The organism is Streptomyces sp. NPDC026673 (assembly GCF_040638135.1).
Lineage (GTDB): Bacteria > Actinomycetota > Actinomycetes > Streptomycetales > Streptomycetaceae > Actinacidiphila.
Window position 1 is genome coordinate 1 of record NZ_JBEZXR010000013.1, and the last position, 57,671, is coordinate 57,671.

The following is a 57,671-nucleotide window of genomic DNA, read 5'->3' on the forward strand; positions in this document are numbered from 1 at the left end:
GGAGGCCTTGACGACGACCTGGGCCGGGTCGGGGCCGCCGGGGAACGCCGCGTTGATGTCCTCGTACGCCCGGACGATCGGCAGACCGTCGCCCATCCCGCTTCGGGCCGACGCGACCGGGTGGGGGACGAGGACCCCTTTCGTGCTTCGCCAATGGGTGCCGGTGTCCTGCACCCCCACCATGCCGCCGTTCGTGCCGGCGGCCGCCGCCGAACCCGGCCGGGCAGACCCCGTCCCTGAGCGGTGGGCGGAGGCGTCCGCGTCGTCGAAGAAGAGCCGAGGTCAAGGACCTCGCCACCCTCTCGTGCGACGAGGCCGGAGCGAAGGCTGCCCTGTTCGGGCCACCCGGCGTCGGCAAGCCCCACATCGCCGTCGTCCTCGCGGTCGCAGCCTGCCGACGCGGCAAGTCGATCCGCTTCACCGGCCTCGGTGCCCCGGTGCGCGACCTCACCGCCGCCGCATCTGTCCGCCGCAGGCGCTCTGCCGCCTTGGGCGCGGCCCGGCGGCACGCATCGTCACCCCTCCGGAGTGGTGCTCCACGGCGCCGGACTGGGCTCTGGACGATGCGGTCCCTACCGGGAGCCCTGGCGGTGCGACGGCAGCAGCCCACCGACGATCAGTTCCGTCAGCGTTTCCGCCCTGCGCTTCGCGTCGTCGGCCGTGTCCGGCGCCGCCGGGCCGAGACGGTCGTACATGTGCTGATGGGTCAGAGCCAGCGCAGCCCCGTTGATGGCGACAAAGACCAAGTGCTCCGGCACCTGAGGCATGCGACCGCCGTCCATCAGTCGCCGGATGACCGGTGTCAATTGTTCCCAGAATCCACGGGTGTATTTCGCGGCCAGGTAGTCGAGTCGGCCGGAATCGTGCGTCGATTCGTCCGCGACGATGCGGTTCAACTGGGGGCTGCTCGCGGTTGCGGTGAAGAACCGGAGAATCACGGTCCGCAACATCTCGGCGTCGTCTGTCCCCTCCACGGGCGCGAAGAAATCCGCCCGTAGATCCTGGACGGCGAAGTCGATCACCGCGCGCCAGAAGCCTTCCTTCGACCCGTATCGATCATTGACGTAGTTGTGACTGACGTCCAGCCGCTTTGCCAACTCCCGCACTGTGGTGGCCTGGTAGCCGAGTTCGGCAAAGGTGTCCAGGCCCCGGCGAAGGATGTCCGCGTCAGCACGGGCGACCTGTCCGCCGCTTCCCCGAGAAGCTGCCCTGCCTGCGGCTTCCTGAGCGTTCGAAGGCACGGTCCTGCTCCGTTTCACCGCGGGCTTGAGCACGCCCAGGCTGTGGCGCGGCTGATCAGTCTACCTGTGGGCCTCAGGGGCGGGCCGCGCCGCCCGCTTGCCCTCGACGGCGCCGCACCGGGCATCCGATCGACTTGACAGTTGTCAGATCGAAAGTGAATCTTGTGTCGTCAAGCAATTACCGGCCTGTGGTCGCTGCGCGTGAGCGCGCCCCGGGCCGCACACGAACGGACACCCATGCGCAGTTTCAGCTTCAAGACCGCCCTGCTCGGAGGAGCCGCGAGCTTTGCCCTGGCCGGCGCTGTCGTCGCCACCACTGCTCCTGCCGCGTCCGCACTGGACTACAGCAAGTGGTACCTGTGCGCGACCTCGTACCTTCAGTCTCCGGCGGACGAATGCCTGTCGGGATGGGGCCATGTGCCGTGGACCTCCGAAGCCCCCAAGCTGATGAATGACGCCATCTCGTCCATTTCGACGAATGATTACGCCATTGAGACCTGGAACGACTACAACTTCAAGGGAAGTTATGCCAAGTGGGAGCCCCACTGGCGCTACAACACCCTGAGCTTCCCTTACAACAACGCCATCAGTTCGTGGTCCACTCCGGGGTACTGACCCTGCGTCCCGGGCCGGAGGCCGTGATGTACCTCCGGCCCGTCGGGCCCCCTTCCCCCTCACCCGGGTGCCCACAACGTGCCGCGGAGTCCGGAACCGACCGGAGCCGTCGCGGCCTTCGGAATCGCTGCGGCACTTCCGTATACGGATTCGGCGGCGTGTCATTCCTTTCACCCACCGCCTGCGGCTTTGACCCTCGAACGACGGAACACGGTGCTCTCCCATGCCAACCGACCCTGCGGGCCTCCGCCCACCTGTCCGACTCGGCCGTTCCGCCGTGTCTTCGGTCGATGGGCGGTCGCGACGTCCATCGGAGACGGCTGCGACCCTCCGGGACACTGTCCGCGCAGCGAGGAGGAGCCCGACCGGCCGGCGGCGGAAGGCCTTCACATCAGCCGTGTCGATGGGCTTGAGTGCGGTCCTGCTCGGCGGTTGCCACTCGACGCACGCCGGTGACCGACCCGGCGCGTCCGCCTCGGCGCGGGTATCGGCGCAGCAGATGGTGCACCTCCTCGAAACCCTGCTTCCCCAAGGGACGTTCTCGCAGGAGCACGGCCAAGGGCTGAGCGACAGGCCCGGCCCGCCGCCGACGGCACAGCTGGTCTTCGAAGACGGGGGCGAGGCCGCGAGAATGGCGGTGACTCTCAACAGGTCGACCGTCCCCGTCCCCGCGCAGTTCTCGCAGTGCCCCGATACGGCCTACCACCCGTACAGCCACTGCACCCGGGCGGCACTGTCCGGAGGGGCCACCCTGGTACTGGACCGGTCGCCCGTGGACGAGAAGCGCCCTTCGGGGGCCGATGTCCTCTCCGCTCTGCTCACCGGCAAGGACGGCAGGCAAGTCCTCGTATCCGAGACCGGCGTCTCGAGGGGAAAGGCTACGGCCGGGAACACCTCGCTTCCGCTGCGCCTCCGGCAACTCTCGGCAATCGCCTCGTCTCCGGTGTGGGATCCGGTGCTCACCGCGATGCCCGCGCCACCCGTCCATGACCAGACCGCGGTGATTCCGCGAATGACGGGCCGGCAGATCAGCCACGTCATCCGACAGTTGCTGCCCGCGGGGATGCGCACGGCGCAGAGCGGTGGTTCGGACGGGTTCGGGCACGTCACGGTCGACGACGGTCACGGCAAGAGCCTTGTCGCGGTGAACGTCCAGCGATGGAAGGCCGGCGACGCGGACATCGCGAAGCTGTTCGCGAAGGCCGAGACCTTGCCCGACGGCACCCGCGTCAGCATCCGGAAAGGCCCCGCTTCCGGGGGCGGCAAGGGCGCGGTCGAGTGGAGCGTCGACACCCTCCGCAAGGACGGCCTGCGCGTGGTGATCTCGGCCGTCAACGCACGGGCATATCAGCTGCCCGGGACCCGCAAGGAACCTGCCCTGGACATCAGGCAGCTCCAGCAGATCGCTCTTGACGCCGCATGGGGACGAGCCGCCCTCTCGTGATGGGGGACCGGTGTCCCCACCGCGCTTCGGCCGCCACCTCGATGAAGCCGCGTCCGAGGCCGCGCCATCCCCGCCGTTCCCGCCTTCCGAGCCACTTCCCGACAGCATGACCATCGATTCGAAAGAGAAGGTCTTCAATGATCAAGACGATTGCCGCCGTGCTTCCCGTGGCGGCTCTGGCCTTCGCGGCCACCGTGGCCGTGGCGCCTCAGGCCAGCGCCGCCTACGTGTGCGGTTCGAACCAGATGTGCGTGTATGAGAACGCCAATTTCACGGGCACCGCGCGCGTTCTCGACCCCCTGGCGTCCTACGCGGACTTCAGGAATCTCGCATACGCGAACGGCGACAACGTGAACGACAGCATTTCTTCCGTCCAGAAGAACACAAACCGCTGCGCAGGGTTCTACAACGATGTGAACTATTCGGGCACTGTCGCCTACATGGGGTATGGCTGGTTCGGCCAGAATGTGTCGTATCTGATGAACGACAGGTACTCGTCGATGGCGACATGGGCTTGTTGAAATAGGCGAGCGGGTCGGGGATCCCGTATGCGCCGCGTTTCCTCGGCTGTTCAAGGGCAACGCGCCCGGGAGCGGAACCGTGAGGCGAATGCTCGCATGAACAAGGCAGAAGCGTCGACACCGGCACCCGACCGGGCCGGTCGCTGACTCGGCTGTCCTCCTCGTTCCGGGCCGGCAGCATCGCGCTGCCGGCCCGAAGATCGCCTCGCACCAAGACGGCGCCGCCGGCCTGCCGGCAGAGGTTCGGGAGGTTCTTGCCGGGCCCAAACGCCCTCCGTGCTGTGCGGTCGGCTCACGGGAGCGACCGCGCAGTGAACTCCCTTGAGGAATGGCCGCGTGTACCACCCGTATACACATTCAGAGTATTCGGACTTTCGCCGTCTATTGGCTGATGTCCGGCACAACGACCATGACGAAGTGAGACCATGGCAAAGATCATTGTCACCGCGAATCCGCTGCAGGGCCATTTCGCTCCCCTCGCGGCGATCGCATCGGACCTGACCAAGCGCGGCCACGAAGTGCTTTTTTACACGAGTGCTCGGTACGCGGAGCAGGTTCGGCAGACCGGTGCGCGTTTCGCGCCGTTCCCGGCCGCGGCCGACCTCGACACGCGCGACCTGGCCGTGATGTACCCCGAGTACGACGACCTCTCACCGTTTGACCGATCGACTTTCGACCTTGAGCACCTCTTCTTCGGGCCGGCTCCGCTCCACGACGCTCGCCTGCGAGAACTGCTCGCCGGGTTCCCGGCCGCCGTGGTGATCGGCGAACTGTCGCTCCTGGGGACGCTGCCCATGGCGCTGCGCGCTCCCCGGCACCAGCGCCCGCTCCTGGTACAGATCGGCATTGCGGCGCCCACCTTCGACAGCGTGGACGCGGCCCCCTACGGTCCCGGTCTGCCCCCGCCCACCAGTGACGAGGAACGCGCCGGCTACGCCGAGATACGCGCACAGACGCGGGAGATGTTCGCCGTGGTCCAGAAGTACGGCGAGGAGGTATTCCGCTCGATGGGGGTCGAACTCCCCGACTTCTTTCTCAACGCCTGGGCCACCGTCCCGGACCACTACCTCCAGTTGACCGTCGCCGCCTTCGAGTACCCACGCGGTGACGCCCCTGAGGGCTTCCGTCTCATCGGTCCCGTCCCATCCGGGACCAGCCACGGCTTCCAGCGCCCCGCATGGTGGACGGATCTGACCTCCGGCCGGCCGGTCGTCGTCGTCACCCAGGGGACCCTGGCCAACAACGACCTGTCCGAATTGGTGATCCCCACCATTCAGGCCCTGGCGGACGCAGACGTCACGGTCGTCGCCGCCACTGCGCGCCCAGACGGGTGCGACATCGTGCGGACCATCCTGGACGGCGACATCCCCGGCAACGTCCACCTCGCAGGCTTTGTCCCCTTCGACGAGCTGCTGCCACTCGCCGACGTCCTGGTCACCAACGCGGGCTACGGCGGCGTACACACCGCGCTGCGCCACGGCGTCCCACTCGTCGTCGCCGGCGAGACCGAGGACAAGCCCGAGGTCGCCGCACGCGTGGAATGGAGCGGCACCGGCGTCAACCTGCGCACCGGCCGCCCGGAAACCATGGCGGTCCGCACTGCCGTCGACACCGTGCTCAACCAGCCGAGCTACCGCGAACGCGCCCGAGCGTTGCAAGGCCAGATCCTGGCATCTCGCGCCTTCGACACCATCGCCGAGATCGTCGAGCAGGCATGACAAGTGCCGGGGCGCCTCGGTCGCACGCCAATCGGCGACCGGGCGCCCTGGGACGCCAGTGCCGGTCCCATGTCTCAGGCAGGGTCCGCACGCTCCGGGACCTAACAGCCCCCACTGACAACCCAGGTCAGAACACAGGCGCAGAGAACTCCGCCGCTTCGCGGCTCCGGCTCAAGGACCCATTCCTCCCCGGCCCGAAGGCCGGGGCATCCTGGGAGAAATCAGGTGAAGCTACCAGCCTGCGGGTTCGTGGACGCCTGGTCAGCCGGCCTGCGGTGTGGGGGAGTGCGCTTCCTGGGTGGCAGCCCATGAGGCGAGCAGGCGCAGGCCCTCTTCCGAGGGCGAGCCCGGTTCGGCGGTGTAGATGGTGACGGTGAGGCCGGGTTCGGCGGCCATCTCCAGCCCTTCGTAGGCGAGGACGAGTTCGCCGACGGCCGCGTGGTGGAAGCGCTTGGTGCCCGTGCCGTGGTGGCGGACGTTGTGCGCGCCCCAGCGGGTGCGGAACGCGTCGCTGCGGGTGGACAGCTCTCCGACGAGGTCGTGGAGGTCCTTGTCGTGCGGGTTGCGGCCGGCCTCGGTGCGCAGGATGGCGACGGCGACGTCGGCGGCGACGTCCCAGTCGGGGTAGAAGCGGCGGGAGGCCGGGTCGAGGAAGTTGAAGCGGGCGAGGTTCGCCTGGTTGTGCGCCTCGGCGTAGACGTCGTCGTACAGGGCGCGGGCGAGGTGGTTGGCCGCGAGCAGGTCCATGCGGCCGTTGCGGACGAAGGCGGGCCCGGCGGTGACGGCGTCCAGGGTCCATTGGAGGCTGCGGTGCGGTGTCCACGGCCGGGTCGCGCGGCGGCGGGGCCGGGTGAGGGCGTCGGAGCCGTCGGCGGCCTGGGCCAGGTGGAGGAGGTGGGCGCGCTCGGCGTCGTCGAGCTGGAGTGCGCGGGCGACGGCTTCGAGGACGGCCGGCGAGACACCGGCGAGGTTGCCGCGTTCGAGTTTGGCGTAGTACTCGACGCTGACGTCGGCGAGGGCCGCCACCTCGCTCCTGCGCAGGCCGGGGACGCGGCGCCGGGTGCCGGCGGGCAGCCCGGCCCGTTCGGGGGTGATCTTGGCTCGCCGCGAGGTGAGGAACTCGCGGACCTCTCGCTGGTTGTCCACACCTCGACCGTACGTCCCGCGCGCCGCGGGAGGGATGTACTGCCGGTACACCCCTTGACGGTGCCTCGCTGCCCCGGCCGGATGCGGGTTACCTGGATGGCGCCGCACTCCGGCCCGCTGCCACGGCAGCCGCGGCAGAGGTGCCGGCTCCTGGCACCGCCCCGGTATCGCCTTGGTACCGGGCGCCTCAGCACGTAAGGAACCTTTCATGCGCGGAGCAGTGATCCACGCCCCCGGCGATGTGCGCGTCGAGACCCTCGACGATCCGAAGATCCTCCAGCCGACCGACGCGATCATCCGGACCGCGGTCACCTGCGTGTGCGGCTCCGACCTGTGGCCCTACCGCGGTCTGGAGCCGATCGGGGACCCGCACCCGATGGGCCACGAGTACGTCGGCGTCGTGGAGGAGGTCGGCAGCGAGGTCACCTCGGTCAAGCCCGGCCAGTTCGTGGTCGGATCGTTCGCCACCTCGGACAACACCTGCGCGAACTGCCGCAACGGCTTCCAGGCGAACTGCCTGCACCGTGAGTTCATGAGCACCTGCCAGGCGGAGTACGTGCGCATCCCCAACGCGCAGGGCACTCTGGTGGCCACCGAACAGACGCCGGCCGAGGTGTTCTGGCCCGGTCTGCTGGCCGTCTCCGACGTGATGGGCACCGGTTGGTGGGCCGCCGACGCCGCCGAGGTCAGGCCCGGCTCGACCGCCGTGGTGGTCGGCGACGGGGCGGTGGGCCTGTGCGGCGTGATCGCGGCGAAGGAGAGGGGCGCGGAGCGGATCATCGCGATGAGCCGCCACGCGTCGCGGCAGGCGCTGGCACGTGAATTCGGCGCCACCGACATCGTCACCGAGCGCGGTGAGGAAGGCGTGACCCGGATCAAGGACCTCACCGGCGGGATCGGCGCCGACAGCGTGCTGGAGTGCGTCGGCACCGCCGAGGCCATGCGGCAGGGCCTGCGTTCGGCCCGGCCCGGCGGCAGCGTCGGCTTCGTCGGCGTCCCGCACGACGTCGCGATCGAGGGGCAGGAGCTGTTCTACTCCCACGTCGGCCTGCGCGGCGGTCCCGCCCCCGTACGCCGCTACCTGCCCGACCTGATCGACCTGGTCCTGTCGGGCCGGATCAACCCGGGCAAGGTCTTCGACCTCACCCTGCCCCTGGACCAGGTCGCGGAGGGCTACCGGGCGATGGACGAGCGCAGCGCCATCAAGGCCCTCCTCACCCCCTGACCCCGTACGCCCTTTGCCCGGGGCCGGGCATCCGCTGCCCGGCCCCGCCCGGGGACCCACGAAGGACTCACCGTGCCCCCGTTCGCCCTCGTGGGCAGCGGTCCCGCCCGGGCCTCGTGGGTGCGCACCCCTTCACCGTCGCCGGACCTCCCGTCGACGGCGGATACGTCGCCCCGGAAGCCACCCACCTCACCAACGAAAGTCGGAACGACCATGGACTTCCTCGAGCAAGAGCCCACCAGCAAGGCCCCGGCGGACTGGTTCACCGGCGACGTCTGGTGGGATGTCATCGTCGCCGGGCGGGAACCCTCCCGTATGCGCGCCAACCTGGTCCGCTTCGCACCCGGCGCCCGCACCCACTGGCACTCCCACGCCGTCGGCCAGACCCTCCACGTCGTCTCGGGGATCGCCCTGATCGGTACCCGCGACGGCACCGTCTTCGAGACCCACCCCGGCCAGACCGTCACCTGCCCGCCCGGCGAGGAACACTGGCACGGCGCCATCGCCGACCGCTTCATGGAACACATCGCCCTGTGGGAAGCCACGGCAGACGGCACCCCCGAGACGACCTGGGCCGAACCGGTCACCGACCAGCAGTACAACGGCACCCGTACTCAACACCCTTAACCCCTGGCCGGGGGTAGTCCGGATGCGGTGCTCACGTCCTGCGGGTCGGTGAAGGCTTACCGGTGCCGGCCTTCCGCCTCGACTTCGTACATCCCCGCGCCGTCCAGGTAACGCAGCGTATTGAGGTCCCGCCGCAGCACCGCCTCGACCGGGTGGCGGAGCGTCAGGATGACCGGGTACTCCAGGTCCCACGTGGTGGGCACGATGCGCTGCCCCGGTGTGACGGCCATGGTCAGGTCCCGGAAGCTCTCCAGTTTCCTGACGGCGTCGAGAGCACGGTAACGGACGAGCCGGCCGGAGACCGGAGAGGCGAGTGCCGTCCACGCGAAGGCGCTGCGACGTCGGTAGGGAGTCCCGGCACGGGCCCTGAAGCGTTCCGGTCGCAGATACGCGTCGACCGACCATTCCAGTTGGCCCTCGCCGATGACGTCTGTGACGTAGTAGGGGAGACCCGAGGGACGGGCGGCGGCCTCCACCAGCCGGGGGCCGTCCGGCGTGAGCTTGATCTCCAGGTGCGCCGCGCCATGGCGGATGCCGAGCGCGTCCAGCACCCGAAGGGCGTACGGGACCAGGTCGGCGACCGCGGGGTCCTCATGGCTCAGCAGAATCTGCGCGACCACCAGGTCCCTGACGCCGTTGGCCGTGATCCGATCGGTGCTCCACACGTCGGTGACGTGGTGCGTTCCCTCACAGCTCACGGTGTTCACGATGTACTCGGCGCCGACCAGGTACTCCTGCGCGACGACTCGGCTGATCGGTTCACCAAGGGCGGAGGTCCGGTCCCTGAGTGACGCGAGTGCGGCGGCCGACTCCTCGGGGGAGTCGCAGAACCGCACCCCGTCGCCACCGCCGCTGCGGAGCGGCTTGACCACCGTGGAACCGCCCAGGTCTGCGTGCCAGGACCGCAGTTCGGCCTCGTCCCCGGTCTCGATCTGCCGCATCGCGGGGATGCCCTGGGCCCGGATGCGCTCGATCTGCACGTACTTGTCGCGGCGGGCCGCGCTGAGTTCCGTCCCGTTCGACGGCAACCCGAGCCTCTGGGACAGCGCGTCGGCGAGCTCCACCCCTGATTCCCGGCCCGGAAGCACGGCGCGTGGCCGCAGGGCCGCGAGTCTCCCGGTGAGGCGGTCGAGATCCCCGTCGAAGACGAGGGTGTGACTGAACCTGCCCGGGTCCACCGGAACGACCCCGGGGAGGAGGCCGACGGTGCTTTGCACCTGGATCACCTCGCCGCCGGCCGCGCCGACAACGTCGGTGTAGCCCGCAGTCGCCCCGAAGGCGTCGACCACGGCGACCTGGAATTGCGACATCGTCACTCCTTCCCTCAGCCGGCCATGGTGTCGAGGGAGGCGATCTCCCGACGCGCCGACAGGAGCCGGTAGACGGAGTTGGTGAGCAGGTTGTGCACGCTGAAGCCGGAGGTGCCCAAGTGGTCGTCGTTCAAAGCGTCTTCCTCTCCGGCCTGCCGCGCGATGTCCCTCCTGGTGACCCTGCCGGTGTGCGGGAACGCCTCGGGAATCGTCTTCTTGGTGACGCCCAGGTGCACCATGCGGAAGTCCGCGAACTTGTCCAGCACGTGGAGGAGGGCTGTGAGGGCAGGGGGGTCGAGCTTCATGCGGCCGTCGAGGACCATGGAGACAACGTTGTCACCCTGTCGGGAAGCCTCACGCCGCGCGGTCAGCAGGGGGCGTGACCACACAGGGAAGTAGGCCATGGACTGGTCGAGGTAGAGCTCGTACTGCGGGGTCGGCGACAGCAGCACAAGCTCCAGCAGTTGGACGCTGGGCAAGAACGCACCGCTGGCACCGCGCGGGCCGCCGGGGTGTCCCATGTGATACCGGCGAAAGGTCTCGAACGCGTCCTTGGGGAGTCGGCCGTACTGCGCCATGTACAGCCGGAAATCCTCCAGATGGCGCACGACGTCCTCGAGCACGTCGAGCGGTTCTCCGGCGTCCGGTTCCTGGAGCATCGTGCTCAGGAGGTTGAAGGCGCTTTGCGCCGAAGGCTCCGAGAGGTGGTGCCCCAGATAGAAGTCCCGCTCGAGGCGGCTGGTCGCGCCTTGGGTGAACACCCGGATGTCCCCGTTGCGGTGCCACTCGTCGGCGTTGACGTCGATCAGGAGCTCGTAGCTCATGTGGGGGTCGAGTTCCGGGAAGCGCGCGCACTGCGCCGCCACCGCATCGACGAGGGATCGGGGGGCGCTTCCCGGCCCTGCCGGCTGGTATCCCCCGAGCATGAAGAGCAGGTCCAGTTGGACCACGCGTGCCTGAGCGAGATCGCCGACGAGCGGATCGAGCGGCCCAAGCTCATGCAGAAGCCGTGACTGCCTGTCGGCGAGATCGCGGTACGTCGTACGCCGGGACCAGGCGGCGGTCAGGTCCGCGGGGAGTTCGTCGAGCACGTAGGAAGCAAGTGGTGACGTCCGCATGGATGCGGCTCGTCGTTGCGGAAACTCCAGGTCGGTGAACAGCTCTTCCTTCTTCACTTTGACTCCTGGATCTCGGGTGGCGTCGAGCGGCGAAGAAGCCTGGTGCGAGGCGGGTGGCGTCCACGCCCCCGGTCCGTGCCCTCGGAGGCCCGTCTGCGGATGCCCGGCCGCTTGGTCGCGAACTCGCAACTATCCGAAGAGGAGCCCGACTTGACGCCGCTCGACCGCAAAATGTTTGCTGGAACAAGTACATGCCGCATTGCTTGCTTCGTCAAGTTCATGGGGTCGCGGCGTCGGATGTGGTGCGGGCCTGCACCTGCGAGCCCGGGCCCTTGCCGCCGCACCTGCCCCAACGGGTCATGCCGGGCCGCTCGCGCTTGCGCGGGAGGGCGCGGCGTCAGGCCGTCAGGCGCCGGCCCGGCCCGGCCCGCTCTGCGCACGCGGACCGATGCGGTTTCGTGCCCTTGGTCGGCCCGGTATCCCGTGGCCCCGTCGCGGCGGCTCGGGCCCCGTGTCGTGCCGTGTCGGCGCGGTGCCGGGCGCCGCCCCCGCAGGTTCCGCGGCCGGCGACCCATGGTCGTGCGTGAGTTCGAAGGCGGCGGCCCCCCGTGCACCGGCCCCGCGTCCTTGGTGGGGTCGTCAGCGGTGTCGTCGACGAGCGCTGCCGGGTGGTGTGACCTGCAGTGATGGCGTCCCCGGCGCCACGCGGAAACTGTTCTCCGGCGTGCGCGAGCCGCGAAGCGCCGGGTCGCGCATATGAGCGCAATGCAGTCATACTGGCGCATAAACCCCGAACCGGGTCACGATTGCCCGGCGAACCGAGGCACGGTCATTCGTATGAACGCCACGACCAAGTACACGCTCGCCATAGCCGCCGTCGGCTGGACGTTCCTGGCGTCCCAGTGGTCCGGCAAGGGCTGCGACTTCGTCCCGCAGTCCTACGCGCTGGTGCTCTCCCACGGCATGCCTGCCGGAAGTGAGGGCTGCAAGGCCGAGTCGGACGGACCGCAGTACACCGACGTGTACCAGCCCTGACGCACAGGTGAGCCTGAGTGCGGCTGTCACCGGATGTTCGGCTCGAGTTTCCCCCAACCCGGATCCAGAGCGGCGACCGGCACGCGCGGCGGACCACGCCGGCGGTGCCGTGCTCACTCATCACGTGCCGCGGGTCATTCGGTCGTTTGAGGTGGATGGCGCCGGGTGGCTGATCATGGGGTCATGGACAGGGATTACTGGGCGGTGCTCGCGGACTCCGAGCGGGAGCAGTGGGGGTACGTTCCCGCGCGAAGGGTGGGACCGCTGGCCTTCGGGATCGATCGGCGTGATGCCGTCTCGACCATGGCGGGGCACGGTTTCACCGGCGAGGAAGGGGAGATCGAGCGCTGGAATCGGGCGCGCGCCCAGTGGAGGGTCGTCTTTCGCAGGGCGGAGTCGGGCACGTCGTCGCCCGCTGTGAAGTGCTACTTCGTCGAAGGGGTGGGGATGACGTGTGTGCTAGTCGATGGGCTGCGCGGCCCCCAGGTCACTTGTGAGGGGGTCCGGCTGATCGGCCGGGTGCCGTAGGAGCTGTCCGCCGAGATGGAGGCCCATGCCCTGGAGCGGGACGCGGGCATCCAGTTCAGTCTGAACGGCGACCTGTGCTGGCCCGGCTTCGAGTTCGAGCGGGGTGCGCAGCGCGCGGGCGATGCCGTCGTGAGCTGGGCCCTGTTCTTCAACACGAGAGAGATCGCCGGCACCTGCTGGGACATCGCCCCGCGAGAAGTCTGGCACCACTGGTAGGGCGGCCACTTTCACTTCGGGCCGCGGTGGAGGGCGCTCCTGCTCCATGAGCCCGCAATGGCAAGTGGGGCACTGGCCGCGAGCCGGTGGCCCGCCGCACGCTGCGGGTGGCCTTGCAGAGCAGCACGAATCCGTTGAGTCTCCGACGTCCGTGGACATCCGCACAACACGGCAGCCGTCCTCCACGCGAAGCCCCTGGAACTCCACGCGTTCCAGGGGCTTCAGTTGCCCGAACATGCGTCAGATGTGAGACGCGCCCGAAGTCCCACCTGACGGCCGGAATGCTGCACTACGTTTCCCCGGCGCACCGCGAACGCGGAACGGCGTATTCCTGCCGATAGCAGGCTACCGAGAAGTACAGGCGGCCTATCACAAAGCGCGTTCACGGCGATCCCGCAATTCGTCGGCCCCACACCCTGCTTAAGGGCAAGGGCGTCAGAATTCATCGACGCCGAAGGGGAAATGTCCCCCCGGCGGCTCACCGGCCCCCCGAGACGTGTCTTTCCCCGCATCTTGACTGACGCCCCGGCTTCTTATGGGATTGGCCCCTCTGTCCTGGAACGACGTGAAGGGATGCTAGTGAGAACCAGATCCTTAACGATTGCTGCAGTCGGCGCCCTCATCCTGTGCAGTGCGACGGTGGCACCCATGGCCCAGGCCCGCGACGCGGGCTCGACCGCCACCGAGGCGGACACCGTCAAGGTGTACCGCGCGGAAGTGACGCAAAATCAGATCCCGTTGCTGCTTCAGGCCGGCCAGGATGCGCACGAGCTGAGCGAGCGCCCGCCGGCGCAGGGCACGGCCGCGGTCGAGGTGTACCTCACCGGCAAGCAGGCGAAGGAACTGGAGAGCAAGGGCGTACGGCTCACCGAGCGCACGCTCGGCGCCAAGGCCGAGGCGCGCGTGCAGAACGCGGCCGACAAGGTGTTCCGCCCGTACAGCGGCAAGGGCGGCATCAAGGAGGAGATCCTCGCCACCGGCCGCGCCAACCCCGGCCTGACGAAGGTCGTCTCGATCGGCAAGACGACGCGCGGCCAGGACATCCTCGCCCTCAAGCTCACCAAGGACGCCGCGAAGTCCAAGGACGGCTCGAAGCCCGCCGTGCTGTACATGTCCAACCAGCACGCGCGTGAATGGATCACGCCGGAGATGACCCGCCGGCTCATGCACTACTACCTCGACAACTACCGCACCGACAAGCGGATCAAGAAGCTCGTCGACTCCACCGAGCTCTGGTTCCTGATATCCGCGAACCCGGACGGCTACGACTACACCTTCCAGAGCGACGACACCCGCCTGTGGCGCAAGAACCTGCGGGACAACAACGGCGACGGCGTCATCACCGCCGGCGACGGCGTCGACCTCAACCGCAACTTCGCCTACAAGTGGGGCTACGACAACGAGGGTTCCTCGCCCAACCCGGCCAGTGAGACCTACCGCGGCGCCGGCCCGAACTCCGAGCCGGAGACCCGGGCGCTGGACGCCTTCCAGAAGCGCATCGACTTCACCTACGGCATCAACTACCACTCCGCCGCCGAACTGCTGCTCTACGGAGTCGGCTGGCAGGTGGCCACGGACACCCCCGACGACGTCCTCTACAAGGCGCTGGCCGGCACGCCGGACAACTCCGCGATCCCCGGCTACCACCCCCAGGTCTCCTCGGAGCTCTACACCACCAACGGCGAGGCGGACGGCCACGCGTCCAACGTCAACGGCCTGGCGATGTTCACCCCCGAGATGTCGACGTGCCAGACGGCGTCCGACATCGACCCCAACGACCCGTGGGTGGCCTCCGACTGCCAGTCCGGATTCAACTTCCCCGACGACGAGAAGCTGATCCAGGACGAGTTCACGAAGAACATCCCCTTCGCGCTCTCCGTTGCCGAGTCGGCCGCCCACCCCGACGTCCCCGCCTCCACCGTGGGCCTGAACGCCGCCGACTTCACCCCGGGGTCCTTCACCACCTCCTACGCGCGCGGCCATGACCAGGAGGTCTCGGTCGTCGCCCGCAAGTCGCTGCGCGACAAGGAGCTCAACTACCGCGTCAACGGCGGCCGCACCAAGGACGAGTCGCTGCGCTCCTGGCGGGGCGGCGAGACCTTCGGCGGCGAGGACAACCTCTACTTCGACGAGTACCGCGCGAAGGTCCGCGACGGAGACGTCGGCGACAAGGTGGAGGTCTGGTTCACCGGCCGGACCAAGAGCGGCAAGAAGGTCTCCGGCGACCACTTCACCTACACCGTCGCCGACCGCCCCTGGGCGGACACGCTCGTCGTCGCCGAGGAAGGCGCGGCCGCGACCCAGACCAAGGCGTACGTCGACGCGCTGAAGGCAACCGGCCACCGCGCGGCGGTCTGGGACGTCGCCACGCAGGGCGCGCCCGACGCGCTCGGGGTCCTCGGGCACTTCCGCACCGTCGTGCACTACACGGGGGCGGCACTGCCGGGCAACCCCACCCAGCTCGAGCTGCGCGCCTACCTCAACGAGGGCGGCAAGCTGATCGAGGCGGGCGAGCGGGCGGGCGGCAACGTGGCCCTGGCCGACGGTACGCCGTCGAACGACTTCAGCCAGTACTACCTGGGCGCGTACTCGCGCACGTCGACCGCCGGGGCCACCGGATTCGCCGGCACCGGCGCGCTGGCGGGATTCAACGGTCCGCTCGGTGCCGCCACCGGCAACCCGCTGGACACGGCGGGTACCTACCGGGTGACCTCCGACTGGCTCGCGCCCGCCACGTACCCGCAGTTCGCGAGCAAGGGAGCGGGCCGGTACACCGGGTCCGTCGCCTCCGACGCGCCCTACGCGGGCTCCTACATGGCGGCCGCCGTCCACACCGACGACGCCTACAACCGGCTCACCCGGACGATCGACCTGACCGGGGTGAGCGCGGCCGACACCCCCACCCTCCGCTCCCGCCTCCTGTGGAGTACCGAGCCCGGCTACGACAACGCGATCCTGGAGATCCACACCGTCGGCGCCGACGACTGGACCACGCTCCCCGAGGCGGGCGGCGCCACCAGCACCACCGTGCCGACCGAGTGCGAGGCCGGGTTCTACATCGGCGAGCACCCGTGGCTGACGCACTATCTGACCCCGGGCACGGGCGGCTGCACGGCGACCGGCACCTCGGGCGCCTGGAACAGCTTCACGGGCTCCTCCCAGGGCTGGCAGCCGGTGAACTTCGACCTGAGCGCCTACGCGGGCAAGAAGGTCGAGGTCTCGCTCAGCTACGTCACCGACCCGGGTTCCGGCGGCCAGGGCCTCCAGGCCGATGAGACCTCCCTGGTCATCGGCGGTACGGTCACCGAGACCGAGGGCTTCGAGACCTCCCTCGGCCCCTGGACCGTCTCCGGTCCGCCCGCGGGCAGCCCGCCCGTCCAGCGGGACTGGGTGCGCACCGGCCCGCTGACGCAGGGCGCGGTCGTCACGGACGACACCGTGCTGCTGGGCTTCGGCCTCGAGCACGTCACCTCCGCGGCCGACCGCGCGACCTTGGTGCGTCAGGCATTCAAGGCACTCCGCCGTTGACGGCCGGACTCATCCTCCGAGCCTGAGCGCGGAAGCCGAAGATCGGTGAGTCAGGCGGTCCGTACCCTTCCCGGGTACGGACCGCCGCCCGGGCTTGGACACCCGGGCGTCGCATTCTGGTCCCGTGCGGTCAGAGGCGACGGTGCCGAGCTTGTTCCGCCGGTCTCCGCAGCGGGTTTCGCAACCTCCGCGTGGGGACCGCGCCGGCGACCGGGGATTCCCGGAGGGCGGGTCGTAGCCAGCGGCGGAGCAGACGGCTGACGGCGGGGATCGCCACGTAGGTCATCAACGTACTGAACAGGACGGTGAAGACGGCTGTTCTGGCCACCAATGGCAGGCCGACCAGGTGTGGACCGAGCACTCCGGTCCCGAACAGCGAGATCGGGAAGATGGCGATGGCCGAGCTGACACCTATCTTCCAGCGCGGCGGAGCGGCGATCTTGGGGCCCGGGTCGGGGAACCAGGCGTCCATGCCGGTGAGTTCGCGGCGGGCGATCTCCGAATGGTGGTGATCTTCGTACTGGGTGAAGAAGCCGGCTCTTTGCGGAGAGTCCAGCCACTGCCGCAGCATCGTGTTGTCCCGGAAGCGTTGCACGATGATCCACGGCCGACCGTCCTCGGCCGGTCGGAAGAGGCCACTGCCCAAGTGCCCGGGGGCGGCGGCGGCCACCTCCAGGATGTCCCGAGCCCACTGCTGGAATGACTCCTCATGGCCGGGCCGGACGGCCCGCTCGACGAGCAGGATGGCGTCCGAACCACCCGTGCGGCCCATCGGACGCGCGTCCGATGCTCGCGCAGCCCGGCGGTCGTTGGTCACAGAGGTGCTCCTGTGCTCGATCAGTCGCGCGGGGCAACGTGGATGAAGTGCTTGGTCTCCTGGAACTCCTCCAGGCCGCGCAGGCCGTTCAGGCGGCCCATACCGGACTGCTTGAAGCCGCCCTCCTCGAACTGGTCGTGGACCATGCCCCAGGTGTTGGTCCACACGGTGCCGGCCTTGATCTCGCGGCCCACTCGCAGCGGGCGGTCCACGTCCCGTGTCCAGACGGACGCGGCGAGGCCGTACTCGGTGGCGTTGGCGCGGGCGACAGCCTGCCCCTCGGTATCGAAGATCTCGAAGGTGGCGACAGGCCCGAACGCCTCCTGCTGCACGATCGGGGCGCTCAGGTCGGCGACCTCGACCAGGGAGGGCTGCAGGAAGGCGCCGTCGCGTCCACCCCGGACGATGACCTCGGCGTAGTCGGCGGCGTCGGCGACCATGCGCTCGACGCGCTGCGCGTTGTGCGTATCGATCATCGCGCCCATCTCGCTGGCAGGGTCGTCCCCAGGCCCCACCTTGACCGCCTTCAGGGCGGGCGTGAGGCGTCGGCGGAGCTCGTCCGCGACGCCGCGCTGCACCAGGATGCGGCTTCCCGCCATGCAGAACTGGCCGCTGAAGGTGGTGATGGCCTTGACGAGGACGGGAACGGTGGCGTCCAGGTCCGCGTCGTCGAAAACGATCATCGGGTTCTTCCCGCCGAGTTCCAGGGAGAGCGGCTTGAGGGTGGACGCGGCCGACTCCATGATCTTTCGGCCGACTCCCGTGGAACCCGTGTAGCTGAGCACATCGACGTCCGGCGAGGAGACCAGCAGCGGAGCACCGTCGTTGCCGGACTCGGTGAAGACGTTCATCACACCGGCCGGAAGCCCTGCGGTCTGATCAACGAGTTCGGCGATCAGGCCGTTGATCAGACCGGTCTGCCCTGGGAGCTTCATGGCGACGGTGCAGCCGGCGGCGAGTGCCGGGGCGAAGGAGCGTACGGCCAGGATGACGGGGGAGTTCCAGGGCGCGATGACGCCGGCCACTCCCGTCGCCTCACGCAGGGTCATCGAGAACGTGCCGGGCCGTACCTCGGCGGCGCCACCGTGATCGGACAGTGCGAGAGCGGCGTAGTAGCGCAGCTTGGGGATGGCGAGGTCGATCTCGAAGGTCGCCTCACCGAGAATCTTTCCGTTCTCACGGGCGAGCAGGGTGATGAACTCGTCCCTGCGGGCTTCGAGGCGGTCGGCCATCTCGAACAGGGCCCTTGCCCGTGCGCTGCGGTCCCGGGACCACTCGGTGGTGTCGAAGGCTCGCCGGGCGGCGGCGATGGCGGCCTTGGCTTCCTCGGCGCCACCGTCGGCGAACGTCCCGAGGACCTGCCCGGTGGCAGGGTTCAGGGACTCGGAGCGCTGAACGGAGTCGACCCATGCCCCATCGATGTAGTGGCGGGCGTGCGGGAGGCGTGCGGAGCTGTTCATCAAGGGCTTCCTTGGTCTCGAACGATGTACGCGATGGACGATGGGCAGGGCAGGGCAGGGCAGGGCAGGGCAGGGGGCGTGGCTCTGCGGGTGCCCTTGACGGTGTGATCTCGCGGTGATCGCGGCGGAGGCAGGCACACGGCGGATGTGATGAGAATCCGGTGTCCGGTGGGGGTGCGGTCGCCGGACGGCACCCGTCGAGCGATCCCTGCTCCGGCTCACTGGCATGGGCTGGCGAGCGACCTCTGTGATTTACGAGGATATGCACATAACTGGGATCGCATCAAGGTCATCTGGTCGGCTCGAGCCGTGCCTTACATCACTCGCCGCACGTTGCCCGGCCCCCGGTTCCCACCGCCGGCCGCGCGGAAGCGCCCGCGATCGCGAGGGAACCGGCCTGCTTCCGTGTCCGCCCACGGCCGGACGTTGCCGTCGCTGCGTCGCTGCGTCGCTGCGTCGCTGCGTCGCTGCCAGGTGCCCGGCGATGGCGGGGCGTGCTGCGTACCGATGCCGCCGGCTCCCGGGTTGTGGCGGCCGCTGACGGGAGGCAGGGTGGTTTCGGGGCCCGCGTGTTACGGATGTGGTCCGTGGTTCGTGCGCGCCGTGAAGCAAGTGGTGTGAGTCCGGAATCGACGAGGTCGGACGCTGTCGAACGAGTGGGCCGGTACGCCGGTCGGACAAGAGGCGGCCGACGCGAGATCGTCCATCCGGGTCGGCCTACGGAGGTGTCGTACATGTCGGAGAAGAAGCCAGAGCACGTGACCCCCGCGGAGGGGCACGAGGCCGCGCTGCCGCCTGAGGTCAAGTTGCTGCAGGAAGTCACTCCGCCCTTCTTTCCCGAAGGCGGTTCGGGGATGACCATCCTCGTCGACTGGCCTCCCGGCCACCCCGGGCTGCCTCCGCACCGCCACTCGGGGCCGTCGTTCGGCTACGTGATGGAGGGCGCGGTCCGGTTCGAACTCGAGGGTGAGCCGGAGCGCGTGGTCGAGGCCGGTGGGACGTTCTGGGAGCCAGGCGGTGACGTCATCCACTACCAGGACGGCAACGCTCTGGCGGACGCACCGACCAAGTTCGTGGTGACCATGGTGTGCGCGCCGGGTCAGCCGATGCTCACGCTGGTCGAGGAGGAGGAGCTGAGGGAGCGGGCCGACCGGCGTGCTCCGCGTCCCTCCGGGGGCTGACCCGCGACGTGCTTCCGCCTTGATCGTTTGTGCCACCCCGTAGGGTGCCGTCCCAACAGCTCGGACGGCCCCTGTGCCGATGTGCCGATTTTCACGACTGCAGCGCGTCACCGCAGGCGAACGGTCGACGCCCATGAAGTCGCGGCGCCCGTCCGCGGTGCCGCCCGGCGGGCAGCACGTGGCGTCACGCTCACCACGGGATACGACGAGCCCGGCCCGCAAGACCGCGACCAACTTCGCCAAGGGCGTGCTGACCGGCAGCACGCGCTATAGCGCAGGCGCCGAGTACACCGTCGCGACCGGCAGCGCCCCGCCGCACGCCATTATGTTGCCCGCCTGGTCGTAGGTGGGTGTCGGCGCCAATACCAGTGGTGGTGACGGAGGTCGGTCCGCAAGGCCGGCGGCAAGGACCAGACCCTCACCGCGGACCCCGAGGGCCACCTGCAGAGCATCACCGAAACGGGCAAGACCACCACCTACGTCTACGACACGGACGGCAACCGCCTCCTGGCGCGCAACGCCGACAACTCCGCCACCGGGTACTACACCCACGGCGGCGAAACGATCGCCATGCGCACCCCCACCGGCGGATTCACCTTCCCCTTCGGCGACCACCAAGGCACCGCCCTCACGGCCGTGTCCCCAGCCACCGGCCAGGCCATCACCCGTCGCAAGCAACTTCCTTTCGGCACCGATCGCACCGACACCCGCGCCGCCTTCCCCGGAACCCGCGGCTTCGTCGGCGGCAGCAACGACCCGACCGGCCTCACCCACCGCAGCGCCCGCGCACGCGACCCCACACTCGGCCGCTTCCTCTCCGTCGACCCCGTCATCGATTTCGACGATCCGGCGCAGATGAACGCCTGTTCCTACGCTCACAACAACCCGGTCACGCAGTCGAACCCCGACGGCCTCTGCCCCAACGGCCCCGCCACCTACAATGACGAGTGGCTGCGCTCGTTTCTCTCGTTTCAGAGATCCACTTCTCTTGATCATGGGATCGTCACGCTGCGGACGGGGTGGCGGGTGGATCTGCCGTCTCGGATCGAGACGGCATCCAGGGACATCTAGGGAACGGTTGCATGCTGGAATTTATTGCATTTGCTCTGTTTGCCTTGCTTGTGGGTAGATTGATCAGGGCAATGCATGCGAGGCGGTCAACAGGGCGCACGGCAGAAATTGAAAAGGGTTCGAATCCGGCTGTTCCCTGTCGCGTCTCGTGGCAGCGCGGACTGGGGCGCCGGGCTTTCACGTATGGAAGGCTCAACAGTGACGCAGGTGGTGCAATTTTCACGCGCCCAGCGAGGCAGTCGGTACGTCTGCCGGTAGGAGGACGTGTCACGCGGAACACTAGCTGGCGACCTGGTATGGAAATTCTCGAGTACGACACCCGGGAAGGTGATCAACTTCGGATTCTCGCACACGAGGGAGACGTGGACCTTGTGGCGCACTACCTTCGATCCGCTGATCCAGGTGGGCACTAACCATGCAGGCCGGTGTGAGAAAATTTGAGGACGTCGTGACTAAGCGATCTTATCCCCGAATCGTGAATTGGTGGAGCAATCCGCCAATTTCGTGCTCGGATGATGGGTGGGTGTCTCAGGGTGAGGCGGCTGAGCTACCAAGAATTTCCATGGTCCGAGTGGGATGGCGGATCATTGGTGGTTACCTCGTTCCTGCTCACAATGGCAAGGGTGAGGCGGGCGTTACGCGGTCCAGCATTGAAAATGACCTTAATTGACTCTCTTCGGCTTCTTGGTGGGGGGCCAAGACTCTCCGGGGGGTCTCAAAGGGTTGGTGCGTTGGCTTTAAACTCGAATAGACATTTGGGCCGCTGTTTCGGAGGGCCAGTGGTGTGGATCGCGGTGATCTTGCGTCCCGTCCCGAGCGGTCGGTCGGAGTGTGTAAGTTCGCAGGTGAAGGGCGGCCGGGAGTCCGGACCGGCGGTTGCTTTGGGGTTTGGGCGGTTTGTGCGTGACTATGCATAGAGAACTGGGACCGCTGGAACTCGCCGGAGTTCACTGGGTCATCGGAGATTCGGCTGGGGAGCACCTAAGGCTCATGCCGGCAGGATTGGCCCATTGGTCTGACGGCAACGAGCAGCAGATCATCGCTTGGTCGCGGCTCATGTCCCTTGGTTTGGAGGCGCAACCCGGAAAAGCGACAAGCTCAAAGGGTTTCGTTCGAATGACCAAGATTATGGCCAATTTGTCGGGAGTTCCGTATATGGGCAATCATGGCGTCAGTGTTGCCGCGACGTTGCGACATCCCTATGAATACTGGAATGCGTCCTGCGATCACCATTCGCGAAAGTACTCTCCGCGTCACATCAAATTGACCCATGAGTTCCTTCGGCGGGTAGTCGAACGAAAGATGGCAAGGCGTCTGGGTGATCCCAAGTGGATGTCTGCGGCGGTCGACAAGTTGAATCAAATTCCTAAATCCGGGTCTCGGTCGCGTATGGCCGCCATCGATGAGCTGCTTGACGGCAGCAGTCAAGCCTGAGAGCGAACAGCCGAGCAAGCATTTGAGGTAGGCTCGAGGAATATCCGGTCACCGGGAATTCCACGCAATGGAGCCCCTGGTGTTCGAGTAGGGTCAAGGCCCAATGCCGCGAAGCTTAAGTTGATCTTGACATGGTGGGCGGGGTTGCCCCGAGTGAGGCGAACTTCAGGCTCGGTGGCCCCGCGTGGCGGGTGCCTGTATCCGAAGTCCTCTTCACCCGGTAGGAGTTGTGGCGGGCGCGCTTGACCATGCGTGGGTAGGACCGGTGGCGGCGCGCTGGGTTGCGGTTTCGGCGCGCGGCAAAGGTGGCGAGGACCTCCGTCTTGACCGCTTCCCAGCGTTCAGGGGGGAAAGGCCGCCGTCCCGGTGGCGGTGCGGCGGACGATGTTAAGGGTCCTGAGGAAGCTGATCCGGTCCGGGTCGATGTCGGCGCCGGTCGCGGCTTGGCAGATCAGGGAGTTGATCGCGTAGTGGACCAGCAGGTAGGCCCAGATCTCCTGGTGGACCAGGTCCGGGCTCTTGGACCGCAGCACCTTCCCCGGGCCGGGTAGAACCGTCTTCAGTTGGCCGTTCGCGGCTTCCTCCTCCCACCTCTGATGGTAGGCAGCCGCCAGTTCGGCGGCGGTTGCGGCCTCTGGCTCGGTGATCGTGGTGATCAGGCAGATCAGTTCACCGGCGTCGCGGTCGGGGACGTCGTACTCGACGATCCGCACCACGTGGGCTGCGGCCGGGTCCGGCTTCGCGCCGGACTTCGCCTCCTGTAGGAGTTCCTCCCGCTGGCGGCCGCGCAGACGGGGATCAACCAGGGCCGACAGATACGTACCGTCGGACAGGACCTTCAGGACCGGCAGCGACAGCTGCGTCGGTGCCCGCCAGCACAGCGCCGCCCCGGTCTGGGCGGCGGCGCTGAACGCGGCGAAGCTGTAGAAGCCCCGATCAGCCAGCAGCAGCCAGTCACTGGAGATCGAGGGCAGCAGCGAGGTGGCCATCGCCTTCTCGCTGCGGTTCCACGGACCGACCTCGGCGTCGACGAAGGCGTGCGATCCGCATTCGACGACGGCCACCACCCGGGCCTTGGGGAAGGCAGAGCGGGTCTGATCATTGCCGGCGTAGCCGAACTCGGCTGCGCTCTCGGCTGAGTCCGAGGTCGAATCCGTCGATGGCCATCAGCCGCCAGCCGCGAAGCCACGCGCCCCGGGTCTCGCTGGTAGCTACCGGCTCGGCCACCCGGTAGAACGTCTCCCTCAGCACGTCCCGGCCCAACCGCTTGCGCGCCTGAGTGATCCCCGACGACGTCGGCGGCTCCCACGCGGCGTCCCACACGCCGAACTGCGACAGCGACCCGGTGACCTTCTGCGCAACCTCTTCGGCCGCGTCGTCGGAGAACAGGCACAGCGCCATCGTCAGATAGGCGGTCACGTGAGGAGGGAGCTTCCCGCCGCGGCGTTGCTCCGCCACCCCGCAGACCGCTGCGGCCTCATCGACCTTGAATCGCGGCACCGCCGCAACCACGACCCCCAACGACACCTGGTCCGGTCGCGCGACCGAACCATCCGATTCCACGGACCCCTGAGCCATGCGGCAACCCTAGCCGCGCGCCTGATGTGGCGTTGAGCAGCACACCGGGCCGTTCCCCGACGAAGCGGCGTCCCGACCATTCCATGATTAACTTAAGCTTCGTGGTATTGGGTCAAGGCCGCGGTGCACGCGGTCTGGCCCCACTCGATCTGGTGACATCGATTCATGACGATCGAGGCGATCGCCCACCGGTGGGGCTTCCCCAGCGCACCCCATTTCAGTCGCGTATTCAAAGCGGCGTACGGGATGAGCCCCCACGAGTGGCGGTCGCAACAAGCGGCAGACTGAGCGGACGTCCCATCGCCACCCGTGCGGCGCCGCCCGAAGTCCGGATCGCCCCGACCGTCGCCGTCTCCAAGGTAAGCGGCACGCTGGTCGTCGTATTGCCTTGCTGTGCACGGATCCGCCTGCCGGCTTGCCTTGCCGTGCAAGGATTCGCGTCCGCGGCATGGTTCCGAGGAGTCGGCCGCCCGAGTGCCAAGCCCCTGCGCCGCATGACGTGCCGCTGACACCGCGCACCCCTCGTCACAGGGCGAATGCGGCTGAAACAGGCGACTGGTGGGCGGCTCGCGAGCGCTTGATGCCGGCGGTGCGCCGGCCCGCAACTCGCGCCCATCGCCGGAGATATCCGGCATTCTTCCTGGTTGCCTTTCTCGATTGCTTCGTCCTACTGTCCCCGCCGACGACGTCGTTGGCGCCGAGCCTGCGCGCTGGCCGACGAGAGGGGACGTCCCGGGAGGGTCACCTCGCGAGCGCTCTCCTTGGTGGGGAGTGGGTTCACCCGGCTCCCGGTCACCTTCTCGGTGGGCTCCGTACCGGAACCGCGCCGGGGCTTCCGACGTACGTCACATCCCGGCGCCGGGCACCGCTTCCGTGCCTGAGGTGCGCCGTACCGACGAAAGGCACGACATGACCAAGATTGCGATCATCCTCGGCAGCACTCGCCCGGGGCGCAACGGCGCCGCCGTGGCGCACTGGGTTCTCGGTATCGCCAAGCAGCGTCCCGACGCGGAGTTCGAGCTCGTGGACCTGGCGGAATACCCGCTGCCGCTCCTCGACGAGGTGCTTCCCCCGTCGCTCGGGCAGTACCAGAACGACCACACCAAGGCGTGGGCGTCGAGGATCGCCGAGTTCGACGGCTTCGTGTTCGTCACCCCTGAGTACAACCACTCCACCACGGGCGTCCTGAAGAACGCGCTCGACTACCTGTACGCGGAGTGGAACAACAAGGCAGCGGGATTTGTGGGCTACGGCTCCGGTGGTGGCATCCGCGCCGTGGAGCACCTCCGTCTCATCGCGAGCGAGCTGCAGATCGCCACGGTGCGTGCGCAGGTCGCGCTGTCCCTCCTGGCCGACTTCGAGGACTACAGCGTCTTCACACCGGGCCCGCACCACCAGCACACGCTGGAAGCCATGCTCGACCAGGTCGTCAGCTGGTCGAAGGCCCTGCAGCCCTTGCGCGCCAACGCCTGATCGGTCGCTGTCCGAGTACCCCGTCTCCCTGGCTGGCCCTGCTGACGTCCCCGACCGGCTTCGCGTGCGTACCGGGCGAGACGGGGTCTCGGCCGACAGGCCGGTCGAGCCGGGTACGGACGGCCGGTCCCGGCCGGGTTCTGCGGCCCGGGTGCCACGGGGGACTGTCCCGTGCGCCGGGATGTGATCTGCGCTGAAGCCCCCCCGTGGCGTCTGGTCGGCGCCTGGGGCGTGACGATGCCGTGCTCGGCGTCCACCATGACGACGGCCTCCGGGGCGCGGGGCGCGAGCAGTTGCGCGGCAACGGCGTGGTCCTCGCCGGCCGCTCATCAAGACACGTTAGATCATTGGTGTAATGTAAGTGCTCGTTGTCCACCTGCCAGGCGTATGGCTTCTTACTCGCCCCGTGCGGCTTCGGTTCGCAGCCGCGGGATGACCCAGCAGGCAGCTGTCTCGCGGCACCATTTGACGAGGAACTCATGACCTTTGACGATCTGCTCCCGCGCGTGTCGCCCGCCGAGGTGGCCGAACTCGCATCGCGGGTGAGCGGTCCGGTTCTGCTGCCCGGCGACGAGGGGTACGACGCCGAGTGCCGGATCTACAACCTGAACGTCCCCCTGGAGCCCGCGCTCGCGGTCGGTGCCGCCAACGCGGCCGACGTACAGGCGGCGATCCGCTTCGCGGCCCGGCAGGGCCGGCCTGTGACGGTGAAGACCACGGGGCACCAACAGGTCGGCCCCGCCCGGGGCGGCGTGCTGATCAGTACCCGGCGTATGAAGGGAATCACCGTCGACGCCGTCCGGCGACGCGCACGGGTCGAGGCCGGTGTGATCTGGCAGGAGGTGATCGACCAGGCCGCCGAGGTCGGCCTGGCCCCGATGAGCGGCTCGGCTCCGCTGGTGGGCGTGGCCGGGTACACCCTCGGGGGCGGGCTCAGTCCGGTCCTCGGCCGGAGCCGGGGATACGCGGCGGACCATGTCCGTTCGCTGGAAGTGGTGACCGCTGACGGCGAGTTGCGTCATGTAACGGCGGACAGTGATCCCGAACTCTTCTGGTCTCTGCTCGGAGGGAAGGGCAATTTCGGCGTTGTCACCGCGCTGGAGTTCGACCTGTTCCCGTTGACTCGTTTCCACGGCGGCGGGATCTACTTCCCCGGCGAACGACTCGCCGATGTGCTGCACACCTGGCGTACCTGGCAGTCGGACATGCCGGAGGAGATGTCCTCCTCGGTGGCCGTGCAACGCCTGCCTCCGCTGCCCGAGTTGCCGGAGCCCCTCCGGGGGGCGTTCGTGGTGCACGTGCGCATCGCCTACCTCGGTCCGGTGGCCGAGGGCGAGCGGCTGATCGCACCCCTGCGCGCGGCCGCCCCGGCGCTCATCGACGCCGTGGGTGAGATGCCCTACTCCGCCATGGGCGCCATCCACAGGGACCCTCCGACGCCGATGCCGTATTGCGACCGCACGACCATGTTGCGCGCGTTTCCCGCCGAGGCGGCCGACAAGCTGATCGAACTGCTCGGCCCCGGGTCGGACTCCCCGCTGGTGAGCGTCGAGATCCGCATGCTCGGCGGCGCGCTCGACCGTGAGCCCGCGGTACCCAACGCCGTCTCCAGCCGAGGGCTTCCCTTCGTCCTCTTCGGATTCGGCGTGGGTGCCCCGGACCAGGCCGAGTTCCTGAGCGGCAAACTCGACGAGGTGATGGACGCGATGGAGCCCTGGGCGGACAGGCGCAGGATGGTTAACTTCCTCTCCGTCGAGGAGGCCACCGACCCCGAGCGGCTGAGCGAGGTCTACGGCGCTGAGCGCTACCGGCGTCTGACCGCCGCGAAGAAGGCATACGACCCGACCAACATGTTCCGGGTGAACCACAACATCCTGCCCGGCTGAGGGGTTCGGCCTCCGGGACCGGGACCGGGACCGGGGCTGGGGCCAGGGGGCCGGGCTCGTCCGTCCGGCCCCCGGGGGGTGACCTTGGGCCCGGTGCGGGTCCTTGCCGCTGTCGGGACGAAGTGGCCCTGGATTGCTGTGAGGCCCGGTGGGCGGGGGCCATCACGAAAGGAGCCCGGCCCGCAGGGCCCGCGCCTCCTCCTCGACGGGTTCATCGGCCTGATGGGAGTGCTCGGCCCAGATGGTCTTGCCTTGCGCATGATGGCGGGTTCCCCAGCGGTGGGTGAGCTGGGCGACGATGAACAGTCCCCGGCCGCTTTCGTCGAGGGTGCGGGCGCGTCGAAGGTGCGGGGATGTGGTGCTGCCGTCGGTGACTTCGCAGGTCAGGCTCGTGGCGCAGCGGATCAGGCGGAGGTGTACCGGTGGCTGGGCATGGCGGATGGCATTGGTGACCAGCTCGCTGACGATGAGGACGGCGGTGGGGATGGCCTCGTCCAAGCCCCATGTCCTCATTTTGGCCGTGACATGTTCTCGCGCGACAGAGACGGCCGCCGGGTCGGCCGGGAGGTTCCACGTTGCCACGGTGGTGCCGTCGAGCGTGCGGGTACGGGCGGCGAGCACACGCAGCGGGCGTGGCGCTCCCGCCGCCACAAGAGCCTCCGAGGCGGCACGGCAGGTGGCTGTGAGCGAGGACTCCGGCTCGACAATGCGTTCGGGAACCGTGAGTCGATCGGTCTCGGTCTCGGAATCGGGTGGCTCTGCGGAGTGCGTGTGCAGCAGGATCACGCTGCCCTTCCGGAGCCGGATTTCGGCGGTCTCGACCTTCGTTCGCGCGCGACCAAGCGGTAGTCCGGCAGGAAGGTCGACGGCGGTGATCACACCATCGGGGGCGATGACGGTGGGCGCGGGATGCCCGGCGCAAGCGAGGACGCAGTCTGCGGTGACGGGGTCGTAGACGACGTACAGGCAACTTGCCCTGACGTCGTGGACCCTCTCGTCCGGCCGCAACCGATGTATGACGTCGTGGAGATGGGTGAGCACCTCGTCCGGTTGCACGTCGATGTCCGCCAGCGTTCGCACCGCGGCACGGAGTTCGGGCACCAGGGCGGGGGCGGGGTATCCGTCCTCGGTCACGCTGCCGGCGACCAGCGCCACCCGGGCTCCGGACAGTGGGATCGCGTCCAGCCAGTGGGCCTGCGGCCTTCCGCCATCGGAACGGTGGTAGGCGAGTTCCACGGCCGCGGGTTGCGGCAGGCGCCCGGGCGGCGGTCCACTCGCCAGGAGGGGGGAGCACAGATCGCCGGCGGCCTGATGTGGTGCGGAGGCGATCCGGCCCGCCTCCTCACCTCCTCCGGGACGTGCAGCGAAGACGCACCTGGCCTTCTGGCGGAGCCGGACCCGGCAGATGAGCAGGCTCATGCCCAGAGACATGAGGGCCGCGGTGATGACAACCGTTCGGCCTCCCTCCGACACGCCCGGAATCGCGAAACCGTAGATGACCACGCTGGCCGCCAGCGTGGAAGCTCCGACGATCAAGGTGTGTCTGATGGGGAGCAGGGCTGCCGCCATCAGGGGTGCCGGGACCGAGTAGTCCGACCAGCGGACCGAGCCCACGGCAGAGGCCTTCAGCTGCAGTGCGCAGGTCGCGGCGAGATACACGGCGAGCAGTGCACTCGGATGCCGGAGCAGGAGGAGTCTGGGCGTGGCCATCCTCGTCACCGTCCCTTCTGAGGTGGTGCGCGGTGCCCGCGAGACGATGCGCGTGGTGCGTGGCGCAAGGGTCGGGGTCTTGTGCGCGGGCGTGCGGGCCTTCGGGTTGTGGATGTTCACGGTGGCGCTTGTCCGGCGTGGACGGGGTGCGTCGGATGGTGGACGGCGACAAGGGCCAGGTCGTCCTGGAGGTTCTTGCCCGCGTGTCGTTCCACATCGATGCTGACGTGCTGTACGAGGCGGCTGGGGCAGTCCCAGGTCCATGTACCGGCACGGTCGAGGACGGGGAAGAACTCGCCGGCGGCGTCGCGGGCCTCGGCCAGGCCGTCGGTGTAGAGCAGCAGCGTGTCTCCGGGGCCGAAGGCGACGGTATCGAGGCGGAAGGCGTTGGGCGTGTCCGCTGCGAGCCCCAGTGGCGGGGCGGGCCGGGTGACGGGCAGTAGGGTGACCTGGCTGCCCCGGCGCAGCAGAGGTGGCGGGTGCCCGCAGCTGACCACTCTGGCAATCTCTTCGTCGTCGGGGAGTTCGATCAGCAGGGCGGTGACGAAGCGCTAGCTGCTGTCGGGGGCGATAGGGGTCAGCTCGCTCAGGTGCCCGCGAACGCTGCGTTCCAGAGAGGCCGCGAGTTCCGGGAGTGTGCGGTACTGCCGGGCGGCCTCACGGAAAGCGCCCAGGACGGCGGAGGCGTCGTCGATGGCTGGAAGACCCTTTCCGCGGACGTCTCCGATGAGGACGCGTGTGGTGTGGCCGGTGCGGGCCGCTGCGTACAGATCACCGCCCACCAGTGCGTGTGCCGCCGCGGCGCGGTACATCGAGGCGACGTGGAAGGGGCCCAGCTCCGGGGGGATCGGCCGTAGCAGCACTCGTTGGGCTGCTTCGGAGACAGCCCGCACTTGGGCAAGTTCCCGCAAGTCGCGGTCGTGCAGGGCACGGGAGGCGATGACGAACGCGGAGACGATGAGCACTGCCCCGATGTGAATGGGCAGCAGTGGCGAGTGGAGCAGGCCGTCGTGGCGGTCCACGAGGAGCACCGCCGCGGCTGCCAGGAGCGCGACGACGGCCGTGAAGCGCGTTCGCGCGAACGTTCCCGTGCACGTGGGGGCCGCCACGAGCAGCGGGGACAGGTGAACCGCAAGGGGCGCGAACGACGCACCCGAGGTGATGGCCGCGATCAGCAGGAGCGGAGGCATCGCCTGGCCGCGCATGCCCAAAAGCCCGGTGCCGCGGCCATGGGCCCCCGGCGGCTTGGGGACTTCGGGGCCGGTTGCCGAGAGCAGGCGGACTCCGTCATCGGCCGCGCGGTTGGTGACGTGAGCGCGCGGGAGGAGGTGCGTCGGGAGTCCGGGGAGTGACCGGATTCTCGTGGAAGGGCTGCGTCGTATCAACATGGCGCGGCTTTCGTGCCATCGCGGCGTGGAGGGGTGAGATGAGGCCCGATGAGTTTGCCGGAGGTGCGCCCTCGGCGAACGGTTCTCGTGACGAGGCGCCGGTCAAACCGGTGATCGTCCGGCCAGGGGGACAGCCCGAGCGGGAGACCCGGTGCGTCTGCCGTTCACTGCGGCACGCAGCGCGCAAGGGGTCAGTCGGTTCTGTCCCGGACAGGCAGGCAGACCATGTGAGGGGCCAGGCCGGTGCTGTGACGTCTTCGGAGTCTGCGCGGCTCCGCTTGGATCACAGCTCCGCCACCCTTCACAGTTCCGCATAGTGGAATATATTTATCGACATGCGATTCAACAGTGCGACGTCCGGTTCGGCGCGTCAAGCGAGCCACCGCCCTCTCCGTCCGGGACCGGCGCAGCCGGCGTGACGCCGCATCCAACCACGCTTCGTTGAGGGGAGCGTGAAAGGCCATTGGGCCGGGCCGGGGTCTGCTGTCGGTCGGGGCGACATGCTGGGGCGCGCGGCCTCGCGGGCCGGTGTGGTCATGGCGGTTTCGAACGCCACTCGGGTCGGCCGGCCGCTGACGGCGACGGGAGGGGGCCTCAACGGCACCTCTGGGCACCGGCCTTCGGGGTGGTGGGGGCCTTGTGCGAACGGTTTGCCCACCACGGTCGATGGCGGCGCGTCGGCCAGGTGGACGAGGTCCGACGCGTGCTGGTACGGCGTTTCCGGCGAGAAGCGGTCCGGTATGCGTGACCTGGAGTACCCGCCCGGCGGCGTTCTCGGCCGGCGTTCCGAATGGCGTCATGGTTGCCTCCTTCGCGTCCCCCTTGGGGCGTCTCGCGGGTCTCGCCTGACGGGCCCGGCGGCTGGGATCAGTGCCCATCGGAGAGTGACTCGACTGGGGTCCTGCCGAGAGGACCCACGGGCAGAGCGGACAAGCGGGAAGGGGAATCGGCGGTGGGCCGCCCGGCTGGATCTTCCCGCGGCTTCTCCGCGACGGTCCTCACTCGGCCCTGAATCACGGGGGCGGGTGTCTGTCCGATCGGCGTTTTCGGGGGTGCACCGCCGAACCGCGCCGCCCGGAAGTGCGATGAGGTCAAGGCGCTGTGCCATGGCGCCCGCTTCGGCGCTTCCTCGCCCCTCGGTTGCTTGCCGTGACGCAAGGGAGCTTGCGCAGGTGGGCGCCCACTTCGGTCGCCCCGGGCGACGGCGCGAGTGTTAGATTGTGGCTGCCATCTTACATGCGGGGTGCCGTTCGTGCTCTCTGGAGCGTGAACGGTCTGCTGTGCTCACGCGCCGGTGCGGCGGGATGGTGGCGGGTGCCGGAAGATCGACCGTCGCCCTGCGGGCCCGGGCGGGATCGCGGCCGGTGAGCGGCTGCGGCAGGCGATAGACGTCAGGCATAATCTTAAGATGGGGGTTGTTGGCCCGCTGGTCGTCGTAACAGCCCGCGACGCGGTAGATGGCCGGTCGGCAATACGGAGGGTGATGCATGAGTCGCGTCTCGCAAGCAGAAGCCAAGGTCAACCGAGAGCGAGTGGTGGCCGCGGCCTCTCGGCTGTTCCGTGAGGACGGTGTGGCCAAGGTCGGCATCGCGGATGTGATGAAGTCGATCGGACTCACCCAGGGCGGCTTTTACAAGCAGTTCGCCTCCAAGGCTGCGCTTGTCGACGAAGCGACCGCCAAGGCGTTCGCCGACAACCTGCAAGACCTCGTGGCTCTGGACCAGGAGGCCGGGGAGCATCCGGCGGCGTGGCAGTCGCTGATCGAGTCCTACTTCTCCGTCGAGCATCGCGACAACCCTGGCACCGGTTGCCCCGCAGCCGGTTTCGCGGGCGATGTCGCGCGTGAGCCCGAGCACAGGGAGACCTACGCCAGGGGCGTCCAGGAGCTCGCGGGGTGGATCGCGCCTGGTGACGCGGGTCTGGCCGCCTACGCCACGCTCGTCGGCGGCATACTTCTCGCCCGCGCCACCGCGGGCACGCCCTTGTCGGAAGAGATCCTGCGGGCTTCACATGCCGCGATAGCGAGGGCTGCCGACAGTGGTCAGCCGGCGGACGGCTGACGTGTACGCCACCTCGGTGTCCTGACCGGTTTCGCGTCCCGCGGGGCTGCGTGCGTCGTATCGGCAGGGTGCGCCCCGTGTCGCCGGCCCTGAGGCCGGCTCGTATGGCGTCCCGAAGGCGCGGTCTGTTCGCCGCCCCGACTCGGCGGTCCTGCGCTCGGGGGTCATCACGACCGGTGGCGAGGGAGTGACCCGCTCCCCGGCTGCTCCGGGCCGTGACGTGGGTCCGGCGCCGGTACTCGGGACGTCGGCGTACCGGCCCCCGCGCCCAGGTGTCGCCCTCGGGTGGCAGGCGGTATCCGCGCTTCGCCGGCGGCTCCCGGTCCGGACGGCCCTCGACTGCGAGACCGGGACCCATGGGGCGTGGTGGCGGTTCGCTGACCGGGTCCCACCGCGCACCGCGCCAGGTCGCGAACCGGCATGAGCGCTCTCGAGGTGCCGTACGGCAAGCAGCCGGACCTCATGTCGGCTCCCGTCCGAGGGCGCAGGACGCGGGCCGGGGGCGGTTGGCCCCCGGCCCTGGGAAGAACGTGCCCGCCCTCGCTGTCAGCGGGCGTAGCGTCCGGCGGGGTGTGTGAAGGACAGGCCCGGGATGAGTGCCTGGCGGGCGTTCTCGTACTCCTCCCACCTGGCGTACTCCGGCAGTGAGGGGATCGTGACCAGCTCGCCGGCGTCGAGGCCGGCGAGCGCGGCCCGCGCGGCATCGCGGGGTGCCATGACGGCCTCCTTGGGCAGCTGGTCCAGTTCGATGCCCGAGCCGTCCCAGATCGCCGTCTCCAGGGCTCCCGGCACCACCACCTGCACCCGTACGCCGGAATCGGCGAACTCCTGCGCCAGGGCTTGGGTGAACGCGATGACATATGCCTTGGTCCCGCTGTACGCCGCCCCCACGGGCAGGATGTTGAGGGCGAGGGCGGAGGACACATTGACGATCGTGCCCGAGCCCCGGCTGGAGAACGCCCTCGCGGCGGCAGCCGCAAGCCGGGTGGTCGACGTCAGGTTGAGCGTGATAAGCCACTCCAGCCGGTCCGGGTCTGCCGCGGACAGGGGGCCGAACAGGGCGCTGCCGGCGTTGTTCACCAGCATGTCGATCGAGGGGTCGGCCGCCAGGCGGTCCTCGACGCTCCGCATGCCCTTCGGTGTGGCCAGGTCGGCGCTCAGCACCGAGACCCCGACGCCGAAGCGCTCCGCAAGGTCCGCCGCGGAGGACTCCAGCCTCGCGTGGTCGCGAGCGACGAGCAGCAGGTTGCGCCCCCGTGCCGCCAGCTCCTCGGCGTAGGCGGCACCCAGACCCGCGGTCGCGCCGGTGACGAGTGCCGTCCCGGTCTTCTGTGTGGACATGGTCATCTTCTTTCCTCGGTCGATGTTCCCAGTTAGATAGTCATCATAATCTAAGTGTGAATGGTTGCCCACCTCGCTGATTGCCGAACGGGGTGCGGCCGGCGAACCCTCCCTCAGGGTGTGGGTACTTCGGTGCGGCCGCGCGCCGGGGGTCGGTGGCGTGCGGCCGCCCGCCGGCGCCTGCGCCCCGACGGTGCCGCCGGTGGTCGGGGCCTGTGGTGCATGCGCCTGCCCGCCGCTTGTCGAGCGAACGAAGCGTCAGCTCGTGCGCGCTCCTGCGGGGAACCGGCCGGCCACCTCGGTTCGCTCCCCGGCCGCGAGTCGGCTCTGCCCGAGATGAACGCCTCGTGCGTGCCCGCTTCGCCTGCGGTCGGGGGCTGGCCGGCGCATCACTCTATAGATCATTGGTGACATCTATCACGTGGACGCCGAGCGGTGAGCGGCTACATGATGGGCCCGCTCATCATGTCCAACCCTGTCCCATGAGGTTCGAATGCCCCTGCCGTCGCTGTTGCTGGTGCCCGGAGCGTGGCACAAGCCCGAACATCTGCAACTCCTCATCGATGACCTGTCCGGCATCGATGTCCACACGGTGACTCTCACCTCGTCCGGTGAGGATCCCAAGACACTGGGCGACATGTACTCCGATGCGGCCGCCATCAAGAGCGCGGTCGAGGCGATCGAGGGGCCTGTGGTCGTCGTCGCCCACTCCTATGGTGGTATCCCCGCCACCCAGGCGCTCGCCGATACTCCCAACGTCAAGAGCATTGTCTACCTCGCCGCCTTCCAGCTCGACGCCGGAGACTCCCTGCTGTCGAGTGTGGGCGGCAGCTCCGCACCCTGGTGGGAGTTCCATCGGCAGGAGGATGCCGGTGACTTCCTCACGGTCACGGGCCCGGTTGACGTGTTCTACGGTGACGTCAACGAGATCGTCGCCGAGAAGGCGGCGGCGGCCTTGGGTTATCAGTCCTACGCAGCCACCACCCAGGAGCTGACCGCGGTCGCCTGGCACACGATTCCCAGCACCTACATCATCTGCGAAGCGGACAAGGCCATCCCGCCCTTCGTCCAGGAACTCTTCTCCCGGCGCGCCAACAGGACACTGCGCCTGGACAGTTCACACTCACCCTTCCTGTCCCGGCCCGCCGAACTGGCTCGGCTCATCAGGCACGAACTCACCCTGCCCTGACCCGGCCGAGACCATATGGCGAGCCGGTCGCACCTGCCGCAGCTGGGAGCGCCAACCGTTCAAGCGGCACGGCGCGTTGCCGCCCCGCCCCGCCCCGCCTCCTGGCGGGCAGGAGAGAGTGAATCCCTTGACCTGGTCCATTACGGACAAGCCCGAAGTGTTTCGTTCCGAGGCGGGGGCATTCCTCGCCGCACGTCCCGACCTGCACACCATGCTGCTGTCCGGGCTCGACACGATCGAGCAACTGCGGTCCGGGGACAAAGCCCCGCCCACGGTGCTGGGCTGGTGGCGGAAACCGAATGAGACCGCGACGACGGCCGCGTTCGTGTGGATGCCACCGCACCTGCTGACCGCGAGCCGCCTTTCCCAGGCCGCGGCAACGCACCTGGCCGCACTCCTGTCCACCCGGGCTCAGCCGCTCACACAGTTCCTGGCCGACGACTCATCGGTCCGCGCCTTCTCCGAAGCGTGGCAGACGACTACTGGCTGCGCGCCGAAGTACGGACCGCACCTGCGCCTGTACCGTCTCGACCAGCTCGTGCGTACCGGCGTCGCCCCACAGGGGGCACCGCGGACGGCGACCGACGGTGACCGGGCTCTCCTCCACGACTGGTGCACCCGTTTCGTCACGGAAGCCGGCTCGCTCGGAGCCGATCTCGACGCATTCATCGACGAGCGGCTGAGCCGCGGCGGCTGGCGGTTGTGGACGGTCGGGGACGAACCAGTGGCCATGGCCGCCATGACCTCGGTGGTCGCCGGCGCAGCCCGCCTCACCCCTGTCTACACGCTGCCCGGACAGCGCGGCCGGGGCTACAGCTCCGCCGTCACCGCAGCCGTTTCCCAAGCGGCTCGCGACGCCGGCGCGGAACACGTCCTCCTTTTCACCGACCTCGCCAACCCGACGAGCAACAGCGTCTACCAGCGCATCGGATTCCGCCCCGTCTCGGACTACCGAATCGTGATGCCCTGACACCGAAAGATCCGGCGCCGTCGACGGCCGCCGGCAATGGCCGTGCGCGGAGACAACGACCCGACGGCTGGATCACACGGTCGGTGAAGCACCAGTGTGAAGCCGGCCGGACAAGCCACGAGATGCCCTCGGGCCGCCCCAGGTCCGAGGCTTTCAGACAGAGATGGGCAACACCCATGACGAACGTATCAAGTGGGGCCGATGAACCGTTCGCGGCGGGCGCGTTCCCGGGCAGGAGTGCGCCGCGAGACCTGTGGAACCCCGCGAGCATGGCCTGCGTGACCGCCAACTTCCGGCAGTACCTGACCGGGTGGGGCGTGACGGACCGCGGTGACGGTCATCTCGACTGCTTCCGCAGTGGGTTGGCGCAGCCGTAGTTCAACGGAGTGGTCCGTGTGCGCTCCCTGGACGCGGTCGAGCAGATCACCGCCACCGCGCGAGAGCGGCTCGCGGGAGTGCCCTGGTGGTGGTGGGTCGGTCCGGACAGCCCCGCGGGCACGTCGTCCGCGCTCGCCGAGTGCGGAGCACATGAAGTCACCACAATCCCGGTGATGGTCAGACCGCTCGACCAGGCGGTGGATCCGATGGAACCACCGGCTGGCCTGCGGATCGAGGCGGTGACCGATGACGATCGACTGCCGGAACTGGTACGCACCTACAGCAGGTCCATGGGCGTCGCGCCGATCCTTGAACCCGACATCGTGCGGATCGAGTCGCAACGTCGGGACAACGCGGACATCGTCCGCCTGGCGGCGGTTCTCGAGGACCGCGTCGTCGGGACGACCGTGGTGATCGCAGCCCACGACGTGGCCGGGATCTTCCTCGTCCACGTAGCGGAAACCCATCGCCGACACGGCATCGGCACAGCACTGACCGCGGCAGCGCTCCAAGTGGGACAGGACCGCGGTATGCGGCTGGCGGCGCTCGCCGCGAGCCCGGCCGGCGAGCCGCTGTACCGGCGATTCGGATTCGTCGACGTTGCGCAGTACCGCCTCTTCACCTTCCCCGTCCAGATGTCCAGTCCAAGGGGCCGGTGATCGTAGGCGATCAGTGCAGACCAGGTGCAGGCGCAGGCCCCAGAAGAACCAGCTGTGGCCGGCGCGGTAGCCGTATCCGGCCCAACCTGCCAGGTCGGAGCGATTGACGGTCTCGCGGGAGCGGCCGCATCCCACCGGGGTGGAGTCCACGACCCAAACTTGTTGTCGCCGGGCTGCTGGGGCAGGTAGGGCAAGAGGTGGCGCAGGTGGGCACGGGCATGGCGGAGCCACTTTGGTCTCGGAGGTGTAGCCGAGTATGGCCTGCATCGTGGCGAGGGTGACCAGTTCGGCATCGCTCAGGCGGGGCGTAATGCCGACCGGTGGGCGCCACGGCGCCAGGTCGGGATGTTCCTTCGGCATGTCGTCGGTCGTCGCATAGGGTGCTGTCACGAGGGTGTCCACGTCGTTCGCCACAAAACGATCTTGGACACCCTCGTTCTCGTCTCCGCAGGCATCCCTTGGACCACACCACCAGGAGGAACCGGTGTCATACCCGCAACTGCTCACCCCAGAGGAGAAGCTCGCCGAGGCGAAGAAGCTGTTGAGCCTCCCGCGTATCGTCGTGATCTGCGGCTCCACCCGCTTCATGACCGAGATGAACGAGGCCGATCTACGGGAGACCGCAGCCGGAAGGATTGTCGTCAAACCGGGCTGTGACATGAAGTCGCCACACGAACTCTGGTCTGATCCTGTCGAGGCCGAGGCGCTGAAGGTTCGACTCGACGATCTGCACCGGGCGAAGATCCGGCTCGCCGATGAGGTGCTCGTAGTCGGCGACTACATCGGAGACAGCACCCGAGCCGAAATCGCCTACGCCCGGTCGCTGGGCAAGCCCGTGCGGTTCACGCACCCCGACGTCGATCCTGACGCCTGACCGTCCGCTGCCACCTCGACAACCAGGGCCGCCAGCACGCCGACTGACCGTCTCGCGGTGGCTTCGGCCGACGCCCACCCAGCGGCGTACCGGGCGCGGAGCGGGACCCGCCTTGTTGCTGGTTCTCGCGGTGTCGATCAGCATGTTCGCGATCGGCGAGAACGCCACGTGGGAGCGAATCCCAGAGCGACCAGGCGGACTTCGCCGTGGGCGCCGACGTCCGCGTGGCCGACACCTCGACCGTGCCGTTCGGACAGGGCGGCGTCTACGACCACATACCCGGCGTCACCGCGGCGGCCCCGGGGCCGCGAGGCGATGGACACCGCGGCGGCCTCCCGGGTGACCGACCTGCGCGACGACCTCACCGACCGGCCGTTCCGGCAGGTGCTCCGCTCCCTGGGGCCTCAGGACGCCGCCTGGCATTAACGGTTTGGTATGGCCCCACTTTTCCGGTCTGAACTGGCCCCGGCTTGCTGCGACGGGCCCTCGTGTTCCGGCCCGGAGTGGCCCCGCTTTGAAGGGAGCGGTGTCAGTCGTCGCTGGGCGTCATGTCGTATTCGCCGACATCCAGATCTGCGCCGGTTGCGGCGAGGAAGTCCACCACCGCGCGGTCCAGGTGCCAGCCGAAGAGGTTCGTGTCGTCCGGCGAGCCGGACGGCTGCTTGTCATGCCGGTTGAAGTAGCGCTGGACCTGCAGAATCGCGCCCCCGGGGCCCTCCTCGGTTGCGAGACGGGTTGTCAGATTGGTGAGCGCCTCCATGCGGGGCCGGAGCCTGCCGATGACCTGGTCGATCTGCTCATCGACTGGCAGGCCGGGCTCGCGGCAGAGAACCTTCCAGCAGTGACAGAACGGGATGGTGTGAGGTGAGGTGGTTATGCTGCCCCGCACCGTGACCTCGTCCGGTTCCACGCCAAGCAACTGGGTGATCTCGTCGGCGGTGGTGCCCACGCTGGAAATCGCAAAGTAGACGTACTGAGTCAACGACACCCGCGGAGACTACCGACGCGGCCGCGCGGCCGCCTGAGGGTCTGTCCATCGAAAGGTGCTCGCGTTCGGCGCGGGTGACGGTGTCGGCGAACTGGGCCCTCATGGTCGGCAGCCGCAGGACGCGGCAGGGGGTGTCGATGGCGGCGTCGGAGGCGGGCTCGGTCAGGGTGTGGTGCGGGCCGGTCATCGAGGTTCCCTTCCGGGTCGTTGGTGCAGCTGGTCCCAGCGTTCAAGCGCTGGAAGGGCACGCTGGTCGGGTGGCAGGTGGGCGGTTCTTCGTTCGGTCAGGCTCGGCAGCGGCAGTTCCGGTGGGGCAACTGCTTCGGGCAGCGCCGTTAACGCCAGCCGCCTCGCGGGACAGAGGGTTCACCCTGCCCCGCGACATCGTGCGCCTTCTCCTGACCGTCCGTACGCAAGCCTCGGACTCCGGCAGCCGACCGAGCGGGAGCAACGTCACGGCTCGCGTGTCGGCGACGTTCACGGACCCGTTCGGCGTCCCCTACGCCATCGCCCTGGGGGAGGTCCCCACCGACGGCGGTCGGCACGTCGTGGTCGCGGACTTCTCCGCTGACGCCGGCCGGGCCCCCGGCGCCGGCCCGGCCGGGCTGCTGCGCCTGACCCGGTACCGCCCCGGACGGCCGACAAATCATCAACAGGACGGCAAGCGGCGGTCAGCCGGCGGGTCACACCACCGGGGCGGCGCCATCTCCACCTTCACAGTCAGCGGGTTGTCATGTCGCTCGTCCGCCGGTCGAGCCCAGGGGCCAGCCGAAGTTCCCGGCCCTGCCACCGGCGGCGCAGCCAGCGGTCGTGGCTGGCGACCACGATGGCGCCAGGTCCGGTGCCGAGCGCCTCCTCCAGTTCGTCACACAGGCGGGGGGAGAGGTGGTTCGTGGGCTCGTCGAGCAGCAGAAGGTGCGGCGGGCGGGCCACCAAAAGTGCCAACGCCAGCCGGCGGCGCTGTCCCACCGACAAGTCCCCGACCGGTCTGTCCACGTCGGCCCCGTGCATCAGGCCGAGCGAGCCGAGCGGCACCTTCACCGCCCGCGCGTGACCCACCGCCGCTTCATAGGTGTCGCGGACGGTGCGTGCGGGCCGTTGGAACACGGTGTCCTGGGTGAGCAGCCCCACCGTCACGTCGCGCCGCCTGTGCACCTCGCCCTCGGCCCGGAGCTGTCCGGCGAGGACGGCGAGCAGCGTCGACTTGCCGGCCCCGTTGCCGCCCGTGACCAGCAGGCGGTCGGTCGCCGCCACCTTTAGGCGGTCCAGCTCCAGCCGTCCCGGCACCCGTACGTCCCGTAGCGTCACCAGCGGTTCCGTGCTCTGCTCGGCCCCCCTTGCCAGCTCCCCGGCGGCGAACCGAAGGGGGCGCGGTGGCTCGGTGACCTGGGTGCGCTCCAGTTCCTCCAGCCGCCGGGCGGCGTTGCGCACCCGGCGGGAGACGGAATTCTGCACGCGGCCGGCGCGATGGCCGTAGCCCATCTTCTCGTTGTCGACGCGGCCCCGGTCCGGGGCGACCCGGTGCGCGGTCACGCCCACCGACTCGCGCAGTTCTTCCAGCTCCTCCTGCTCCTCGGCGTACCGCCGCTCCCAGCGCTGCCGCTCGGCGTGCTTCTCGGAGAGGTAGGCGCTGTAGTTGCCGCCGTAGCGGACGGGTCCGTTCAGCGCCGGGTCGAGGTCGATCAGGTCGGTGGTGACGGAGTCGAGGAACGCCCGGTCGTGGCTGGCGACCACCACGGTGCCGGGTAGCGACCGGATCTGCGCCTCGAGGAAGGCGGCGGCGTCGTCGTCCAGGTGGTTGGTCGGCTCGTCCAGGAGCAGCGCGGAGGGCCGCCGCACCAGCAGCGCGGCCAGGGCGAGCCGGCCGCGCTGCCCGCCGGAGAGCGTGCGAAGGCTCCGGTCGTGGCCGAGGGCGCCCAGGCCGAGGCCGTCCAGGACCAGCGCGGCGCGGCGGTCGGCGTCCCAGGACTCGCGGTCCTGGGCCTGTTCGAGACGTCTGCCGTAGCTGTCGAGGAGTTCCCGGTGACCGGGGTCGTCCTCGGGGACGCGGGCCAGCTCCTCGCCGAGCCGCTCGAGTTCGGCGAGGTCCTCACGGGCCTCGCGCAGCGCCTCGTCCACGACGGCGCCGAGGGTGGAGTCCGCGTCGAACGACATCTCCTGATGGAGGAAGCCGACATCGCGGGGGCGGGTGACGCTTCCCGCGTCGGGTTCTTCCACTCCGGCGAGCAACCGCAGCAGGGTGGACTTGCCGACGCCGTTCTCCCCGATCAGGCCGATGCGGTGACCGGGGGAGGCGGTGAGGCGGACACCGTCGAGGACGCGACGTCCGCCGAGGTCACGGACGAGGTCGTGGGCGAGCAGAGCGGGTTGGGGCACGGGGTACCGTCCTGGCGTGATCGGTTCTCGGCCCGCCGGGCGCACGGCCTCGGACGCGGACCACGTCACACGTCGGCGGTTCACACCGCCGGTGCCCCCGTCTCCTTGAGTACCCCGTCGGCCAGCCGCAGCCAGCGGCTGATCCCGATCTCGGCGAGGAACCGCTCGTCGTGGCTGACCACCATGAAGGCACCCTGGTAGGAGTTGAGCGCGCTCTCCAGCTGGCCCGCGCTGACCAGGTCGAGGTTGTTGGTGGGCTCGTCGAGGAGCAGCAGGTGCGGGGCGGGCTCCGCGCACAGCACGCAGGCCAGGGTGGCGCGCAGCCGTTCGCCTCCGGAGAGGACACCCACCGGCAGATGGGCTCGCGCGCCGCGGAAGAGGAACCGGGCCAGCAGGTTCATCCGCTCCGCCTCGGGCCGCTCGGGCGCGAACGCGGCGAAGTTCTCCGCCACAGTGCGGTCCAGGTCCAGCAGGTCCAGGCGTTGCGACAGGTACGCGATCCTCCCGTCGTTTCGCTTGATCTCCCCGCTCTCCGCGGCGAGAACCCCGGTGACCAGCCGCATCAGGGTGCTCTTGCCGCCGCCGTTGGGCCCGGTGAGTGCGATGCGCTCGGGGCCTCGGACGCTCAGGTCGACGCCGCCCGCCGCGAACACCTCCTTGTCGCCCAGGCGGACCTGCATGCCCTCGCCGAGGAACAGGTTGCGGCCGGCGGGCACCTGGGTGTCGGGCAGTTCCAGCGTGAGCCGCTGCTCCTCGCGCAGGGCCCGCCCGGCCTCGTCGAGGCGGGCCTTGGCATCGCCGACCCGGGAGGCGTGCAGCGTGCCGGACCTGCCCGCGGCCTCCTGCGCGCCGCGCTTCATGGTGCCTGCGAAGATCTTCGGCAGGCCGGCGTTCTTCAGGTTCCGGGCGGCGTTGCTCGCCCGGCGCTCGGCGCGTTCGCGGGCCTGCTGCAGTTCCCGCTTCTCCCGCTTCAGTTCCTGCTCGGCGTTGCGGACGTTCTTCTCGGCGACCTCCTGCTCGGCGCGGACGGTCTCCTCGTACTGGGTGAAAGTGCCGCCGTACAGCCGGAGTTCGTCGCTGCCGAGTTCGGCGATGCGCGCCATGCGGTCCAGCAGCGCGCGGTCGTGGCTGACCAGGAGCAGACAGCCGTTGAAGTCCGACAGCACGTCGTAGAGCTTGTGACGGGCCTGGAGGTCGAGGTTGTTGGTGGGCTCGTCGAGGAGGAGGACGTCGGGACGCTTGAGCAACTGGGCGGCGAGCCCGAGGGAGACCACCTGGCCTCCGCTCAGCGTGCTCAGGCCGCGATCCAAGGTGAGGTCGGCCAGTCCCAGACGGTCGAGCTGGGCGCGGGTGCGTTCCTCGATGTCCCAGTCGTCACCGATGGTGGCGAAGTGCTTCTCGTCGACGTCCCCTGACTCCACGGCGTCCAGGGCGCGGATCACCGCGGCGACGCCGAGCACCTCGGCGACGGTGAGGTCGCCGGTCAGGGGCAGGGTCTGCGGGAGGTAGCCGAGCGTGCCGTTCACCGACACCGAGCCCGCGGCGGGCTTCAGCTCACCGGCGATCAGCTTGAGCAGGGTGCTCTTGCCGGAGCCGTTGGGCGCTACCAGGCCCGTGCGGCCGGGGGTCACGGAGAAGGACAGCTCGTGGAAGACGGGGGTGTCGTCGGGCCAGGCGAAGGAGACGTTCGAGCAGACGACAGCGGCGTCGGACATGGAAATGACCTCGGAGGTACGAGGGCAGAGCGTAGACCTCTGCCCCGGGCAGACGTGGGAGAAGGGGGTACGACGAAACGGACCACCTCGGCAGCGCTCCTGAGCGCCGGCCGGTGGCCGTCAGATCCGGATCTCACCCGGAGATGTCGTCGTCACCCGCCACGTCTGTGCTCCTCATTGCCGGTCCTGTGTCAGCCGCCAGCATAACAACACGTTCCGGTCCATCTGCTGGGAGCCGGATGACGAGTGCCGCTGCGGTGGTTGTGCCGAGCCGAGGGGGACGCGGCCGCGCTTGCCGTACCTGGTGGCCACGGCGCTGGTTATACGTGTAACCTGCGCCGTGATGTCGTCGCCGGAGAGGTCCGGTGACCGATTCCACGGGAGGGAGGCCCCGATGAGCATGATCGGAAGAAGCCGCCGCCTGTGCATCTTCGGCGACCACTCCTACCGCAGCGAGTTCTACGGCTGAAGCGTTGGTTCGCATCCGCGCAACCTCGTGCACGCGGTGCACGCACCAACGCCCTCTTCACAGCCAAGGAACCTGTCATGTCCCAGTCCCCTGCTGCGCCTTTCGCGATCACCCATGACGACACCCAGTGGGCCGCCCGCCACATGCCGCTGCTCGCGGCGACCATGCGCACCCACGCCGGCGCCTTCGCCGGCCGGCGGATCGGTATCTGCCTGCACATCGAACCCAAGACCGCCGTGCTGGTGTCCCACCTGGCCCGGGCAGGCGCCCATGTCACGCTCACGGGTTCTCCGGGTACGACTCAGGAGGCCACGGCCGCTGCCCTGCGCGACGCGGGCGTGCACGTCATCGGCCATCGCTCGGACAGCCTGGAGCAGCACCGCGACAACATCGCCCGTGTGCTGGACTCCGAGCCCGACCTGATCCTCGACAACGGAGGCGACCTGATAGAGGGCGTGCTCGCACGGGGTGGTCTGCCCTCCCTTGTGGGGGCCACCGAGGAGACGACCACCGGCGGACTGCGCATCCGCTCCTGGGACACCCAGCCGGGCTTTCCGGTGATCGTCATCAACGACAGCCGGCTCAAGCTGCTGGTCGAGAACGAGTACGGTGTCGGGCAGAGCGTCGTGCAAGGCTTCATGAACGCCACCAACCTCATGCTCCCCGGAGCGCGCGCGACCGTCGTCGGCTACGGGCCGTGCGGCAAGGGGGTGGCCGACACCCTCGCCAAACTCGGCGCTCGTGTCTCGGTGGCCGACATCGACCCGTACCGCGCGCTCGAAGCCGTCATGGCGGGGCATGCGGTGGGAGCGTTGCGCGATCTCCTGCCCGGGACCCAGCTGCTGTTCCTCGCCACCGGGCACCCCGGTGTCATCGGCGCGGCAGAACTGGACGTTCTCGCGGACGGCACGGTGATCGCCGGCGTCGGGCACATGCCCTGGGAGATGGACACCGAGGCTCTGGCCGAGCGGACGCTGACCGTCGAGCGCTCGGGAGCCAGTGGCCGGGAACGCGCCGTTCACCGTCTGAAGGACGGCAGAGAGGTCGTCGTCCTGGCCGACACCAAGATGATCAACCTGACGGCTGCCAAGGGGAACCCCATCCAGGCCATGGACCTCGGACTCACTCTCCAGGCCAGGAGCCTGGCGGCTCTCACCGCGGCAGCGGAGCATCGGCTCACCCCGGGAGTACAGGCCGTCCCGGCGCCGATCGACCGCCAAGTGGCCACCGACCTGGTCGCCTTGCTGAGTGCCTGACCGGCCACGCCGCTCGAAACGCGGGCCGCGCGAAGGACGTTGGCCGCCGGCCTCCGTGCAGCGCCGGCAGGCGTGAGCCCAAGAGTGTGGCCCCGTTCGATCGGGCAGCCGCTCCCGCGTCCGGGCAACGCAGCCACCGCTTCCGTGACCATCGTGATGCTCGCCAGAGCACCACGATGGTCACGGGGGATGGGAAGGCAGATCGCGCCCTGTTCAACGGCGCAACCGCCGTCAGCGAGTGGCCGGCGGCATTCCCGATCCGGTGGTTTTGCGCGGCCCTCGAATGGCACCCGGCCGAGGCGGCCATGGCCTTCTGGGGGAACCGCTCGTCGGGTGTTGTGTCAGACCCCGCGGTTAGGGTGCCGGCGTGACCGATCTTGAAACCCTTTCGCGTGTGCGCGTCAGCAGTGGAAGTCCTGTCGAGCGTTTGGTGTGCCATCCGCGTCTTCCCTTGGTGGCCGGCCTGGACGGGGAGCGTCCGGCGGTTCGCATATGGAGCTGTGAGGCGGAGCAGTTGCGCGAACTCGGCTGTGTCGGTGCCGAGTCGGAGGGCTACGGCGATGCCTTCGGCTGGGAGCGGATCGAGCGGACACCCGCACTGGCCTGGCATCCCGAGGAGCCGCGGTTGGTGGTGGCGGGCGGTGAGTGCGGCGTGGTCCAGTGGACTCCTGCGGGGCTTTGCGCGGTGGACGGTGTTCCCCCTACCGCCGACTACCGCAGTGTGGCATTCAGTCCGGACGGCAGGACGCTGTGGGCATCGCCGTCCTCGGACGAGGGCTGGGACAGCTCGGACGTCATCGACCTGACGTCGGGGACCATCGGTTCGGGGCGACCGTGGGATACCGGTGTGGCCCACCACCCTGGCGGCGGACTGCTGGTCACGCTGACCAGCGACCAGGGTGCGACGCATGCGCTCTTCGCGCGGGTCGATACCGGGGCGGCGACCGGTGCGATGCGTCTGCTGCGACGGGCTCTGATCCTGGACGTCGATGGTTACGAGACACCCCTGTTCAGCGCGGACGGACGGCATGTCGCGATCCGGGGCAACGCCTACGAGAACACGCTTGAGGTGTTCGAGTTCCCGTCGCTTCAGCGCGCCTTCGCCACGACCCTTGGCGACCCCTGCCCCGGCTACCCCTATCCGCAGGAGTGGCTCGACCAGATGCGCGCCTGGTCGCGGCACAACATCGCGTTCGGAGCCCGGCCCGGCGTGCTCTGGGTCGGGACACCCACCGGGGCCTTGGTCGAGGTCGACATCACGACTCCACGTGCGGTCGAGCACGATCTGCGGAGCGGATCGCCGGTTTCCGCGCTGGCCGGCACGGCGACCGGCGAACTCGCCGTCGCGCTCGGCGGCGGCGACCTCATGCTCGTGTCCGCGCGGTCCAACCCCGCGAAGACCGGTGCCGCGGACGACGCTGACGCGTCCACGGCTGCCGCGTCAGCGGTCTCGGCGTTCCTCGACACGACGTCAGAAGTGCCGGACGGCGGCGACCTGGAGGACCACCTCGTCGTCACAGACGGGGATCGCACCTGGAGACCGGACGATCTGGCAACGACTGATAGCGCAACGGCAGAAGATCCCACCTGGCTCCAGCTGCGAGCGGCCATCAACCAAGCGTCCGACGCCCAGACATGATCGCCCCGACCGGTCCGCAGTTCGTTTGGGCGGCAGCCGGCCGCGAAGTCGGTCGCGCGACCCGACCGTTCACTGTGCTGCAGCGGATACCGGCGGTTGACGGCGTATGTGGGGGGCGTCGGGTACCGCCCTCCGTTCCTCGTCCAGCTTCCCGGCCCGGGCAACGGTTGTCGCCCTGCGACTCACGCGTCGTGAGCTCGCTCGAGACGGCGACGCGCATACGGAATGCGGATGCGTCGGGCCCACAGCAAGGGCGCTCCACCGGGTGGAGCCAGAACACCGCCTCGTCCGGGAAAGCCGCAGAACCACAGCGTGGCGCTGCCTTGGACCAGATGCCAGCGGAAGTTGAGCGACACCACGGCCTGGACGAACACCTTGTCACCGTCCGATGGGCGCAGCCGGACCACGGGGCCTGCCAGCCTTGGCGGCCTGACACTGACCGGATACGACCTCCATGGGTGTCGGCGCAACCGGCGGCGCATGCGTGCCGCGTTGAACACCAGACACAGCCCGAACAACGCCGTGGTGAGGAACATGACCCAGAGGACGGCCATGACGGAGCCAAGCCATTCCACACCCGCCTCATCAGCGACGATCCCTGTCCATGTGCAGCCGAAAGTCCCCACCGCACCGCTTCCCGAGCAGAGCCAAGCCGAGCGGCGGTAACGCCGAAAGCTCCTCCGTGTCTCAGGATGCTTCCAGGCCGACGTCTCCATGCGCATCGCCGGGCCGCCCTCGCGCGGCGGCCTACGCTGTCTGCTGCCCACCGTCCCCCTCCTCGCCACGACCCCCCACCCCACCTCCGATCATCCCCCCGCCGACCCGCAAGGCCCACCCTGACGCTCGTTGTATCCGGCATCCGTGCCGTGGTCGAGATCGTCCGGGTCCGCGCGGAGACCGCGAGGGACGGCTGAGCGGCTGCCGCTTGCCCAGGTGGGAATGCCGCCTTCCTTTCCGGAGCGGGCACAGCGTCGTTCGGTCAACACCTCGGACACCCGGGGCGGGATGGCGGTGCGCAAGGCGCCTGCCCCCGCTGTCGGGGGCAGGCGCTTCGGGTGGGGCCGGCCCGTTTCGCGCCGGGCCGGATACCACCGCGCAGCGCGGGTGATCATTCCGCGCTTGGTGCAGACGGCCCTGTCAGACAGCCTGCGCCCATTGAGACCGGACAGCCCATCGAAGTGTGACAACCAATCGTCCACACAAGAGATCTGACGGCTCTCTCGTCATCCGGGGTCCAATCCGATGCTCGCTGCTCCCGGGGAGAACCGTGAGGTCGTACGGCTACCCCCGGCGCCACTTGTGTCCGCGCGCCGACCGCGCCCAGGGCCTTGGGTCGACACCCTCCTCGCCGATGTCGGGGCATGTCCCGGTCGGGGTCCCTGGGTCAGGCGAAGGACTCCGGCATCGTGTCCGACGTGGTCAGGCCCAGCGCCGTGCGGACCTCAATGGCCTCGTCATGTCCCGGCCGGTGCAAGGCGGCCTCGTAGTGGTCGTAGTACGTTTCCACGTCCCTCGCGTCGGCGGCCCTCGCCCAGTGCGGGCGGGCCGCGTCGATCTCGCGCTGGAGGGCTGCGACGTGCCGCTTCGCGGTGGCGGGCCACTCATGGCCGCGAAGGAGGCGCGCCTGCTCGTCGAGGGCGACCGAGACGCTGTGCGCCCACTCCTTGTAACCCTTCAGGTCGTCCTTGACGTACTCCGCTTCCGGTTTGGCGAAGGCCCTGACGTCGTTGATGGTGTTGGCGGCTTTCAGGTAGGCGACCTGGTGGTCGTCCAGCATGGTCTCGTCCCGTCGCAGCGAGCCTTTGAGGGGGGCGTCGGTGTGCCGTACGAACAGGCAGGTCACCTGGCGGTCGCCGGCCTCCCAGCCCTCCCGGGAGGGCGTGTAGGAGGAGATCACCACCTCCACCGGTAGGGCCCAGGAGTCCATGGCATAGGAGTTGCCCAGTGCCCAGCACCGGCTGTCGGCCATCTCGGACAGCGAGTCGTCGCCTGGGTAGCCCTCGTGCTCGGTGATCTGGAAGACCCCGAAGACCTCGGCGGTGTGTTGGCCCACGCACGACACGATGGCTGTGTCCGGGAACTCTTCCGTCAGTACGTCGTCGGGGGTGTCTATGCAGTCGCCCTTGCGGAGGGAGGCGGCGTCGTAGCCGTACGGGGCGCTGCCCCCGGCGCCTTCGCCGAGGCCCTTCGGGAACCCGTAGGCGCCGATGGCCAGGGCGACCGCGCAGACGAGCGTGCCCAGGGACGACAGCAACAGCCCGGTCGTGGCCATGCCTTTGCCGCGTTCCCCCGTCCTCTCGATCCGGCTCAGCGCCGTGGCTCCCAGGGCGATACCGACCAGTGGCAGAGCGCACGACACCAGGGCCGCCACCGCGTATCTGTTCAAGGGCGGCCGCGACGGCACATTCGGCAGCGCGGGGGACGTCGGGTCCGACGGAAGTGGGGAGTTCATGGGACGGGTGCTCCTGCAGAGAGTGTGCCGAACGGCTGAGCGAATGCATCCAATGTCATGATCCCAGCCCGCAGTACCCTGACGCTGACGTCACGAGGCGGCCAACAGATGACGATGCGTGGAACAATATCCGACGTCACGGCCCTGTCGCCGGCGGCAACGGAGGGCGCTGATCTTGGACGTCGATGGTGACGAGACACCCCGGATTCGCGCGGACTGACGTCATGTCGCGATCCGGTGCAACGCCTACGAGACAGGCTTGAGCTGTTCGAGTTCCCGGAGCAGCCCCCGGTGTCCGGGGCCGCAGACCACTCCGGCGCCTACGCCGAGGACCTCGATCTAGATCCGGCTCCGCTTGCGGGCTTGTCCGACCTTCTGGTGCCGGAAGTCCTCCTTGCCGACATCGACGGCCCCGGTGATGACTTCCACCTTGCCGAGGCGGGCCTGCGCTACGAGCGCATGATCGACCGGATGGTGCAGGGGCTGCCCGTGATACGCGGTGGGCGCACGGTCACCCCGCTGGGGGAGCTACCGCTGAAGCACTGACAGTCCCCGCCGTCCACTCGCTTCCCAAGTCCGGGTGGTCCAGCGGGCCTGATACCGGGACGTTCACCCGGGTTCTCGTCCGTCGGCCCGTTCGGCGAGGGCCGGCGGTCGGACCCTCCTGAACGGCGGTGCCCGAGCACCGCCCTCGCCTTGCGGGACCCGGACGGAGGGCTGAACCTGAAAGGGAGGCATGCCCACCGGCCAGATGGACCCGGCTCAGTCGGCTGCGGGGCCTGGCCACCGCGGCTCGTGCAGGGAGCGGATCCCGATGAGGGTGGCTACCGCCGCCTGTCCGGGCCAGGCCATCCTCGCCGAGTATTCCGATCTGAGCCGACGAAGCGGGTGGAGTTCCCATGCCGGCTGACATGGACGTCGAGGTCCCGCGGCGCCGGGGCCGCATGTCGTCGTCGGTGCCTCGCCGGCCGGTCTTCGCGCGGCGGAGACCAACTGGTCGTCGCTCAGGGGGCACTCACGGAGGTGCGGTTCGTGGCGGTCTACGGGTACCGCGGACGCGTCATCGCCGCGGCGTCCTTCGACGCACGCAGTTGGCTGGGGTTCTGTGAGCAACAGAGCGCGGCCGGCGCCCCCTTCCCGCCGGAGTACCGCACCGTCGACCGTCGTGCCGAATTGCCGCAGCCGATCGACCCGGCCTTCCCGGATCCCCATCTGCCCACCCACGGGGCCACCGTCACGTTGACGGGTCACTCACCGAGCGAACGGCGTGTCCGGTTCGTTCCGTCACATGCCTGACCAACCGCTGTGTGCGGCCCGGAGCCCTCAGGAGACACCATGACGCCCGGCACCATCTCCGCGCAGATCACCGACTACGCCAATCGGGCCGATCCGTACCCGCTCTACGCGGAACTGCGCAAGCAACCGGTCAGGCGGGAGGACGACGGCACCTATCTGGTCAGCACTTACTACGAGGTGCGGAGCCTGGCCAACGATCCGCGGCTGAGCAATGACACGAGCAACCGGCTACCCGGCCACGCTCGCGTCGGGCGACCGGTGGAGTCCGGCCTGCCGCCCAGCTTCATCTTCACCGACCCGCCCGTGCACGACCGGCTGCGCGACACCATCAACCGGCCGTTCGGTCCCCCGCACAGCCCCAGGTTCCTCGACGGCCTGCGCGGAGAGCTGGCCAAGGTGGTGACCGAGCTGCTCGACGCCTTCGACGGCAAGGACCAGGTCGACATCGTCGAGGACTTCGCCTACCCCCTTCCCGTCACCGCCATCTGCAAGGTCCTCGGCGTGCCGCGCGAGGACGAACCACGCTTCCACGTCTGGGCCGACGCCCTGGCATCGTCTCTCGATCCCGGCTCCGGCGACGACGGAGGCGCGGAAAGGGCTCAGCGGGCGCGCCGGGACATCGGCGCTTATCTGACCGATCTCATCGAGACCAAACGCCGCCACCCCGGTCCAGGGATGCTGAGCGCGCTCGCCCCCGAGATGACACCGGCGGACCTGGAGGCCACCGCGGTGCTGCTCCTGGTCGCCGGCCACGAGACCATCGTCAACGCGATCACCAACACGACCCTCACCCTGCTGCGCCACCCCGACGTCCTCCACCGGTTGCAGGAGGAGCCGGTCCTGGCCGCCCGGCTCATCGAGGAAGTGCTGCGGTACGAGCCTCCGGTCCAGTTCGTCCCGTGGACCACCGCCCTGGCCGACATCGACGTCGCCGGCACCACGATTCCCAAGGGTTCGCCGGTCTGGCTCATGCTGGCCGCGGCCAACCGCGATCCCCGGCGGTTCGACGACCCCGACCGGTTCGATCCCGACCGCAAGGACAACGAGCACCTCGGCTTCTACACCGGCATCCACTACTGCTTCGGCGCCCCTCTCGCCCGCATCGAACTCCACGTGGCCGTGCCCGAACTCTTCCGCCGTGTCACGTTCTCCCGGCTGCTCGAGGATCCGCCGCCGTACCGCGCCAACGCGGTGCTGCGCGGCCCGCGCCATCTTCCCGTGGCCATCGAGGGCCTGGCGGCTTGAGCACCGCTGACGCAGGGCCGTCGGCTGAACAGCATGCCGGGGCGGCATCAGTGCCCTGAAGGATGGTGACTTCCGCTCGTAGGGCACCTTCACCCGCTGCGGTGGGTACGGCGCCCGCGGCGCCCGCGGCGCCCGCGACGGCTTCGACGGTCCGTGCCGTGTAGCCCTGTGCCGACAGGACATCCCGTGCCGCGTCGGGGATCTTTGAAGCAGACCGCAGCCCACCGGCCACCGAATCGCAGGCGAAGACGGGTGCATGAATAAAACGATACGTATCGTTTCGCTTCTCGGTCGATACCTGCTACCGTCGTCCCCAGAGACAAAACGATACGTATCGTTTTGCTTGGTTCTCTCGCGAAGGAGTGCGCGTCATGAAGGGCTACACCGTCCCCCTCTCGCCCCGCGGCATCGCGAACCTGGCGCCGGCCCCGCCATGGCACTACGCGGGCACCGTGGTCGCCGTGGAGTTCTTCACCGATCCCGAGGCGGCAGCGGCGACCCTGCCCGAGGGCCTGACCCCCGACCCGGACTCCGCCGGCCGCGGCGTCGCGATGTTCATCGACTGGCAGTACTCCTCCGCCAACCTGGAGTACCTCGACCCCGCGCGCTCCCAGTACCGCGAGTTCTTCATCACCCTGGACGCCCACCACGACGACACCCCCGTCTCCTGGTGCCCCTACATCTACGTCGACAACGACTCCGCCATGGCCCGCGGCTGGGTCCAGGGCTTCCCCAAGAAGCTCGGCGCCGTCCACCAGACCCGCGCCTACTCCGTCGGCGGCCCCGGTACCCCCGTCCTCGGCCCCGGCGGACAGTTCGCCGCCACCGCTTCCTCCGCAGGACAGCGCATCGCCGAAGCCGCCATCACCCTCCAGCAGCCCGTCCCCGACCCCACCGCGCTCATGAGCCGCCCCCTGATCAATCTCCGCCACTTCCCCAACCTGACGGCCGGACAACACGACAAGCCCGCCGTCCACGAACTCGTCATGGCGGTCCTGGACAACCCCGCCATCAGCGACGCCTGGGCCGGCACCGGCGAACTCGCCTTCCTCCCCGCCCACGGCGAGGAACTCGCCGACCTCCCCGTCCGGCGCACCGGCAAGGGCTTCCACTTCGACCTCGCCTACACCGTCACCGACCTCACCACCCTCACCCGTTAGCCTCCGCCCCCACCCGACGACCCCGGCACGCCCCTTGCGTCGAGGGGCATGCCCGCAGCCCACACTTCGGGAGCTGACGTGCCCATCTACACCTGCACCACTGCTCAGGGGGCGCTGGGAGTCGCGACGAAGGGGGAACTGGCCGGAGAGACCACCCGGATCCATTCGGAGATCAACCATGTGCCGCCCGCTTACGTCAACGTGGTCTTCACCGAACTGCCCCGGGACAGCGTCTATGTCGGCGGAGAACCCGGAACGCCGTTGCTGATCACTGGATGGGCCCGGCGAGGTCACCCGCAGGAGGAGACCACCCGCCTGGCGTTGGAGCTGTCGGCGGCCGCCTCCCGCGTCACCGGGATACCCGAGCGCAGCGTTCTGGTGGTGATCCAGGACAGCCCCGCGCGGTCCGCGGTCGAAGGGGGTCGTGTCCTGCCGGACCCCGGCCACGGGAAGGAATGGATGAGTCGGCAGGAGGTGTAGTGGCGCACGCTCCGCGAGGCAGTTGTGCCCGCACCTGACGCCTTGCGCCGCCGTGCCCGGTTGGCCCGTCGATCCGGAGGCGGGTTTACTGGCGATGTCGAGGAAAGATGAGGTTGGCCATGCCTCGTGGACACCGACATGCCGAACCGGGTTTCCCGAAGGTGCCTCCGGAAGGGGAAGCGGAGGCTCTCGAGAAGGAACTGTTCAGGGCGGCCCAAACAGGCCTTGAGGTGTACGGTCCGGATCTGCGCGTTCTGCGCTCCAATGCCGCCATCCTCGCCGTGCGGGGTATGCCCGAGGCGCAGGTGGTCGGAACCAGCCTGGATGACCTGGACGCCCGGATCGCACTGTCGCCGATCATGCGTGAGGTTCTGGACACCCATGAAGTCGTCCGGGAACGTACGATCGCCGCTGTCCCGGCCGACGACCCGGGACAGGAGCACCTGTATTCCGTCACCGGTTACCCGCTGCGATGCGACGATCACGTGCCGGGCGCCGTCGCGGCGATGGTCCGCGATGTCACCGAGCAGGTCCGCAAGCAGAGGGCGACGGACCTTATGGCCGTGGCCCGGTCCAGGATCGGCACCACACTCGACGCATCGCGTACCGCCCAGGAACTCGCCGACACGGCGGTCCCGGCGTTCGCCGACGCCGTCGCCGTCGACCTGGCGGAGTCCGTGTTCGACGGCGATGCCCCCATAGGACCCGTCACGGGACACCTCCCGATGCGGCGTGCCGCGTTCGCCTCACACGAGGGGCTGTACGGGGCCTATCCGGTGGGCGGCACCAGCCAGTTCACGTCCCACACGCCGTATACGCGGGCCTTGGCGGACCTGCGGCCGCGGCTGGTCGACCTGGCGACGAAGTCGGGCGCCTGGCTGGTGCACGACCGCATGCGGGCCGAGTTCATCGTCCGGTCCGGGGCGCACTCGATGATCGTGACACCGCTCACCGTGCACGGCCTGGTCCTCGGCTTGGCCGGCTTCTACCGGACCGGCTCGAGCCCCGAGCCTTTCGGCGACGATGATCTGTCGCTGGCGACCGAGCTCGCGTCCTGCGCGGCGGTCTGCATCGACAACGCACGTCGCTTCACCCGCGAGCACGTGGTCGCGACGGCTCTCCAACGCACCCTGCTGCCCCGCGCGACGCCACAGCTGTCCGCTGTGGAAGCCTCCCATTGCTATCGGGTCGGCCGTTACGGCGCCCACTGGTTCGAGGTGCTCCCGCTGTCGAGCTGCCGTGTGGGTCTGATCATCGGATACGTGCCGGGAGAGGACCTGCAGGCATCCGTGGCCATGGCGCGGCTGCGGACGGCGGCCTCCACCCTGGCCGTGATGGACCTGCCGGCGAACGAGCTGCTGGCTCATCTCGACGATGTCGCCCAGCGACTCGCGGGGGAGCAGGAAGCGGACCCGGCCACCCTCCACCGCGCTCGGCCGCCGTTCACCGCGTCCTGCCTGTACTTGACGTACGACCCGGTCACCCTCCGTTGCACGGCCGCGTCCGCCGGGCATGACAGCCCACTCGTCACCAGTCCCGAGGGCGTGGTGGGAACGCTCGGCGTGCCCCGCGGCGCGGCTCTCGGCAAGGGCGAGCCGCACGAGCTCGTCAGCGTGGAGTTGGCACCGGGCAGTCTCCTGTCGCTGTACTCGGACGGCAGCGCCGATCGCCATCCGTCGGAGGCGAGGGACCGCCTCGACCGGCTCCGAGGCGCGGTGGCCCAACCCCTCGAGGCTCCTGACGACATCTGCGACCAGGTGTCGTACCAGGTCCTCCGTGGCAGTACTCCCCAGGACGGTGCGGCGCTGCTGGTGGCCAGAACCCGATCCATCGGCGCCGACAACGTCGCTTCCTGGACTCTTCCAGACCAGGCGGTCTCCGTGCGCGAGGCGCGTCGGGCCGCGCGGGACCGGCTGGCGCAGTGGGGGCTGGAGGAGTACTCGCCGGTCACCGAACTGATCGTCAGCGAACTCGCCACCAATGTGATCGAGCACGCCGAAGGTCCCATCAGGCTCCGCCTGATACGCGACCGGGTGCTGACCGTGGAGGTCGCGGACGACGCCAACACGACGCCGCGTCTGCGTCACGCCCGCCTGCAGGACGAGGACGGCCGCGGCGTGTTCCTCGTCGCCTCCCTCGCCGACCGCTGGGGCATGCGCTATGAGGACGTGGGCAAGACGATCTGGGCCGAGCAGACGCTGACGGCCGCGTGATGACAGCGTCGGGCACCGCCTGCCGATGCGGGGTTCTGATGCCTGCCCGACCCGGCTGACGAGGTCGAGAGCGCGAGCCGGGCCGGTCCGTTCCGGATCGGGCCGTTCCACCCGGGCGGGCTGCTTCCCCTGGCCCTGGAACCGATGAAGCGGCCCTGACCGGCCAACGACTCGTCCAGACGTTCCGGCATGCGGTCGAAGGAGTCGGCGAGGGTTTCGACCTCACCGGGCGGTGCTGCGAGAGCGATGCGCCGGTGCGATGTGCGCCCGGCGACCCGCTCGGCGGTGCGCGTGATGCGGGCCACCACCAGCTCATGGCGGTGGCGGAGAGGCCTGCGCAGGTGACGACCAGCGATCCCCATTTCGGCGAGAGGGATCAACGAAGAATCCGGGCAGGCACTTTTGTGGCAACCGCAGGATCCCACGCCGACTACAAGGTCGTCGGGTGGGGCGTCGGGTGCGGGTTCACGCGGAGGGACCGCCCGCGCGGAGCGCGAAGTGGGAGCCGTTCTCGGTGACGAGCCGGGTGAGGTGTTCGGCGAGGGCGGCGTCGGTGGGGGTGTCGGTCATGAGGCGCCGGTAGAGGATGGTGCCGGCCCAGATGTCCTGGACGAGGTCCGTGTCGAGGTCGTGGGGAAGGTCGCCGCGTTGCATGCCGCGCCGTAGCGCGGTGGCGATGTTCTCGCGCTTGCGGTGGAGGAAGGTCTCGCGGAAACGGGTCATGAGCTCGGGGTGGGGGAGGAGGCCTGCGGCGAGGGCGGGCAGTGAGGCCGCGATGTCCTCGTTGGTGTAGTTGTCGATGGTCATGTCGACGGCGTGCCGCAGTTCGGCGTGGGTGTCGCCGAGGTCGGGGATCTCCTCGGCGCGGAAGATCTCGGCGAGGGCGTCGGCGACGAGGGCTTCCTTGTTCGGCCACCAGCGGTAGATGGTCGACTTGCCGACGCCCGCGGCGGCCGCGACGGCTTCGATGGTCAGTGCCGGGTAGCCCTGCGCCGACAGGACGTCCCGCGCCGCGTCGAGGATCTTCGCAGCGGACCGCGGCCCACCGGTGGGCGGGCCGGAGGAGAATTCCAGTGCCATGCTAGAACGATACGTATCGTTTCGTTTGACGTCAAGAGCATGCCGTCGCGGCATCTGCGGACCGAAGTCAGTGCCCGGGCTCACGTACCCGAAGTGGCCTTCCCGGATACGCATGGCACCCCAACGGGACGTTGACGTTTCGGCCGATCGGCGCGAGCCGGCTGCTCGACGGTTGGGAAACCGCTCGGCATGGTCACCGCGCCGGCATCCCGCATAGGCGCCGCCGGTTCCGCATGGACGTCGAGCGCACCCTGTTCGCGCTGGTCGTCGACCCGGCCATCGCGCCTCCGAGCCGTCCAGTCGGCGGCACAGTTCCGCGGCCCTGGGGCGACGTACCCGGAACCGTATGACGTGCGGCCGGGCGGGCGACGACCCGAGCAGGCCGTCGAAGGGGCAGGCGCAGCGAACGGCAGGCTCCGCCGGTGAACTCTGTGAGGACCGGAGATGTCTGTTACGTGAACGGCTGGTTATGGCGCAGAGACGTCATGGCCACAAAGCGCCATCACTGGGTTGCCATTTCAAACTAACTCTGGCCGATCATCAGCTGACCGTGTTTCGGCTTTCCCGAGGAGTGCCCTTGCCCAGCGTTCCCATACCCAGACCAGGTCCGGTCGCGCTTGTCGCGATCGCCGCGCTGACGGTGGGGGTCCTACCGGCCACCGCCATGACGTCCGCTCACCAGGCCGCCCAACGGCCGTCCGCCATCGCGGTACATCAGCCGACCTCGCGCACCGTCACCCTGATCACCGGTGACAAGGTGACGGTCGCCACTGGTGCCGACGGCAGGGTCACCCGTTCTGTGCAGGGCGCGGACGGCCGACTCACCGGGGCCACGGCCTACAAGGTCGGCAAGGACGTCTATGTGTACCCGGAGTCCGCTCTCCGGTACATCGCCGCGGGGAAGCTGGACCGCGAACTCTTCAACGTCACCCGGCTATTGGCGGACGGTTACGACGACGAGCAGAGCAAGAGCCTGCCCCTCATCGTCACCTACACCGACGCCGCCGCCCGTGCGCGCAAGCAGGCCGTGCCCGCGGGCGCCACCAGGACCCTCACCCTGAGCAGTATTCAGGGCGCGGCGCTGTCGCAGTCGCGGTCGAAGGCCGCCGACTTCTGGTCGTCGCTCACCGGCGACACCGTGGCGGCGAGCGGTCGCAGCGCCGGCGGCAAGCCCCAGCTGCGGAGCGGGATCGCGAAGGTCTGGCTGGACGGCAAGGTCAAGGCCCAACTGTCGGACACCACCGCGCAGATCGGCGCGCCGCAGGTGTGGGCGGGCGGTGACACCGGTCAGGGTGTGGACGTGGCCGTGCTGGACACCGGTGTGGACACGCAGCACCCCGACCTGGTCGACCAGGTGGCCGCGAGCACGAGTTTCGTTCCCGACCAGGACATCCAGGACCACGTCGGCCACGGTACCCACGTCGCCTCGACCATCGCCGGTACCGGGGCCGCATCCGACGGCAAGGAGAAGGGCGTCGCCCCCGGCGCGCGCCTGCACATCGGCAAGGTGCTGGGCAATGACGGCAGCGGCCAGGAGTCCTGGGTGCTGGCGGGCATGGAG

The 57,671-nt window shown here is 69.0% G+C and carries 44 protein-coding genes and 6 pseudogenes (1 of these 50 running past the window's edge); 32 read left to right on the plus strand and 18 right to left on the minus strand.

Features of this window, described 5'->3' with window-relative positions; all coding sequences use genetic code 11:
- Positions 1 to 281: 281 nt before the first annotated feature.
- Positions 282 to 464: pseudogene (locus AB0F62_RS12470) on the plus strand (ATP-binding protein); the annotation flags it as partial.
- Between the two features lie 108 nt (positions 465 to 572).
- Here AB0F62_RS12470 and AB0F62_RS12475 read toward each other — a convergent pair.
- Positions 573 to 1,241, minus strand: a complete 669-nt coding sequence (locus tag AB0F62_RS12475; protein WP_361796121.1) for a TetR/AcrR family transcriptional regulator — start codon at positions 1,239 to 1,241, stop codon at positions 573 to 575.
- 237 nt (positions 1,242 to 1,478) lie between these two features.
- Here AB0F62_RS12475 and AB0F62_RS12480 point away from each other — a divergent pair, with 237 nt between their 5' ends.
- From AB0F62_RS12480 to AB0F62_RS12495, 4 genes are all read left to right on the plus strand, one after another.
- The gene (locus AB0F62_RS12480; protein ID WP_361796123.1) at positions 1,479 to 1,856 is read left to right on the plus strand and encodes a hypothetical protein; all 378 of its coding nucleotides are present in this window, start codon (positions 1,479 to 1,481) and stop codon (positions 1,854 to 1,856) included.
- A gap of 772 nt (positions 1,857 to 2,628) precedes the next feature.
- Complete coding sequence (locus AB0F62_RS12485) at positions 2,629 to 3,300, plus strand: hypothetical protein (protein WP_361796126.1); 672 nt, start codon at positions 2,629 to 2,631, stop codon at positions 3,298 to 3,300.
- A gap of 137 nt (positions 3,301 to 3,437) precedes the next feature.
- Positions 3,438 to 3,821: a peptidase inhibitor family I36 protein gene (locus AB0F62_RS12490; protein WP_361796129.1), complete on the plus strand. Its 384-nt coding sequence runs from the start codon at positions 3,438 to 3,440 to the stop codon at positions 3,819 to 3,821.
- A gap of 425 nt (positions 3,822 to 4,246) precedes the next feature.
- Positions 4,247 to 5,539, plus strand: a complete 1,293-nt coding sequence (locus AB0F62_RS12495) for a nucleotide disphospho-sugar-binding domain-containing protein (protein ID WP_361796132.1) — start codon at positions 4,247 to 4,249, stop codon at positions 5,537 to 5,539.
- A 261-nt stretch (positions 5,540 to 5,800) separates the two neighbouring features.
- On the opposite strand, the gene AB0F62_RS12500 is transcribed toward AB0F62_RS12495, so the two are convergent.
- The gene (locus tag AB0F62_RS12500; RefSeq protein WP_361796135.1) at positions 5,801 to 6,685 is read right to left on the minus strand and encodes a helix-turn-helix transcriptional regulator; all 885 of its coding nucleotides are present in this window, start codon (positions 6,683 to 6,685) and stop codon (positions 5,801 to 5,803) included.
- A gap of 208 nt (positions 6,686 to 6,893) precedes the next feature.
- Here AB0F62_RS12500 and AB0F62_RS12505 point away from each other — a divergent pair, with 208 nt between their 5' ends.
- On the plus strand, positions 6,894 to 7,910 hold the full coding sequence (locus AB0F62_RS12505) for a zinc-dependent alcohol dehydrogenase family protein (protein ID WP_361796138.1): 1,017 nt from the start codon (positions 6,894 to 6,896) through the stop codon (positions 7,908 to 7,910).
- Positions 7,911 to 8,123: 213 nt separating this feature from the next.
- Complete coding sequence (locus AB0F62_RS12510; protein WP_361796141.1) at positions 8,124 to 8,537, plus strand: cupin domain-containing protein; 414 nt, start codon at positions 8,124 to 8,126, stop codon at positions 8,535 to 8,537.
- 56 nt (positions 8,538 to 8,593) lie between these two features.
- Here AB0F62_RS12510 and AB0F62_RS12515 read toward each other — a convergent pair whose 3' ends face one another.
- Both AB0F62_RS12515 and AB0F62_RS12520 read right to left on the minus strand, forming a co-directional pair.
- Positions 8,594 to 9,847 carry an ATP-grasp domain-containing protein gene (locus tag AB0F62_RS12515; protein WP_361796144.1) on the minus strand — a complete coding sequence of 418 codons (1,254 nt, stop codon included), beginning with the start codon at positions 9,845 to 9,847 and terminating at the stop codon, positions 8,594 to 8,596.
- A 14-nt stretch (positions 9,848 to 9,861) separates the two neighbouring features.
- Positions 9,862 to 11,022: a hypothetical protein gene (locus AB0F62_RS12520; protein ID WP_361796147.1), complete on the minus strand. Its 1,161-nt coding sequence runs from the start codon at positions 11,020 to 11,022 to the stop codon at positions 9,862 to 9,864.
- Between the two features lie 780 nt (positions 11,023 to 11,802).
- Between AB0F62_RS12520 and AB0F62_RS12525 the strand changes: the two genes are divergently transcribed.
- The 4 genes from AB0F62_RS12525 (at position 11,803) to AB0F62_RS12540 (ending at position 16,272) form a co-directional block, all read left to right on the plus strand.
- Entirely contained in the window at positions 11,803 to 12,000 is a 198-nt protein-coding gene (locus AB0F62_RS12525) for a hypothetical protein (RefSeq protein ID WP_361796150.1), read from the plus strand.
- Between the two features lie 183 nt (positions 12,001 to 12,183).
- The gene (locus AB0F62_RS12530; protein ID WP_361796153.1) at positions 12,184 to 12,528 is read left to right on the plus strand and encodes a hypothetical protein; all 345 of its coding nucleotides are present in this window, start codon (positions 12,184 to 12,186) and stop codon (positions 12,526 to 12,528) included.
- A gap of 15 nt (positions 12,529 to 12,543) precedes the next feature.
- Positions 12,544 to 12,744, plus strand: a complete 201-nt coding sequence (locus AB0F62_RS12535; RefSeq protein WP_361796156.1) for a hypothetical protein — start codon at positions 12,544 to 12,546, stop codon at positions 12,742 to 12,744.
- A 579-nt stretch (positions 12,745 to 13,323) separates the two neighbouring features.
- The gene (locus AB0F62_RS12540; protein WP_361796159.1) at positions 13,324 to 16,272 is read left to right on the plus strand and encodes a M14 family zinc carboxypeptidase; all 2,949 of its coding nucleotides are present in this window, start codon (positions 13,324 to 13,326) and stop codon (positions 16,270 to 16,272) included.
- Between the two features lie 130 nt (positions 16,273 to 16,402).
- Here AB0F62_RS12540 and AB0F62_RS12545 read toward each other — a convergent pair whose 3' ends face one another.
- Together AB0F62_RS12545 and AB0F62_RS12550 are read right to left on the minus strand one after the other, a co-directional pair.
- Positions 16,403 to 17,089, minus strand: a complete 687-nt coding sequence (locus AB0F62_RS12545) for an antibiotic biosynthesis monooxygenase (protein WP_361796162.1) — start codon at positions 17,087 to 17,089, stop codon at positions 16,403 to 16,405.
- 20 nt (positions 17,090 to 17,109) lie between these two features.
- A complete protein-coding gene (locus AB0F62_RS12550; protein WP_361796165.1) occupies positions 17,110 to 18,549 on the minus strand; it encodes an aldehyde dehydrogenase family protein in 1,440 nt (479 codons plus the stop codon).
- A 734-nt stretch (positions 18,550 to 19,283) separates the two neighbouring features.
- Between AB0F62_RS12550 and AB0F62_RS12555 the strand changes: the two genes are divergently transcribed.
- From AB0F62_RS12555 to AB0F62_RS12570, 4 genes and pseudogenes are all read left to right on the plus strand, one after another.
- Positions 19,284 to 19,730 (plus strand): cupin domain-containing protein, encoded by a 447-nt coding sequence (locus AB0F62_RS12555; protein WP_361796168.1) that lies wholly within the window; start codon positions 19,284 to 19,286, stop codon positions 19,728 to 19,730.
- Positions 19,731 to 20,168: 438 nt separating this feature from the next.
- Positions 20,169 to 20,261: pseudogene (locus tag AB0F62_RS12560) on the plus strand (hypothetical protein); the annotation flags it as partial.
- 39 nt (positions 20,262 to 20,300) lie between these two features.
- Positions 20,301 to 20,801 (plus strand): RHS repeat-associated core domain-containing protein, encoded by a 501-nt coding sequence (locus tag AB0F62_RS12565; protein WP_361796170.1) that lies wholly within the window; start codon positions 20,301 to 20,303, stop codon positions 20,799 to 20,801.
- Between the two features lie 990 nt (positions 20,802 to 21,791).
- Positions 21,792 to 22,235 carry a hypothetical protein gene (locus tag AB0F62_RS12570; RefSeq protein WP_361796173.1) on the plus strand — a complete coding sequence of 148 codons (444 nt, stop codon included), beginning with the start codon at positions 21,792 to 21,794 and terminating at the stop codon, positions 22,233 to 22,235.
- A gap of 341 nt (positions 22,236 to 22,576) precedes the next feature.
- Here the strand turns inward: AB0F62_RS12570 and AB0F62_RS12575 are convergent.
- Together AB0F62_RS12575 and AB0F62_RS12580 are read right to left on the minus strand one after the other, a co-directional pair.
- Positions 22,577 to 23,329: pseudogene (locus AB0F62_RS12575) on the minus strand (IS4 family transposase); the annotation flags it as partial.
- A 4-nt stretch (positions 23,330 to 23,333) separates the two neighbouring features.
- Positions 23,334 to 23,813, minus strand: coding sequence for a transposase domain-containing protein (locus tag AB0F62_RS12580; RefSeq protein ID WP_361796176.1), 480 nt, complete (start codon positions 23,811 to 23,813; stop codon positions 23,334 to 23,336).
- A 168-nt stretch (positions 23,814 to 23,981) separates the two neighbouring features.
- Here AB0F62_RS12580 and AB0F62_RS12585 point away from each other — a divergent pair.
- The 3 genes and pseudogenes from AB0F62_RS12585 to AB0F62_RS12595 form a co-directional block, all read left to right on the plus strand.
- Positions 23,982 to 24,101, plus strand: a pseudogene (locus AB0F62_RS12585) (AraC family transcriptional regulator); the annotation flags it as partial.
- Positions 24,102 to 24,722: 621 nt separating this feature from the next.
- Positions 24,723 to 25,286 (plus strand): NAD(P)H-dependent oxidoreductase, encoded by a 564-nt coding sequence (locus AB0F62_RS12590; protein WP_361796179.1) that lies wholly within the window; start codon positions 24,723 to 24,725, stop codon positions 25,284 to 25,286.
- A 479-nt stretch (positions 25,287 to 25,765) separates the two neighbouring features.
- On the plus strand, positions 25,766 to 27,172 hold the full coding sequence (locus tag AB0F62_RS12595; protein WP_361796182.1) for an FAD-binding oxidoreductase: 1,407 nt from the start codon (positions 25,766 to 25,768) through the stop codon (positions 27,170 to 27,172).
- 162 nt (positions 27,173 to 27,334) lie between these two features.
- Here the strand turns inward: AB0F62_RS12595 and AB0F62_RS12600 are convergent, their stop codons facing one another.
- On the minus strand, positions 27,335 to 28,741 hold the full coding sequence (locus tag AB0F62_RS12600) for an ATP-binding SpoIIE family protein phosphatase (protein WP_361796185.1): 1,407 nt from the start codon (positions 28,739 to 28,741) through the stop codon (positions 27,335 to 27,337).
- A gap of 257 nt (positions 28,742 to 28,998) precedes the next feature.
- Positions 28,999 to 30,270 (minus strand): annotated as a pseudogene (locus AB0F62_RS12605) (PP2C family protein-serine/threonine phosphatase).
- Between the two features lie 1,487 nt (positions 30,271 to 31,757).
- Between AB0F62_RS12605 and AB0F62_RS12610 the strand changes: the two are divergent.
- Positions 31,758 to 32,330, plus strand: a complete 573-nt coding sequence (locus AB0F62_RS12610; RefSeq protein WP_361796188.1) for a TetR/AcrR family transcriptional regulator — start codon at positions 31,758 to 31,760, stop codon at positions 32,328 to 32,330.
- Between the two features lie 546 nt (positions 32,331 to 32,876).
- Here the strand turns inward: AB0F62_RS12610 and AB0F62_RS12615 are convergent.
- Positions 32,877 to 33,671, minus strand: a complete 795-nt coding sequence (locus AB0F62_RS12615; protein WP_361796191.1) for an SDR family NAD(P)-dependent oxidoreductase — start codon at positions 33,669 to 33,671, stop codon at positions 32,877 to 32,879.
- A 493-nt stretch (positions 33,672 to 34,164) separates the two neighbouring features.
- Between AB0F62_RS12615 and AB0F62_RS12620 the strand changes: the two genes are divergently transcribed.
- The 3 genes from AB0F62_RS12620 to AB0F62_RS12630 all read left to right on the plus strand — a co-directional run bounded on the left by AB0F62_RS12620 (position 34,165) and on the right by AB0F62_RS12630 (position 36,867).
- Positions 34,165 to 34,860: an alpha/beta hydrolase gene (locus AB0F62_RS12620; RefSeq protein WP_361796194.1), complete on the plus strand. Its 696-nt coding sequence runs from the start codon at positions 34,165 to 34,167 to the stop codon at positions 34,858 to 34,860.
- Between the two features lie 127 nt (positions 34,861 to 34,987).
- Positions 34,988 to 35,830: a GNAT family N-acetyltransferase gene (locus AB0F62_RS12625; protein WP_361796197.1), complete on the plus strand. Its 843-nt coding sequence runs from the start codon at positions 34,988 to 34,990 to the stop codon at positions 35,828 to 35,830.
- 395 nt (positions 35,831 to 36,225) lie between these two features.
- A complete protein-coding gene (locus tag AB0F62_RS12630; protein ID WP_361796199.1) occupies positions 36,226 to 36,867 on the plus strand; it encodes a GNAT family N-acetyltransferase in 642 nt (213 codons plus the stop codon).
- A 12-nt stretch (positions 36,868 to 36,879) separates the two neighbouring features.
- On the opposite strand, the pseudogene AB0F62_RS12635 reads toward AB0F62_RS12630, so the two are convergent.
- Positions 36,880 to 37,227, minus strand: a pseudogene (locus AB0F62_RS12635) (IS982 family transposase); the annotation flags it as partial.
- Between the two features lie 124 nt (positions 37,228 to 37,351).
- Between AB0F62_RS12635 and AB0F62_RS12640 the strand changes: the two are divergent.
- Positions 37,352 to 37,741 (plus strand): hypothetical protein, encoded by a 390-nt coding sequence (locus AB0F62_RS12640; RefSeq protein ID WP_361796202.1) that lies wholly within the window; start codon positions 37,352 to 37,354, stop codon positions 37,739 to 37,741.
- A gap of 529 nt (positions 37,742 to 38,270) precedes the next feature.
- On the opposite strand, the gene AB0F62_RS12645 is transcribed toward AB0F62_RS12640, so the two are convergent.
- The 3 genes from AB0F62_RS12645 to AB0F62_RS12655 all read right to left on the minus strand — a co-directional run bounded on the left by AB0F62_RS12645 (position 38,271) and on the right by AB0F62_RS12655 (position 42,820).
- Positions 38,271 to 38,729, minus strand: a complete 459-nt coding sequence (locus tag AB0F62_RS12645; RefSeq protein WP_361796205.1) for a DUF4279 domain-containing protein — start codon at positions 38,727 to 38,729, stop codon at positions 38,271 to 38,273.
- 720 nt (positions 38,730 to 39,449) lie between these two features.
- Positions 39,450 to 41,105, minus strand: coding sequence for an ABC-F family ATP-binding cassette domain-containing protein (locus tag AB0F62_RS12650; protein WP_361796208.1), 1,656 nt, complete (start codon positions 41,103 to 41,105; stop codon positions 39,450 to 39,452).
- Between the two features lie 80 nt (positions 41,106 to 41,185).
- The gene (locus AB0F62_RS12655) at positions 41,186 to 42,820 is read right to left on the minus strand and encodes an ABC-F family ATP-binding cassette domain-containing protein (protein WP_361796211.1); all 1,635 of its coding nucleotides are present in this window, start codon (positions 42,818 to 42,820) and stop codon (positions 41,186 to 41,188) included.
- Positions 42,821 to 43,366: 546 nt separating this feature from the next.
- Here AB0F62_RS12655 and AB0F62_RS12660 point away from each other — a divergent pair.
- Both AB0F62_RS12660 and AB0F62_RS12665 read left to right on the plus strand, forming a co-directional pair.
- On the plus strand, positions 43,367 to 44,545 hold the full coding sequence (locus tag AB0F62_RS12660) for an adenosylhomocysteinase (protein ID WP_361796214.1): 1,179 nt from the start codon (positions 43,367 to 43,369) through the stop codon (positions 44,543 to 44,545).
- Positions 44,546 to 44,912: 367 nt separating this feature from the next.
- Positions 44,913 to 46,184 (plus strand): hypothetical protein, encoded by a 1,272-nt coding sequence (locus tag AB0F62_RS12665; protein ID WP_361796217.1) that lies wholly within the window; start codon positions 44,913 to 44,915, stop codon positions 46,182 to 46,184.
- A 182-nt stretch (positions 46,185 to 46,366) separates the two neighbouring features.
- Here AB0F62_RS12665 and AB0F62_RS12670 read toward each other — a convergent pair whose 3' ends face one another.
- Positions 46,367 to 46,720 (minus strand): hypothetical protein, encoded by a 354-nt coding sequence (locus AB0F62_RS12670; protein ID WP_361796220.1) that lies wholly within the window; start codon positions 46,718 to 46,720, stop codon positions 46,367 to 46,369.
- 848 nt (positions 46,721 to 47,568) lie between these two features.
- A complete protein-coding gene (locus tag AB0F62_RS12675) occupies positions 47,569 to 48,636 on the minus strand; it encodes a DUF4190 domain-containing protein (RefSeq protein WP_361796223.1) in 1,068 nt (355 codons plus the stop codon).
- 363 nt (positions 48,637 to 48,999) lie between these two features.
- Here AB0F62_RS12675 and AB0F62_RS12680 point away from each other — a divergent pair, with 363 nt between their 5' ends.
- From AB0F62_RS12680 to AB0F62_RS12705, 6 genes are all read left to right on the plus strand, one after another.
- Positions 49,000 to 49,182 carry a hypothetical protein gene (locus AB0F62_RS12680; protein WP_361796226.1) on the plus strand — a complete coding sequence of 61 codons (183 nt, stop codon included), beginning with the start codon at positions 49,000 to 49,002 and terminating at the stop codon, positions 49,180 to 49,182.
- A 486-nt stretch (positions 49,183 to 49,668) separates the two neighbouring features.
- Positions 49,669 to 49,932, plus strand: a complete 264-nt coding sequence (locus tag AB0F62_RS12685; protein ID WP_361796229.1) for a hypothetical protein — start codon at positions 49,669 to 49,671, stop codon at positions 49,930 to 49,932.
- A gap of 39 nt (positions 49,933 to 49,971) precedes the next feature.
- A complete protein-coding gene (locus AB0F62_RS12690) occupies positions 49,972 to 51,177 on the plus strand; it encodes a cytochrome P450 (RefSeq protein WP_361796232.1) in 1,206 nt (401 codons plus the stop codon).
- Between the two features lie 371 nt (positions 51,178 to 51,548).
- On the plus strand, positions 51,549 to 52,337 hold the full coding sequence (locus AB0F62_RS12695; protein WP_361796235.1) for an acetoacetate decarboxylase family protein: 789 nt from the start codon (positions 51,549 to 51,551) through the stop codon (positions 52,335 to 52,337).
- A 78-nt stretch (positions 52,338 to 52,415) separates the two neighbouring features.
- A complete protein-coding gene (locus tag AB0F62_RS12700; protein ID WP_361796238.1) occupies positions 52,416 to 52,817 on the plus strand; it encodes a tautomerase family protein in 402 nt (133 codons plus the stop codon).
- A gap of 119 nt (positions 52,818 to 52,936) precedes the next feature.
- A complete protein-coding gene (locus AB0F62_RS12705; RefSeq protein ID WP_361796241.1) occupies positions 52,937 to 55,030 on the plus strand; it encodes a SpoIIE family protein phosphatase in 2,094 nt (697 codons plus the stop codon).
- Between the two features lie 465 nt (positions 55,031 to 55,495).
- Here the strand turns inward: AB0F62_RS12705 and AB0F62_RS12710 are convergent, their stop codons facing one another.
- Entirely contained in the window at positions 55,496 to 56,110 is a 615-nt protein-coding gene (locus tag AB0F62_RS12710; protein ID WP_361796244.1) for a TetR/AcrR family transcriptional regulator, read from the minus strand.
- A gap of 664 nt (positions 56,111 to 56,774) precedes the next feature.
- Between AB0F62_RS12710 and AB0F62_RS12715 the strand changes: the two genes are divergently transcribed.
- Positions 56,775 to 57,671 carry the beginning of a S8 family serine peptidase gene (locus AB0F62_RS12715; protein ID WP_361796247.1) on the plus strand. Its footprint extends 2,790 nt past the window's final position, so only the first 897 of its 3,687 coding nucleotides appear in the window; it begins with the start codon at positions 56,775 to 56,777; its stop codon lies beyond the right edge, outside the window.

Bases quoted from the DNA above. Each gene is read 5' to 3' on its own strand.
- AB0F62_RS12480 (WP_361796123.1), top strand. From the start codon at position 1,479: ATGCGCAGTTTCAGCTTCAAGACCGCCCTGCTCGGAGGAGCCGCGAGC.
- AB0F62_RS12490 (WP_361796129.1), top strand. From the start codon at position 3,438: ATGATCAAGACGATTGCCGCCGTGCTTCCCGTGGCGGCTCTGGCCTTC.
- AB0F62_RS12495 (WP_361796132.1), top strand. From the start codon at position 4,247: ATGGCAAAGATCATTGTCACCGCGAATCCGCTGCAGGGCCATTTCGCT.
- AB0F62_RS12505 (WP_361796138.1), top strand. From the start codon at position 6,894: ATGCGCGGAGCAGTGATCCACGCCCCCGGCGATGTGCGCGTCGAGACC.
- AB0F62_RS12510 (WP_361796141.1), top strand. From the start codon at position 8,124: ATGGACTTCCTCGAGCAAGAGCCCACCAGCAAGGCCCCGGCGGACTGG.
- AB0F62_RS12515 (WP_361796144.1), bottom strand. From the start codon at position 9,847: ATGTCGCAATTCCAGGTCGCCGTGGTCGACGCCTTCGGGGCGACTGCG.
- AB0F62_RS12525 (WP_361796150.1), top strand. From the start codon at position 11,803: ATGAACGCCACGACCAAGTACACGCTCGCCATAGCCGCCGTCGGCTGG.
- AB0F62_RS12530 (WP_361796153.1), top strand. From the start codon at position 12,184: ATGGACAGGGATTACTGGGCGGTGCTCGCGGACTCCGAGCGGGAGCAG.
- AB0F62_RS12535 (WP_361796156.1), top strand. From the start codon at position 12,544: ATGGAGGCCCATGCCCTGGAGCGGGACGCGGGCATCCAGTTCAGTCTG.
- AB0F62_RS12550 (WP_361796165.1), bottom strand. From the start codon at position 18,549: ATGAACAGCTCCGCACGCCTCCCGCACGCCCGCCACTACATCGATGGG.
- AB0F62_RS12555 (WP_361796168.1), top strand. From the start codon at position 19,284: ATGTCGGAGAAGAAGCCAGAGCACGTGACCCCCGCGGAGGGGCACGAG.
- AB0F62_RS12565 (WP_361796170.1), top strand. From the start codon at position 20,301: ATGCGCACCCCCACCGGCGGATTCACCTTCCCCTTCGGCGACCACCAA.
- AB0F62_RS12570 (WP_361796173.1), top strand. From the start codon at position 21,792: ATGCCGGCAGGATTGGCCCATTGGTCTGACGGCAACGAGCAGCAGATC.
- AB0F62_RS12580 (WP_361796176.1), bottom strand. From the start codon at position 23,813: ATGGCTCAGGGGTCCGTGGAATCGGATGGTTCGGTCGCGCGACCGGAC.
- AB0F62_RS12590 (WP_361796179.1), top strand. From the start codon at position 24,723: ATGACCAAGATTGCGATCATCCTCGGCAGCACTCGCCCGGGGCGCAAC.
- AB0F62_RS12595 (WP_361796182.1), top strand. From the start codon at position 25,766: ATGACCTTTGACGATCTGCTCCCGCGCGTGTCGCCCGCCGAGGTGGCC.
- AB0F62_RS12600 (WP_361796185.1), bottom strand. From the start codon at position 28,741: ATGGCGGCAGCCCTGCTCCCCATCAGACACACCTTGATCGTCGGAGCT.
- AB0F62_RS12610 (WP_361796188.1), top strand. From the start codon at position 31,758: ATGAGTCGCGTCTCGCAAGCAGAAGCCAAGGTCAACCGAGAGCGAGTG.
- AB0F62_RS12615 (WP_361796191.1), bottom strand. From the start codon at position 33,671: ATGTCCACACAGAAGACCGGGACGGCACTCGTCACCGGCGCGACCGCG.
- AB0F62_RS12620 (WP_361796194.1), top strand. From the start codon at position 34,165: ATGCCCCTGCCGTCGCTGTTGCTGGTGCCCGGAGCGTGGCACAAGCCC.
- AB0F62_RS12655 (WP_361796211.1), bottom strand. From the start codon at position 42,820: ATGTCCGACGCCGCTGTCGTCTGCTCGAACGTCTCCTTCGCCTGGCCC.
- AB0F62_RS12660 (WP_361796214.1), top strand. From the start codon at position 43,367: ATGTCCCAGTCCCCTGCTGCGCCTTTCGCGATCACCCATGACGACACC.
- AB0F62_RS12670 (WP_361796220.1), bottom strand. From the start codon at position 46,720: ATGTTCCTCACCACGGCGTTGTTCGGGCTGTGTCTGGTGTTCAACGCG.
- AB0F62_RS12675 (WP_361796223.1), bottom strand. From the start codon at position 48,636: ATGAACTCCCCACTTCCGTCGGACCCGACGTCCCCCGCGCTGCCGAAT.
- AB0F62_RS12690 (WP_361796232.1), top strand. From the start codon at position 49,972: ATGACGCCCGGCACCATCTCCGCGCAGATCACCGACTACGCCAATCGG.
- AB0F62_RS12695 (WP_361796235.1), top strand. From the start codon at position 51,549: ATGAAGGGCTACACCGTCCCCCTCTCGCCCCGCGGCATCGCGAACCTG.
- AB0F62_RS12705 (WP_361796241.1), top strand. From the start codon at position 52,937: ATGCCTCGTGGACACCGACATGCCGAACCGGGTTTCCCGAAGGTGCCT.
- AB0F62_RS12710 (WP_361796244.1), bottom strand. From the start codon at position 56,110: ATGGCACTGGAATTCTCCTCCGGCCCGCCCACCGGTGGGCCGCGGTCC.